The sequence below is a fragment of the Galbibacter sp. genome (assembly GCF_048266365.1).
In the GTDB taxonomy this organism is placed as follows: domain Bacteria; phylum Bacteroidota; class Bacteroidia; order Flavobacteriales; family Flavobacteriaceae; genus Galbibacter.
In genome coordinates this window covers 634,385-692,055 of record NZ_JBLWZP010000001.1, presented here as the reverse complement: position 1 = coordinate 692,055, position 57,671 = coordinate 634,385, and the positions used below count along the sequence as shown (strand labels likewise).

At 38.9% G+C, this 57,671-nt stretch carries 45 protein-coding genes and 2 pseudogenes (2 of these 47 running past the window's edge); 28 read left to right on the top strand and 19 right to left on the bottom strand.

The window, feature by feature from the left end:
* Both ACN0TV_RS02890 and ACN0TV_RS02885 read left to right on the top strand, forming a co-directional pair.
* Positions 1 to 1,662, top strand: the 3' portion of a protein-coding gene (locus ACN0TV_RS02890) for a RecQ family ATP-dependent DNA helicase (RefSeq protein ID WP_417359911.1). 246 nt of this gene lie to the left of the window's left edge; the window shows 1,662 of its 1,908 coding nt (coding positions 247–1,908); the start codon falls outside the window, past its left edge; it ends in the stop codon at positions 1,660 to 1,662.
* A gap of 155 nt (positions 1,663 to 1,817) precedes the next feature.
* Positions 1,818 to 2,285 carry a DUF4168 domain-containing protein gene (locus ACN0TV_RS02885; RefSeq protein ID WP_417359909.1) on the top strand — a complete coding sequence of 156 codons (468 nt, stop codon included), beginning with the start codon at positions 1,818 to 1,820 and terminating at the stop codon, positions 2,283 to 2,285.
* A gap of 69 nt (positions 2,286 to 2,354) precedes the next feature.
* Here ACN0TV_RS02885 and ACN0TV_RS02880 read toward each other — a convergent pair whose 3' ends face one another.
* Positions 2,355 to 3,431: an anhydro-N-acetylmuramic acid kinase gene (locus ACN0TV_RS02880; protein WP_417359907.1), complete on the bottom strand. Its 1,077-nt coding sequence runs from the start codon at positions 3,429 to 3,431 to the stop codon at positions 2,355 to 2,357.
* Positions 3,432 to 3,499: 68 nt separating this feature from the next.
* Between ACN0TV_RS02880 and ACN0TV_RS02875 the strand changes: the two genes are divergently transcribed.
* Positions 3,500 to 4,642, top strand: coding sequence for an acyl-CoA dehydrogenase (locus tag ACN0TV_RS02875; protein WP_417359906.1), 1,143 nt, complete (start codon positions 3,500 to 3,502; stop codon positions 4,640 to 4,642).
* Positions 4,643 to 4,774: 132 nt separating this feature from the next.
* Here the strand turns inward: ACN0TV_RS02875 and ACN0TV_RS02870 are convergent, their stop codons facing one another.
* Complete coding sequence (locus ACN0TV_RS02870) at positions 4,775 to 5,146, bottom strand: GNAT family N-acetyltransferase (protein ID WP_417359950.1); 372 nt, start codon at positions 5,144 to 5,146, stop codon at positions 4,775 to 4,777.
* Positions 5,147 to 5,634: 488 nt separating this feature from the next.
* Here ACN0TV_RS02870 and gltB point away from each other — a divergent pair, with 488 nt between their 5' ends.
* The 4 genes from gltB (at position 5,635) to ACN0TV_RS02850 (ending at position 13,790) form a co-directional block, all read left to right on the top strand.
* Complete coding sequence (gltB, locus tag ACN0TV_RS02865) at positions 5,635 to 10,155, top strand: glutamate synthase large subunit (RefSeq protein WP_417359905.1); 4,521 nt, start codon at positions 5,635 to 5,637, stop codon at positions 10,153 to 10,155.
* Position 10,156: 1 nt separating this feature from the next.
* Positions 10,157 to 11,617 carry a glutamate synthase subunit beta gene (locus ACN0TV_RS02860; RefSeq protein ID WP_417359904.1) on the top strand — a complete coding sequence of 487 codons (1,461 nt, stop codon included), beginning with the start codon at positions 10,157 to 10,159 and terminating at the stop codon, positions 11,615 to 11,617.
* A gap of 130 nt (positions 11,618 to 11,747) precedes the next feature.
* Positions 11,748 to 13,007 carry a DUF819 domain-containing protein gene (locus tag ACN0TV_RS02855; protein WP_417359902.1) on the top strand — a complete coding sequence of 420 codons (1,260 nt, stop codon included), beginning with the start codon at positions 11,748 to 11,750 and terminating at the stop codon, positions 13,005 to 13,007.
* Between the two features lie 54 nt (positions 13,008 to 13,061).
* Positions 13,062 to 13,790 carry a DUF4369 domain-containing protein gene (locus tag ACN0TV_RS02850; protein WP_417359900.1) on the top strand — a complete coding sequence of 243 codons (729 nt, stop codon included), beginning with the start codon at positions 13,062 to 13,064 and terminating at the stop codon, positions 13,788 to 13,790.
* Positions 13,791 to 13,938: 148 nt separating this feature from the next.
* Here ACN0TV_RS02850 and ACN0TV_RS02845 read toward each other — a convergent pair whose 3' ends face one another.
* Entirely contained in the window at positions 13,939 to 14,568 is a 630-nt protein-coding gene (locus ACN0TV_RS02845) for a nitroreductase family protein (RefSeq protein WP_417359898.1), read from the bottom strand.
* Between the two features lie 106 nt (positions 14,569 to 14,674).
* Between ACN0TV_RS02845 and ACN0TV_RS02840 the strand changes: the two genes are divergently transcribed.
* The gene (locus ACN0TV_RS02840; RefSeq protein ID WP_417359896.1) at positions 14,675 to 15,043 is read left to right on the top strand and encodes a winged helix-turn-helix transcriptional regulator; all 369 of its coding nucleotides are present in this window, start codon (positions 14,675 to 14,677) and stop codon (positions 15,041 to 15,043) included.
* Between the two features lie 107 nt (positions 15,044 to 15,150).
* On the opposite strand, the gene ACN0TV_RS02835 is transcribed toward ACN0TV_RS02840, so the two are convergent.
* Positions 15,151 to 16,614, bottom strand: coding sequence for an aminoacyl-histidine dipeptidase (locus ACN0TV_RS02835; RefSeq protein WP_417359894.1), 1,464 nt, complete (start codon positions 16,612 to 16,614; stop codon positions 15,151 to 15,153).
* Positions 16,615 to 16,814: 200 nt separating this feature from the next.
* On the opposite strand from ACN0TV_RS02835, the gene ACN0TV_RS02830 reads away from it, so the two are divergent.
* Entirely contained in the window at positions 16,815 to 17,891 is a 1,077-nt protein-coding gene (locus ACN0TV_RS02830) for a DUF3810 domain-containing protein (RefSeq protein WP_417359892.1), read from the top strand.
* Between the two features lie 99 nt (positions 17,892 to 17,990).
* On the opposite strand, the gene ACN0TV_RS02825 is transcribed toward ACN0TV_RS02830, so the two are convergent.
* Complete coding sequence (locus tag ACN0TV_RS02825; protein ID WP_417359890.1) at positions 17,991 to 18,764, bottom strand: hypothetical protein; 774 nt, start codon at positions 18,762 to 18,764, stop codon at positions 17,991 to 17,993.
* A gap of 256 nt (positions 18,765 to 19,020) precedes the next feature.
* Between ACN0TV_RS02825 and ACN0TV_RS02820 the strand changes: the two genes are divergently transcribed.
* The 5 genes from ACN0TV_RS02820 (at position 19,021) to ACN0TV_RS02800 (ending at position 25,395) form a co-directional block, all read left to right on the top strand.
* Positions 19,021 to 19,815 (top strand): TrmH family RNA methyltransferase, encoded by a 795-nt coding sequence (locus ACN0TV_RS02820; protein ID WP_417359888.1) that lies wholly within the window; start codon positions 19,021 to 19,023, stop codon positions 19,813 to 19,815.
* A 206-nt stretch (positions 19,816 to 20,021) separates the two neighbouring features.
* Positions 20,022 to 21,266: a M48 family metallopeptidase gene (locus ACN0TV_RS02815; RefSeq protein WP_417359886.1), complete on the top strand. Its 1,245-nt coding sequence runs from the start codon at positions 20,022 to 20,024 to the stop codon at positions 21,264 to 21,266.
* A gap of 149 nt (positions 21,267 to 21,415) precedes the next feature.
* Positions 21,416 to 23,620 carry a RelA/SpoT family protein gene (locus ACN0TV_RS02810; RefSeq protein WP_417359884.1) on the top strand — a complete coding sequence of 735 codons (2,205 nt, stop codon included), beginning with the start codon at positions 21,416 to 21,418 and terminating at the stop codon, positions 23,618 to 23,620.
* Between the two features lie 41 nt (positions 23,621 to 23,661).
* Positions 23,662 to 24,105, top strand: coding sequence for a Fur family transcriptional regulator (locus ACN0TV_RS02805; protein WP_417359882.1), 444 nt, complete (start codon positions 23,662 to 23,664; stop codon positions 24,103 to 24,105).
* Positions 24,106 to 24,123: 18 nt separating this feature from the next.
* Positions 24,124 to 25,395, top strand: a complete 1,272-nt coding sequence (locus ACN0TV_RS02800) for an adenylosuccinate synthase (RefSeq protein ID WP_417359880.1) — start codon at positions 24,124 to 24,126, stop codon at positions 25,393 to 25,395.
* A 244-nt stretch (positions 25,396 to 25,639) separates the two neighbouring features.
* Here the strand turns inward: ACN0TV_RS02800 and ACN0TV_RS02795 are convergent, their stop codons facing one another.
* The gene (locus ACN0TV_RS02795; RefSeq protein WP_417359878.1) at positions 25,640 to 26,356 is read right to left on the bottom strand and encodes a TSUP family transporter; all 717 of its coding nucleotides are present in this window, start codon (positions 26,354 to 26,356) and stop codon (positions 25,640 to 25,642) included.
* Between the two features lie 139 nt (positions 26,357 to 26,495).
* Here ACN0TV_RS02795 and ACN0TV_RS02790 point away from each other — a divergent pair, with 139 nt between their 5' ends.
* Positions 26,496 to 26,918 carry an Lrp/AsnC family transcriptional regulator gene (locus ACN0TV_RS02790; RefSeq protein WP_417359876.1) on the top strand — a complete coding sequence of 141 codons (423 nt, stop codon included), beginning with the start codon at positions 26,496 to 26,498 and terminating at the stop codon, positions 26,916 to 26,918.
* Positions 26,919 to 26,930: 12 nt separating this feature from the next.
* Here ACN0TV_RS02790 and ACN0TV_RS02785 read toward each other — a convergent pair whose 3' ends face one another.
* On the bottom strand, positions 26,931 to 28,037 hold the full coding sequence (locus ACN0TV_RS02785; RefSeq protein ID WP_417359874.1) for a LytTR family transcriptional regulator DNA-binding domain-containing protein: 1,107 nt from the start codon (positions 28,035 to 28,037) through the stop codon (positions 26,931 to 26,933).
* Between the two features lie 193 nt (positions 28,038 to 28,230).
* Between ACN0TV_RS02785 and ACN0TV_RS02780 the strand changes: the two genes are divergently transcribed.
* From ACN0TV_RS02780 to ACN0TV_RS02745, 8 genes are all read left to right on the top strand, one after another.
* Entirely contained in the window at positions 28,231 to 29,217 is a 987-nt protein-coding gene (locus ACN0TV_RS02780; protein ID WP_417359872.1) for a cytochrome P460 family protein, read from the top strand.
* Positions 29,217 to 29,690, top strand: coding sequence for a hypothetical protein (locus ACN0TV_RS02775; RefSeq protein WP_417359870.1), 474 nt, complete (start codon positions 29,217 to 29,219; stop codon positions 29,688 to 29,690). Before ACN0TV_RS02780 ends, ACN0TV_RS02775 begins: the two co-directional genes overlap by 1 nt.
* Before the next feature lie 208 nt (positions 29,691 to 29,898).
* Positions 29,899 to 31,626: an OstA-like protein gene (locus ACN0TV_RS02770; RefSeq protein ID WP_417359868.1), complete on the top strand. Its 1,728-nt coding sequence runs from the start codon at positions 29,899 to 29,901 to the stop codon at positions 31,624 to 31,626.
* An 11-nt stretch (positions 31,627 to 31,637) separates the two neighbouring features.
* Entirely contained in the window at positions 31,638 to 32,831 is a 1,194-nt protein-coding gene (locus ACN0TV_RS02765; RefSeq protein ID WP_417359866.1) for an aspartate aminotransferase family protein, read from the top strand.
* Positions 32,832 to 32,918: 87 nt separating this feature from the next.
* Positions 32,919 to 34,319 (top strand): tetratricopeptide repeat protein, encoded by a 1,401-nt coding sequence (locus ACN0TV_RS02760; RefSeq protein ID WP_417359864.1) that lies wholly within the window; start codon positions 32,919 to 32,921, stop codon positions 34,317 to 34,319.
* A 33-nt stretch (positions 34,320 to 34,352) separates the two neighbouring features.
* Positions 34,353 to 35,270, top strand: coding sequence for a DUF368 domain-containing protein (locus ACN0TV_RS02755; protein WP_417359862.1), 918 nt, complete (start codon positions 34,353 to 34,355; stop codon positions 35,268 to 35,270).
* 75 nt (positions 35,271 to 35,345) lie between these two features.
* Positions 35,346 to 36,368, top strand: coding sequence for a DUF368 domain-containing protein (locus ACN0TV_RS02750; RefSeq protein WP_417359861.1), 1,023 nt, complete (start codon positions 35,346 to 35,348; stop codon positions 36,366 to 36,368).
* Complete coding sequence (locus ACN0TV_RS02745) at positions 36,361 to 37,104, top strand: shikimate dehydrogenase family protein (RefSeq protein WP_417359859.1); 744 nt, start codon at positions 36,361 to 36,363, stop codon at positions 37,102 to 37,104. The genes ACN0TV_RS02750 and ACN0TV_RS02745 overlap by 8 nt, the downstream gene beginning before the upstream one ends.
* Before the next feature lie 115 nt (positions 37,105 to 37,219).
* Here ACN0TV_RS02745 and katG read toward each other — a convergent pair whose 3' ends face one another.
* On the bottom strand, positions 37,220 to 39,421 hold the full coding sequence (gene katG, locus ACN0TV_RS02740; RefSeq protein WP_417359948.1) for a catalase/peroxidase HPI: 2,202 nt from the start codon (positions 39,419 to 39,421) through the stop codon (positions 37,220 to 37,222).
* A gap of 528 nt (positions 39,422 to 39,949) precedes the next feature.
* Here katG and ACN0TV_RS02735 point away from each other — a divergent pair.
* Both ACN0TV_RS02735 and ACN0TV_RS02730 read left to right on the top strand, forming a co-directional pair.
* On the top strand, positions 39,950 to 41,905 hold the full coding sequence (locus ACN0TV_RS02735) for a DUF349 domain-containing protein (RefSeq protein ID WP_417359857.1): 1,956 nt from the start codon (positions 39,950 to 39,952) through the stop codon (positions 41,903 to 41,905).
* Between the two features lie 134 nt (positions 41,906 to 42,039).
* Positions 42,040 to 44,094: a tetratricopeptide repeat protein gene (locus ACN0TV_RS02730; RefSeq protein WP_417359855.1), complete on the top strand. Its 2,055-nt coding sequence runs from the start codon at positions 42,040 to 42,042 to the stop codon at positions 44,092 to 44,094.
* Positions 44,095 to 44,263: 169 nt separating this feature from the next.
* On the opposite strand, the gene ACN0TV_RS02725 is transcribed toward ACN0TV_RS02730, so the two are convergent.
* The 7 genes and pseudogenes from ACN0TV_RS02725 to ACN0TV_RS02695 form a co-directional block, all read right to left on the bottom strand.
* Complete coding sequence (locus ACN0TV_RS02725) at positions 44,264 to 45,226, bottom strand: DUF4625 domain-containing protein (protein WP_417359853.1); 963 nt, start codon at positions 45,224 to 45,226, stop codon at positions 44,264 to 44,266.
* Positions 45,227 to 45,261: 35 nt separating this feature from the next.
* Positions 45,262 to 45,744: a DUF4625 domain-containing protein gene (locus ACN0TV_RS02720; RefSeq protein ID WP_417359851.1), complete on the bottom strand. Its 483-nt coding sequence runs from the start codon at positions 45,742 to 45,744 to the stop codon at positions 45,262 to 45,264.
* A 22-nt stretch (positions 45,745 to 45,766) separates the two neighbouring features.
* On the bottom strand, positions 45,767 to 46,540 hold the full coding sequence (locus ACN0TV_RS02715; RefSeq protein ID WP_417359849.1) for a DUF4625 domain-containing protein: 774 nt from the start codon (positions 46,538 to 46,540) through the stop codon (positions 45,767 to 45,769).
* Between the two features lie 130 nt (positions 46,541 to 46,670).
* Complete coding sequence (locus ACN0TV_RS02710) at positions 46,671 to 49,046, bottom strand: TonB-dependent receptor (RefSeq protein WP_417359848.1); 2,376 nt, start codon at positions 49,044 to 49,046, stop codon at positions 46,671 to 46,673.
* Between the two features lie 375 nt (positions 49,047 to 49,421).
* On the bottom strand, positions 49,422 to 49,730 hold the full coding sequence (locus ACN0TV_RS02705; RefSeq protein WP_417359846.1) for a hypothetical protein: 309 nt from the start codon (positions 49,728 to 49,730) through the stop codon (positions 49,422 to 49,424).
* A gap of 188 nt (positions 49,731 to 49,918) precedes the next feature.
* A pseudogene (locus ACN0TV_RS02700) lies at positions 49,919 to 50,207 on the bottom strand (type II toxin-antitoxin system PemK/MazF family toxin).
* Between the two features lie 83 nt (positions 50,208 to 50,290).
* Positions 50,291 to 50,509 (bottom strand): annotated as a pseudogene (locus ACN0TV_RS02695) (IS66 family transposase); the annotation flags it as partial.
* A gap of 91 nt (positions 50,510 to 50,600) precedes the next feature.
* Here ACN0TV_RS02695 and ACN0TV_RS02690 point away from each other — a divergent pair.
* The 3 genes from ACN0TV_RS02690 to ACN0TV_RS02680 all read left to right on the top strand — a co-directional run bounded on the left by ACN0TV_RS02690 (position 50,601) and on the right by ACN0TV_RS02680 (position 52,086).
* The gene (locus ACN0TV_RS02690) at positions 50,601 to 50,882 is read left to right on the top strand and encodes a hypothetical protein (RefSeq protein WP_417359844.1); all 282 of its coding nucleotides are present in this window, start codon (positions 50,601 to 50,603) and stop codon (positions 50,880 to 50,882) included.
* The gene (locus ACN0TV_RS02685) at positions 50,867 to 51,169 is read left to right on the top strand and encodes a type II toxin-antitoxin system RelE/ParE family toxin (RefSeq protein WP_008991712.1); all 303 of its coding nucleotides are present in this window, start codon (positions 50,867 to 50,869) and stop codon (positions 51,167 to 51,169) included. Before ACN0TV_RS02690 ends, ACN0TV_RS02685 begins: the two co-directional genes overlap by 16 nt.
* 266 nt (positions 51,170 to 51,435) lie before the next feature.
* Positions 51,436 to 52,086, top strand: a complete 651-nt coding sequence (locus ACN0TV_RS02680; RefSeq protein ID WP_417359842.1) for a hypothetical protein — start codon at positions 51,436 to 51,438, stop codon at positions 52,084 to 52,086.
* 165 nt (positions 52,087 to 52,251) lie between these two features.
* On the opposite strand, the gene ccsA is transcribed toward ACN0TV_RS02680, so the two are convergent.
* From ccsA to ACN0TV_RS02660, 4 genes are all read right to left on the bottom strand, one after another.
* Positions 52,252 to 55,527, bottom strand: coding sequence for a cytochrome c biogenesis protein CcsA (gene ccsA, locus ACN0TV_RS02675; RefSeq protein WP_417359840.1), 3,276 nt, complete (start codon positions 55,525 to 55,527; stop codon positions 52,252 to 52,254).
* Positions 55,528 to 55,710: 183 nt separating this feature from the next.
* On the bottom strand, positions 55,711 to 56,985 hold the full coding sequence (locus ACN0TV_RS02670; RefSeq protein WP_417359838.1) for a hypothetical protein: 1,275 nt from the start codon (positions 56,983 to 56,985) through the stop codon (positions 55,711 to 55,713).
* A 22-nt stretch (positions 56,986 to 57,007) separates the two neighbouring features.
* Positions 57,008 to 57,376 carry a plastocyanin/azurin family copper-binding protein gene (locus ACN0TV_RS02665; RefSeq protein ID WP_417359837.1) on the bottom strand — a complete coding sequence of 123 codons (369 nt, stop codon included), beginning with the start codon at positions 57,374 to 57,376 and terminating at the stop codon, positions 57,008 to 57,010.
* A gap of 4 nt (positions 57,377 to 57,380) precedes the next feature.
* Positions 57,381 to 57,671: the 3' portion of a DUF4142 domain-containing protein gene (locus ACN0TV_RS02660; protein WP_417359835.1), read on the bottom strand. The gene runs 243 nt beyond the window's last position; only the last 291 of its 534 coding nucleotides appear in the window; its start codon lies off the right edge, out of view — the gene reads right to left on this strand; its stop codon occupies positions 57,381 to 57,383.

The following is a 57,671-nucleotide window of genomic DNA, read 5'->3' as shown; positions in this document are numbered from 1 at the left end:
GGCATCAAGACCGCTGCCCTTATAGGTGGACTGAAATACCAAGAAGTCGATGCAATCTTGGACAATTGTATTTATGGGAATTTTAAATTTCTATACCTTTCTCCTGAGCGCCTACAACAGGACTTGGTACAACAGCGAATCAAGGCCATGAATGTCAACCTCATCGCTATTGACGAGGCACATTGTATCTCACAATGGGGTAACGACTTTCGACCGAGCTACAGAGACTGTGTACTCCTTAGAGATCTATTGCCGGGAGTTCCAATGATGGCATTGACAGCATCTGCAACGCAAAAAGTATGTGACGACATCATAGCGAACCTACAACTCTCAAAACCACAGCTCATAAGAAAGAGCATCCATAGACCCAATATTGCCTACCATGTCCTACCGACAACGGATAAAATACAAAGTCTTCAGAAAATATTTCAAAAGTATAAAGGCAGCGCCATTGTCTATGTAAACAATCGAAAGGCAACTCGGCAAATCGCAGACGCTCTTCTAAAAAACAACATCACTGCAGATTATTTTCATGGCGGACTTGAAGCCTGGGAGAAAAGCGAAAAACTAAAGCAGTGGCTTGGCGACGTAAATCGTGTAATGGTAGCCACAAATGCCTTCGGCATGGGTATTGACAAAGCCGATGTACAAAGCGTTATTCACTACAATTACCCAAGCACCTTGGAGGGATACTTTCAAGAATCCGGAAGAGCGGGAAGAAACGGAAGCCGTGCTTATGCCGTTATTCTTAAAGGATCGGACGATATTAAACTCCTCAAGGATCAATACCTAGGATCACTTCCCGATGTAAATTTTGTAAAGCTACTTTACAACAAACTCAACAATTATTTTCAAATTCCCTACGGAGAAGGCGAACACCAAAACTTCAGCTTAAATTTCAAAGAATTCTGTAACACCTATAAGCTTCCAACAGCTAAAACTTATAACGGCCTTAAGCTCCTAGATCGTCACGGGGTAATTTCACTATTAGAAAAACCGACAAAAAACACGGTATTACAATTTACCACAAGTCATCACCAACTCTTTAGATATCTGGACCAGCATCCGGTGATCGAACAAATTGTGCAAACCCTACTTCGCAGCTATCCCGGTATATTTGACTACCCCACTTCAATTCGTTTAGGCCTGCTCTCAAAAAAGACAGGAAGTTCAGAACAACAAATTCAGTTATTTCTAGAACAATTAACCAAAGACAATATGTGTGAATACCAGGTCAACAATGCGGACACCAACATTAATTTTCTAATTCCACGGGAGGATGATAAAACGATAAATGTCATTTCAAGAGCCATTGAAAACTACAATCAAATAAGAGCGGATCAACTCCAAGATGTCATCGATTACTGCACTAATGATCAGGTATGTAAAAGTGTTCAATTGCTTGGTTATTTCGATCAAAAGCACTCAAAGGATTGTGGCATATGTTCGGTGTGCACCAAAAAGAAACAACAGCTTGCACCAGACATTCTCAGCATTGTAAAACAAGAGGTATTAAAAGCTATCGAAAAGCAACCTCAAACTCAAGACGAATTGACCGCTAACATCACCTTTAAAGCCGTTTATATCAAAGCGGCTATAGATAGTCTGCTAGAGGAACAACGGATGGACCAAGACAACAACGGTACCTATTTTCTAAAATAACAAATCATCACATCCAAAGGGTTTCCCCAAGACATACAACGCCTAAAGCATACAGATTCATTGAATTAAGCTTTTGTTAAAAACATCATGATTTTTGTGTTCCTAATAGATTATTGTAGTTTCGAACAATTAAAAACTATTAAAATTAATATTACATGAAATTTACAAGTAGACTCAAAGCAGCAATTTTTTGTTTTACAATGATCAGCGCAGCCACGTTTGCCCAAGCTCCGGCACAGGAAAAAATAGAAGTATCCGACACTGAACTCGGGCAAGTTGCCAAGGCTTTTATGGGTATTCAGCAAGTAAATGCTCAGGCACAACAAGAAATGGTAAAAACCGTAGAAGAAAGCGGTTTTGAACTGGAACGATTCAATGAACTGTATGAGGCCTCTGTAGCAACAGACAAAAATGTCGAAGCGAGCAGCGAAGAAAAAGAAAAATTCGGAGTGGTGATGAACCAGATTCAAAATAAGCAAGCTAGCTTTCAGAAGCAAATGGAAGATGCCATCGTTAAAGAAGGTATTACAATAGAGCGCTATCAACAAGTTGCCGTAGTTTTACAGTCCGATAAGGACTTACAACAACGACTACAAGCCATACTCACCGCAGGACAGCAATAAATTGCTCAGGAAAATCGCAACATCAAGCTGCTGGTGGGTTGAAAAACCGCCGGCAGTAATATTGAATAGTTAAAACTGGTATACCCGACCGGCGCTATGATCTTTGGAAGCGCCAGTTATACTACTTAGGCAATTGACCTGGTTCTCAAGTTTTAAAACTCCCAAAAGCCCAAAGATCAAAGCTTCTTTAAAATCCACAATCTCAGGATCAGGAATATGAATATTTGCGGAACTCAATTCCCTTGTTCTTTCCATTAAAAACGAGTTATAAGCGCCACCACCACTGGCCAAGACTGTAGTGTTTGGTTTAAAAATTGCACTTAGCTGCAAAGCAATATGTTCCACGTAGGTTCGCAACACATCCTCAACCTTTAAATCATAGTATTCTATAATAGGAAAGACTTCACTTTTCACCCATTCCATCCCCAGAGATTTAGGATAGGGCTTCTGATAAAAGGGTAACGCCTGCAATTCATTTAACAAGCCTTGATGCACACTTCCGCCGGAGGCGATTTGACCTCCCTTATCGTAGGCTATACCTAAAGGGATAACCAAATGATTCATTACCGTATTTACTGCACAAATATCAAAGGCAATTCTAGTAGACCGTTCTACAAAGGACACATTTGCAAAGCCTCCCAAGTTTAAACAGTAATCGTACTGAGCGAACAACAAGGCATCCCCTATTGGGACTAAAGGTGCACCTTGGCCACCAAGGGCAACATCATCCACTCTAAAATCACAAACCACTTTAAGATTCAGGTACCTTGCAATCTGAGGAAGGTTACCGATTTGGAGTGTGTAACCGGCCTCAGGTTGATGAAAAACAGTATGCCCGTGTGAGGCTACAAAATCAACATCAGAAATTTCATTGTCGGCAATAAAGGCCAAGATAACCTCAGCTAAATAGGCCGTATATTCCTTATTGAGTTCTTCTAAGGCAGATTGACTTAAATTCATGGACTGAGATAGTCGTTTTTGCCAAGAATCGGGATACTCAATAGTCTGCGCATTTTGAACTTCAAATTGCCATGTATTATCCTTGGAAAAATGAACATAAATCAGGTCAATTCCATCTAGGGAAGTTCCTGACATTACTCCGATAACTTTATAAGACTGTTTTTCCATATCCGCAAAAATAAGCATGGTTTATTGAAAATGTTACAATTTAAAACTATATTTGGTGGATTCATTAAATATATCACAAATTAACCATGGATTTCAAATTTACTGAAGAACAATTACTCATACAAGAAGCTGCAAGAGATTTTGCAAAAACAGAACTTCTACCAGGCGTAATCGAACGTGATGAAAAACAAGAATTTCCGAAAGCGCAAGTCAAGCGCATGGGCGAACTTGGTTTTCTAGGCATGATGACCAGTGAACAATACGGCGGAAGCGGCATGGACACCGTTTCTTATGTTTTGGTAATGGAAGAACTATCCAAAGTAGATGCCTCCTGTTCCGTCATCGTGAGTGTCAACAACTCGTTAGTGTGCTGGGGATTGGAAAAATTTGGGAATGAAGAGCAAAAACAAAAATACCTTATCCCACTGGCTAAAGGTGAGATATTAGGTGCATTTTGCCTTTCTGAACCAGAAGCTGGTAGTGATGCAACTTCCCAAAAAACCACTGCTATTGAAGATGGAGACCATTATATTATTAATGGTACAAAAAACTGGATCACTAATGGAGCAAGCGCGGATGTCTATTTGGTCATCACACAAACCCATCCAGAACTAAAACACAAAGGAATCAATGCCTTTATAGTAGAGAAAGGAATGCCCGGTTTTGAGATCGGCCCTAAGGAACACAAACTCGGGATCAGAGGAAGCGACACGCATTCCCTTATTTTTAACGATGTAAGGGTTCCTAAGGAAAATAGAATTGGCGAAGACGGTTTCGGTTTTAAATTCGCTATGAAAACCCTTGCTGGCGGCCGTATTGGAATTGCAGCTCAGGCTTTAGGTATTGCTTCCGGAGCCTATGAGCTCGCCAAGGCCTATTCCAAAGTCCGAAAATCCTTTGGTACCGAAATATGCAATCATCAAGCCATTGCCTTCAAACTAGCAGATATGCATACCCAAATAGAAGCAGCAAGACATCTAGTGCTAAAAGCAGCTTGGGAAAAAGATCAAGGGCAAAATTACGATCTTTCCGGAGCCATGGCGAAACTATACGCATCACAAGTTGCTATGGACACCACTATAGAAGCTGTACAAATCCACGGAGGAAATGGTTATGTCAAAGAATATCATGTGGAACGCCTTATGAGAGATGCAAAAATCACTCAAATCTATGAAGGCACCTCTGAGATCCAAAAAATTGTGATCTCTAGAGCCATTCTGGAACAATAACAACTAGCTACATTCCTAAATACTAATACACGTATTATGGAGACTGGAGATCCAGTCTTCATAATCGTGATTGATAGGTTTGTCTCATACCACATTAGTGCGAGTTAATGCAAACCCAACTTGTAGTCAATATTAGTTTAACCTATAATTTCTAAGCAAAAAATCCTCTCTAAACCCTATACTCTTATAGATTGCTTTACCCATAGTAGAGGCTTGCAAAGTTGCCATGGTTCTCTTTTGTTCAACTGCCCTATTCAAAAACTCAAGCAATACCTCTTTAGCAAACCCTTGTTTACGGTATGATGGAAGTATACCCATTCCATGGATTCCAACGACATAGTTTGTATTCAAAGTAATCACAGTTCCAATAGGAATATGATCGTGGTAAATCAAAAAATAATCGATTTGATCCATGGTGGTTTTCAATGTCTTAGCAGAAATCACATATCCAAAACATTGTGGATAAAGCTCTTCCCAAAGGTCGGCTTGCTCATCAGAAGCTATAGGAATGCTTCATCTGAAATGGGGTAATAACCACAAATGTAATTATTAAAGCGTGTGAGAATATCATCTTTTACCATGGCTCTAGGAATTTTGGCTCTCAACCGAAGCTCGAGCTATCCGGATTACCTTCTCAACTTTAACCCTCAGTCCAGTACTCAAAAACAATAAATTAATTTAAAATGAACCACACCCCTATTAAAAACTACAAAAACCCCACATAAAATATATAATTAACACATACACCCCTTAAATAAACCAACTATTACTTAAAAAATCACCAAAAAATAACACATACCCCCCTATTTTTTTAAAAACTACTATAACACTGGCGCCACATTAACAATATGACAATATACTCCTAATATCATTTACTATATTATGTTTTTAACAAGTAATTATTCATAACGCTACATTAATTCTAATCTTATCGATGAAACATTAATAATTTCGTAATTTTCTTGGTATTTTTGTGGAAATCACTCGACTATATGAAGCCACTAAAACAAGGACTGTACTCTCCGGAGTACGAACATGACAACTGCGGTGCAGGTTTTATCTGTAACCTAAATGGAGTAAGGACCAATGATATCATTCATAAAGCCCTAGATATTTTAATACGTCTGGAGCACAGAGGAGCAGTGAGTTCGGATGGCAAAACTGGCGATGGAGCCGGTATTTTGATCGATATTCCTCACGATTATTTCAAGCAAATATGTGATTTTGAAATCCCTGAAAGGAAACAATATGCAGTAGGGATGCTCTTTCTCCCAAAATCAGAGAATCAATCCAAACTTTGTATTGACATTTTTGAACAAAACATCCAGCGCCAGGGACTTAGTATTATAGGTTGGAGAGATGTTCCTGTGGATCATAACTGCATCGGGGTTATTGCTGCTGAAACTGAGCCTGCAATCAAACAGGTGTTTATCGGAAAAAACAACCAAGATCTGAGCGAACAATCGTTTAACGCAAAACTATTTGCAGCTCGTAAAATTGCAGAACACGCGATACTAAATTCAAATTTAGCAGAAGCTGATTATTTCTACTTTGCGAGCCTATCAACGACTACCATTATATATAAAGGACTATTGATGCCACAAGACATCAGTCGTTATTATATCGATTTGGAACAACCAGAGGTTGTTACCAAACTCGCTCTTGTGCACCAACGTTTTTCCACCAACACCTTTCCAACTTGGGATCTCGCACAACCCTTTCGCTATATGTGCCACAATGGAGAAATCAATACCCTAAAGGGAAACTTAAGCCGAATGAAAGCTCGTGAAGAACTGTTCAAAACAGAACTCTTCGGTGAAATCATCAATGAAATTCCACCAGTGGTACTGGAAGGTAAATCAGATTCTGCTTCCATGGATATGGTTTTGGAATTATTACTACAAACAGGCCGTTCGCTTCCTGAAGCAATGATGATGATGGTTCCTGAGGCCTGGGAGAAACACCTCTCCATGAGCGATGATAAGAAAGCTTTCTACGAGTACAATGCATGTATCATGGAACCATGGGACGGACCAGCATCCATTCCCTTTACAGATGGAAATTATATAGGAGCCCTACTTGATAGAAACGGTCTAAGACCTTCTAGATATACGGTTACCAAAGACGGTTTTGTGATTATGTCTTCTGAGACAGGAGTGATCGACATCGAACCTGAGAACATCGAACTACACGGTAGACTGGAACCCGGCCGTATGTTCCTAGTTGATATGAACCAAGGGCGCATCATTGGCGACCAAGAAGTCAAAAATAGCATCGTTACCAAAAGACCTTATAGAACTTGGTTGGATGAGAATCTATTACACTTATCCGAGATCGATTATACCGGGAACAAAACCCCTGTTGAGAAGGAAGATTTTGTCACCCGTCAAAAAGCTTTTGGTTATACAGAAGAAGATATCAAGACCCTTATTACCCCTATGGCTACCCAAGGAAAAGAAGCCATTGGATCCATGGGAACAGATACTCCTTTGGCAGTATTGTCAGACAAATCACAGTTGTTATTTAATTACTTCAAACAATTGTTTGCTCAGGTTACTAACCCTCCATTAGATGGGATCCGAGAAGAAATCGTAACTGACATCAGCCTTTGTATCGGAGGGGATAAAAACATTTTTGACATCATCCCTGAACAGTGCAAAAAACTAAAAATCCACAATCCTGTAATCTCTAACGAAGATTTAGATAAAATTAAATATATTGATCATCCGGACTTTAAAGCAACTTCTATTGCTATGCTCTATGAAATTGAAAAAGGGCTCAATGGTTTAGAGGCACGTTTGGATACTATGGTTGAAGAAATTGCAACTGCCATCGATAGTGGCAACAACATCATCATACTCTCGGACAGAAATATATCAAAAGACTTGGCTCCAATACCATCAGCATTGGTCTGTTCTTTTGTTCACCATGAATTAAGTCGTCGAGAAAAAAGATCTTCTGTCGGAATTATCATAGAATCAGCTGAGCCAAGAGAACCACATCATTTTGCTTTGCTCTTCGGATATGGTGCCAGTGCAATTAACCCTTATATGGTTAATGAGCTCATCGCTGAACTTGTTAAGGATGGTGAGATCACCAATACCTTCGAAGATGCTGTCTTAAACTACAACAAGGCCATCGGGAAAGGAATTGTTAAGATTATGAATAAAATCGGAATCTCTACCCTGCACTCCTATCGGGGAGCGCAGATTTTTGAGGCACTTGGACTAAACAAAAAATTCGTCGATAAATATTTCACCAATACCCCTACACGTATTGAAGGTATTGGGATCTATGAAATCGAAAAAGAAATACAAAACAAACATCGCAAAGCATACGCCGAGGATAGCAATTATGCCAAGCTTGATTTAGAAATCGGAGGGGACTATCGCTGGAGAAGAAATGGCGAACGCCATATGTTCAATCCGACTACTGTTGCCAAATTACAACAAGCCGTACGAAGCAATAAGTATTCAAGCTATAAACAATATGCAGAAATGATCAATGAGCAGAGCGAGAGGCTCATGACCCTTAGAGGGATGTTTAAGTTCAAAAGCCTTAATCCGATCCCCATTGATGAAGTAGAACCTTGGACTGAGATTGTTAAGCGTTTTAAAACAGGGGCAATGTCTTTTGGTTCCATTAGCAAAGAGGCTCACGAAAATTTAGCCATTGCCATGAATAGGATCGGTGGACGAAGTAATTCCGGTGAAGGCGGAGAAAACCCTGATCGATTCAATAAGGATCTCAATGGCAACTGGAGAAATAGTGCCATTAAACAAGTTGCTTCCGGGCGTTTCGGGGTATCGATAAATTACCTATCCAGCGCCAAGGAAATACAAATTAAAATGGCACAGGGAGCAAAACCAGGAGAAGGAGGACAATTACCCGGACCTAAAGTAAACCCTGATATTGCCAGAACCAGAAATTCAACACCATATGTGGGACTAATATCGCCTCCTCCACATCACGACATCTATTCCATTGAAGATTTAGCACAATTAATCTTTGACCTTAAAAACGCCAATAGAGAAGCTAGAGTCAATGTCAAGTTAGTATCAGAAGTCGGAGTGGGAACTATTGCTGCCGGGGTGGCTAAAGCCAAGGCTGATGTTGTACTAATTTCTGGGTTTGACGGAGGAACAGGAGCATCACCATTAACCTCATTACGTCATGCAGGTCTTCCATGGGAGCTAGGTATTGCAGAGGCACAACAAACTCTTATTCTCAACGATCTTAGAAATAGAATCGTGGTAGAATGTGACGGACAGCTTAAAACAGGAAGAGATGTCGCAGTAGCTTGTCTACTTGGGGCTGAGGAATTTGGATTTGCTACGGCTCCACTTGTAGCCTCAGGTTGTATCATGATGCGTGCTTGTCACCTAAATACCTGCCCGGTAGGTATTGCAACCCAGGATCCTGAATTGCGTAAAAACTTTAAAGGAAGTCCGGAACACGTGATCAACTTCATGTATTTTGTAGCAGAGGAACTTCGACAAATCATGGCTGATCTTGGATTTAGAAACATACAAGAAATGGTAGGTCAAAGTCAAAAACTTGACATGAATACCGCCATTGATCATTATAAAGCTCAAGGCATTGATTTATCAAAAATACTGTATAAGCCTAGAGTTGCAGAAGATGTAAAACTGTACAACACCAAAAAACAAGATCATCAATTGGAAGGTGTTTTGGACTTTGAAATTTTAAGCAAAGCCCATCCGGCGGTTTACCGTAAGGAGAAAATGAGCTTAGACTTCTCCATTACCAATGTCAACCGCACCACAGGCGCTATTCTCAGCAATGAGATTTCAAAAATACACGGAGAAAAAGGGTTGCCTGAAGATACCCTTCACTTAAACTTTAAAGGCTCTGCCGGACAAAGCTTTGGGGCATTTGCAACCAAGGGGATAACGATGACCGTCAACGGAAACACTAATGACTATTTTGGCAAAGGACTCTCAGGAGCTAAATTAATTGTCAAGGTTCCAAAGCAAGCCACCTTTAAACCGGAAGAAAATGTCATCATTGGAAACGTTGCCATGTATGGCGCTATTAACGGAGAGGCCTATATCAATGGAATCGCAGGAGAGCGTTTCTTGGTAAGGAACTCTGGTGCTAAAGCCGTTGTGGAAGGTATTGGAGATCACGGATGTGAATATATGACAGGAGGTATTGCAGTAATACTAGGTAAGATCGGTCGAAACTTTGCTGCTGGAATGAGTGGAGGAATCGCTTATATCTACAACCCGGAACATCAACTGGACACCAATGATATCAATATGGAAATGGTGGACTTCGAACCTCTGAGTCAAGAAGATGTACAAGAGTTAAAACAACTGATAACAAATCATTTGGAACACACACAAAGCCCACTAGCCGCTAGAATACTGAGTAACTGGCAGCAAAACAGTAAGGATTTTATAAAAGTGATGCCAACGGAATACAAAAAAGCATTGGAAATAATAGCCAATCAGAACACAGAAGTTGAACAAGAATTAACAACAGCATAAGATGGGAAAACTAAGAGGATTTTTAGAATACGAGAGAGAACAAGAAGCTACCCTAGCTGTTGATACGCGTCTTAAGGATTATAAAGAGTTCACCAAAGAGCTCGAACCAAAGGCACTAAGCGATCAGGGGGCACGTTGTATGGATTGTGGAATACCATTCTGCCATAGTGGTTGTCCGTTGGGGAATTTAATTCCTGATTTCAACGACGCTGTATACAAGAATAACTGGCAGAGAGCTCTTCACATCCTCCACGCTACCAACAATTTCCCAGAGTTTACAGGACGTTTATGTCCGGCACCTTGTGAATCTGCCTGTGTGCTTGGCATCATCAAATCTCCTGTTTCCATAGAACTCATAGAGAAATATATTGTAGAACGCGGTTTTAAAGAAGGATGGATCAAAGCAAATCCACCTCAAAAACGCAGTGGAAAAACAGTAGCCGTCATCGGCTCCGGTCCTTCCGGATTAGCAACAGCCCAACAGTTAAATAGAGCTGGACATACGGTAACTGTATTTGAAAGAGATAAAAAAGTAGGTGGCCTATTGCGTTATGGTATCCCTGATTTTAAATTAGAGAAAAAAGTGATTGATCGCCGTGTGGCTATTTTAGAAGAAGAAGGTATCGAATTCAAAACTGGAGTTCATGTTGGGGTAAACTACAACACAGAAGACCTTCATAATTTTGATGCAGTAGTACTCTGTGGAGGTGCAACTAAAAGAAGAGCTTTACCCATTCCAGGAGGTGACGCAAAAGGTGTCGTCCAAGCTATGGAGTTCTTAAAAAGAAACAACCAGGTGGTCGATGGTCTAGCAGAAACCACTGCTGATTTACACGCCAAAGGAAAAGATGTCATCGTCATTGGAGGTGGAGACACAGGTTCTGACTGTGTAGGAACATCCAACCGACATGGTGCTAAATCGGTTACAAATTTTGAAATCATGCCTATGCCTTCTGAGCATAGAAATGAAGAAAACCCTTGGCCGTTTTGGCCCTTCACCATCAAAACCAGTTCGTCTCACGAAGAAGGGGTAGAACGCAATTGGAGTATCCTAACTAAGGAGATGGTAAAAGACGCTAATGGCAATCTCAAAGGCATTAAAACCGTAGAAGTAAAATGGGTTAAAATTCCTGGGGAGCGCCCACAACTACAAGAAATTGAAGGTACTGAAAAGGAGTGGCCATGCGATTTAGCATTACTCGCTCTAGGCTTTACAGGTCCAGAGGACACCCTAAGTGAACAGCTAGGATTAAACACTGACCAAAGAAGCAATATCAAAGCCGGCAATAACTATCAAACAAACATTCCACATATCTTCGCCGCTGGAGATATGCGAAGAGGACAATCACTTATCGTTTGGGCTATATCAGAAGGGAGAGAGGCCGCCTACCACGTAGACAAGTACTTAATGGGATCATCCTCACTACCAACGAAAGAAAAAGGTGACCTACCGGCCGCCTAGAAGAAGCAGTTATATTTGTTTTAGTGACCTTAAGCTGGCTCAACACTTTGTTGGGTCAGCTTTTTTTTAAAACATTCACAACCCTTGATAATTCCAAGGGTTTTTGTATTTTCCCGAAAAATTTTTTTTCATGCAAAATTCTCCTGTTTTTTCAGACGATACGGTAACCTTGGGCATCTTAATGTTATGTCTAGGTTTTGTCTTTTACACTACTGCGAGTTCTAATTCCTTTTGGACCAAGTTTTACAAAATTGTCCCTGGAGTATTAATGTGCTACCTACTACCCTCTCTATTTAATTCATTTGGAATTATTTCAGATGAAGTTTCGAACTTATATTTTGTTGCCAGTAGATACCTATTGCCCGCAGCACTGGTTTTAATGACACTCAGTATTGACCTAAAAGCTGTATTTAACCTAGGGCCAAAGGCGCTAATTATGTTTTTCACAGGAACCATTGGGATCATCATTGGTGGCCCATTGGCAATACTACTAGTTTCCATTATTTCTCCTGAGACTATTGGTGGTGTAGGTCCGGACGCTGTATGGAGAGGTCTAGCCACTTTGGCTGGTAGTTGGATTGGTGGTGGAGCAAATCAGGCCGCAATGCTGGAGATTTTTAAGTACAACCCGGAAAAATACGGTGGAATGGTTCTGGTAGATATCGTAGTAGCTAATTTATGGATGGCCATTATATTATTAGGAGCAGGTAAAAGTGATAAAATTGATCGTTGGTTAAAAGCAGACAATAGTGCTATAGAGGTCTTAAAGAAAAAGGTCACTGCGTTTTCTGATAGTATATCGCGTCAACCAAGCCTCTCGGACTATATGGTAATCCTTGCATTAGCGTTTGTCCCTGTGTCTATCTCGCATTGGGGAGCAAATAATATATCAGAGTTTCTCACCACTAATTTTGATGCCGTTAGCGATAAATCCAGTGCACTTTCCTCTTTCGGGTCGCAGTTCTTTTGGATGATCACCATAGCTACGGCCATTGGAATAGGCCTTTCATTTACCAAATTCAGAAATTATGAAGGTGCCGGCGCAAGTAAGTTTGGTTCTATCTGTATTTATATATTGGTAGCCACCATTGGTATGAAAATGGATATATTTAGAATATTCGAAAATCCAGGATTACTTGTTATTGGATTGGTATGGATGGCAATTCATGCATTGCTTTTAATTGTGATAGCAAAACTCATCAGGGCTCCCTATTTCTTTTTAGCTGTAGGTAGCCAAGCCAACGTTGGAGGAGCAGCCTCTGCCCCAGTAGTCGCAGCAGAGTTTCATCCATCACTTGCAACCGTTGGAGTACTACTATCTGTCTTCGGATATGCCGTAGGAACATACGGAGCCATTTTATGTGCCTATTTAATGCAAATGGCATCCTAAAACTAGTATCTTAAATAAGAATTATGCATATTTGCGTTTTGTAAAATAAAACAAATGAACAAACTATTCACCTTACTACTGACCGCACTTATAGCACTTTCCTGCGGGAAAGAAACCGGAAATCTGACTGTAAAAGGAACTGTTGAAGGACTGCGTAAAGGAAAGATATATTTACAAAAAGCTCAAGATAGCATTATGGTAAGTGTTGATTCCGTAACAATAGAAGGAAATCCTAACTTTGAGTTAACCACCAACATTGAAGGCCCAGAGGTCGTAACACTATCTTTAGATAAAAACGACAGAAACAAGTTAAACGACCAGCTCGAAATTTTTGCAGAGCCCGGTATCATCACCGTTGAAACTACAAGGGATTATTTCGCACCGGAGGCTAAAGTAGAAGGTTCAGAAAGCCATACCAAATGGAATGAATACAAGAAAGTTCGATCAAAATTTGGAGGTGAAAACTTAGACCTTATCAAAGAAATTTTTGACGCCAGTAGAGCCGGAAATACCGACTTAGCGGATTCTTTACAGCAGCGTTCAAACCAAAATGCTACAAGAAGCTACTTGTACACTATAAACTTTGCGCTAAACAACACAGACTCCTACGTAGCGCCTTACATTACGCTTGTAGACGCTTATAACGTTAACATAAAATACTTGGATTCAATTTCAAACACTCTTACTCCTGAAGTTGCTGACTCGAAATACGGTAAATTACTAGCAGATTATATCGCGGATATTAAAGAACAAGCCGCTGCAGTAAAGGATAGTATGAACTAGAAAACGAGGTTCAAAACCAATATTACCTTTTGAGAAAATCAAACAAATATAGCCTAAAATGTATAGAGCATTAAATGGGTTTTAGGCTATATTTGTTTGTGGAATATTAAGTTCAATACCAAACCACAGTTCATAGGCAAATAAATAATCAGCCAATCATTGTCACCATTTCCTCGGTGGCTATTCTTACCTTAGGGGCATTGGCTAGGTAATCCTTATCCTGATCACGGTAGCCCAGAGAAAGTATAACAACACTATGCAGGTTTTTGTCTTTCAACCCTAGTAGTTCATCGAATAACTCAGGATCAAAACCCTCCATTGGAGTAGCATCTACTTTTTGATTCGCTGCAGCAATTAATGCTGTGCCCAAAGCAATATAAGTCTGTTTTTCCGCCCAGTGCTTATTTTGCTCATCAGTTCTATTGCTAAAATATGAGTCCATGGAACTGAATAATCCATCGAGTGCATCTACGGTTACACCTTGTTTTTCGGCAGTTAATTCCACTAAGTTTTTGATATGATGGGTTGTCACTGTATTGTATGCAGCGAAGACCAATAAATGTGAAGATTGAGCGATCTGTTGATTAAAAGAGGTCTCCCCAAGTTTCGCTTTTAGCTCTGCATTATCTATAACAAACACGCGGTAAGGCTGCAATCCACACGAGGATGCTGAAAGATTGATGGCCGTGTTAATAAAGTTTAGTTTTTCTTCAGATATTTTTTTATCGGAGTAGCTTTTGGTGGCATATCTCCAAGTTAAATCTTGTATTAAATCCATAATTTTAATTTTTTATACCACAAAGTTATAATCACTTGGTGACAATTAGTAACTTTATGACAAAAAGTAATGGTGACAAAAAAGTAACCACCAATTAAATTTGGGTATGGACAAAAAAGAGGCTACACTGATTGGGACAAACAAATTGTGCAGAAGTAACATCAGGGCAATTCATGATGCTTTCGATGTTATTGGAGGCAAATGGAAGATATCTATTATATCCTGCCTGACATTTCAGTCCATGCGTTATTCTGAACTTTTGAGAGAAGTAGAGGGTATTTCAGGAAAGATGCTGAGCAGGGAACTCAAAGAGCTTGAAATAAACCAACTTATCACCAGAGAGGTGTTATGCACCCACCCTATCACCGTTCGCTACCAGCTTACCGAGTATGGTCAAACACTTAAGCCTCTTACCCTAACTATTGCGGAGTGGGGATTAAATCACAGGAAAAAGATAATAGGGCAATTTCAATAAAATTTTTATTAAAAAATATCCGTCATCGAATTTCAGTGTTTTCTGAACCAGCTGAAAACAACAAAATCTAACAACGGATATTAAACTATACTTTAGAAAAACCTAAACTACTCACGAACTGGAGTATAAGCAAGTATTTCTTTTAAAAACTTCCAAAATTTCTGTACGGATTCAATCTCCACCCTTTCGTCCGGAGAGTGTGCTCCTTTAATGGTAGGACCAAAACTAATCATATCCATATCTGGATAATTTTGACCTAAAATTCCACATTCTAATCCAGCGTGACAAGCAACAACCTTTGGTTTAGCACTGAATAATTCTTCATATTTCGCAGTCAAGACCTTTAGAATAGGACTCTTCATATTCGGATTCCATCCAGGATAGAACCCTTTCAGCTCAACGGCACATCCACAGAGCTCAAAACTAGATCGCAAAGCATTAGCCAGATCGATCTTAGAAGACTCCACTGAAGAACGTGTTAAACACATAACTTTAAGCTTCCCTTCTTTAATTTTAACTCTAGCGATGTTATTGGATGTTTGCACCAAATCTTCCATGCTTGGACTCATAGCATATACACCATTATGAGCTGCATAAATAGCTCTTGTGATACCTTCCTGAACACCCAGTTCCATTACATGTGTAGGAACTTCTGTTACCTCAGCACTAATCACAAGATTTGGCTCCATCACTTTGAGTTCCTTCTTTATAGAAGATGCCAATTGATTAAACTCTAAAGCAAAAGCATCATGGTGAATTTCATCCACTACAATAACAGCCTCACTTTCTCTAGGGATAGCGTTTCTGAGTCCTCCCCCATCAATACTTGCGATGCGCAGTCCAAAACTCTCAAAACCTTCGAACAACAGTCTATTCATTATTTTGTTAGCGTTACCAAAGCCGCGATGAATATCCATACCACTATGACCTCCGTGAAGACCTTTCACTTTAATCTGATATGCAGTAATACCTGAAGGAGATTCTTCTTCTCTGTAGTTTCGGCTTGCAGTTAAATCTACACCACCGGCACATCCTATATCAATTTCATCATCTTCTTCCGTATCCAAATTCAAAAGGATCTCTCCCTTTAGAATTCCACCTTTAAGACCTTGAGCCCCTGTCATTCCAGTTTCTTCATCAATGGTAAACAGAGCCTCAATAGCCGGGTGCGCTAATTCATGGCTTTGTAGAATCGCCATAATGGCGGCTACCCCCATTCCATTATCTGCACCCAAGGTAGTTCCGTTTGCTTTTACCCAACCATCGACAATCAACATTTCAATACCTTGGGTACTAAAATCGAACTTTGTCTCACGGTTTTTCTGGTGTACCATATCCAAATGCGACTGTAGTACCACAGTCTTACGATTTTCCATTCCCGGCGTTGCAGGCTTACTGATGATCACATTTCCAACCTCATCCTTTAGTGTTGGAAGTCCTAATCCTTCTCCAAAAGCCATCATAAATCCAATTACCGCTTCCTCTTTTTTCGATGCTCTAGGCACAGCGTTTAAATCTGCAAAATTATTCCAAACCGATGTCGGCTCTAATGTTCTAATCTCTGAATTCATTTTTATAAATTTAGATTTCCGCAAAAATACCAATGTTAATTTAGAAATCCGCATTCTAGAGCAGGGATTGCTTTTAAAAAATAAAAGATTCTTAAATACGCATATTTGCAATCCAATAAAGATTAGAAAAGAATACTGAGAATTGGAAATCTTTGATTTTAATTGTTTTGAAACCGCTAAGATTATCTATTTTTGAGTTTATGTCAAAACATTTCAAAACACTGATTGCGCTTTCCATCATACCTCAAATAATTTTGGTAAAGATCATAGGGCTATTTCCAAACTTGGTCGAAAGCTATTATAGCTCTGGAATTTATCCTGTTATTTCTAAAATAGCACGCTATATTTTTGGATGGATACCCTTTTCTGTAGGCGATATCATATACACTCTGGCTATTCTATTGTTAATCCGGTTTATAATTAGAAGACTGCCGGGTTTACTTAAAAAGCCATTACAACTCCTACGAGAATTACTTGTAGTTATCTCTGTGTTATATGCCCTTTTTCATTTGCTATGGGGCTTCAACTACTACCGTTTACCACTTCATGAAAAACTCAATCTCTCGGAACAATATACCCAAGAAGAATTATACAATTACACCAAATACCTTATTGAAAAAAGCAATTCGATTCACAGGGAGTTAAACCCAGACTCTACGGCACTTATTAAAATCCCTTATTCCAGAAATGAAATCTATCAAATGAGCCTAGAAGGATATCAAAACCTGGCGAGTCAATATCCAAATCTACAGATCGAAACTCAAAGTATAAAGACTTCTCTATACAGTACTGGACTATCCTTTATGGGTTATGGCGGCTATTTAAACCCATTCACCAACGAGGCGCAGGTCAACGGTTTACAAATCAATTACAGATATCCAGTAGTGAGTTGCCATGAACAAGCACATCAAATAGGGTATTCCGCAGAAAATGAGGCAAACTTTATCGGTTTTTTGGCGGCCACCAATAGTTCCGATTTGTACTTTCAGTATTCAGGATATTTATATGTCATGCGCTATGCATTGGCCGCAGTGAAAAGAAATAGTCCGGAACAATTTGAAATCCTAAAGAAACAAGTATACCCAGGCATCATTAAGAACTATATCGAAGTCGACACCTTCTGGAAAAAGTATCAAACAAAGGCAGAGCCACTATTCAAAAAAACATTCAATTCATTTTTAAAGGCCAACAACCAGACAAAAGGAATTAAGTCCTATAGCTACGTTGTTGCACTTTTAGTGAATTACCACAAAGCCAACGATGGTAAAAAACAATGAGCATCAAGTTTCCAAGAGCTCATTGTTTTTTAGTGTATAAGTTGGCATACTTAACACCTATGGTAATCAACACAAATTAAAATAGTAGTAGGATTATTGTTAATTATCTTTCAAGTAACTGTAAATAACAGTTGTGACATCTGCCACAGGACTTTGACCAGTTGTAAAATCAAAATACGTAATTACCGCTTTATTAACTCTTCGTTTATCTTCATCAAAGTCATACTGAATAGTATACATATGTTCTAACTCATCATTGCCATTCTGGAAGTTGATGGTTAAAGGATTGTTCTTCGCCAAAAGTTTGCTAGTAAAATACGCCTCCCTCTCTTTAGGGCTTAATACTTGATCAGCAGCTTCAACAATACCACCTGACATTAAATAAGGCTTATAGATGTTGGGTTGCAGATCGTAGTTGATATCAACATAAACATGTTTCGTAATATTTTCCTTATCTGTTAAATCCATTTTAATCCAATCTGGATTATTACCTGTTCCATTGTACCCAATTCTATCAATCACAAATTTCTTATATTCACCCTGATACGGATTAATAATTAAATCACTGTAAAAAATTTTGTCAGCCACCTCTTTGAAATTAGTTAATTTATCATCATCATAGAGCAATGTTATAGGCCCGGCATCAGAATCAGAATCAGTAAATTTTATAAGAGTGTTGTCCTCGTCGTATGTAAAACTATACTTTTGAGAATCACTGTCCTCCCCATCTTTTATAATTTCAACAGATTCAAATAGTCGATCTCTACTTGCTTTTTCAAAATCCTGTAACACCTCATCCAGGTCATCATTACAACTTACGGACATCATAAAAACAGACAGTATCACTGTCAATACTCTAAATTTAAAAATCATATTTCCCCAAATAAAAGATTAGGTGGCAAAGGTATTTAAGGCAAGATAAAATTCCTTACGGCTTACCGTAAGAACCTTTTGTATTTTTAAAAACCATTGAACCTAAATATTCCTCCCAAATTCTATGGCTCCATTTTTTTTTGATTTAATTTTAATGCTATCACTCTTGCTATCCATGGGTATATCAGTAATCAATCTAAAGTCTATTACCAAGGATTGTGTTATTTGCCTTATTTTTGCCTAAAATTTAGGCAACTTGAAAACAATAAGCAGTACTCAAAACAGTCTTGTTAAACAACTTATACAACTGAAAGACAAATCCAGAGAGCGCAAGAAATCCGGCTTATTTGTCTTGGAGGGTATTCGAGAACTTCAACTTGCCATCAAAGCAGGATATACTATTGAAAGTATGTGGTTTGATCCGGAGATTATTGCACTGGATGAGCTAATAGGGCTCACTGGAATACAGAACTCAGAATACTACGTACAGATTACTAAAGAAGTTTATCAGAAACTTGCCTACAGGCAAACCACAGAAGGAGTTATAGCCGTTGTAAGGAGCATCACCCATAATCTTGATCAACTTACCCTTGGTAACAAACCCCTGATTCTAGTAGCTGAAGCTCCCGAAAAACCTGGAAACATTGGAGCACTACTTAGAACGGCAGATGCGGCAAAGCTAGATGCTGTTATCATCGCAAATCCAAAAACAGATTTATACAATCCAAACATCATCCGATCTAGCGTTGGCTGTCTTTTCACCAACACTATTGCCACAGCAAGCACAGCGGAAATTATCGAATTTCTAAAAGCTAAAGGGATTCAAATACATGCCGCAGCATTGACAGCTTCAGTAAACTACAGTACCGTGGATTATAATAAACCAACAGCCATTGTTGTGGGAACCGAAGCCACAGGACTAAGTGAGACTTGGTTAGAGAATTCTGATCAAAACATCATCATTCCAATGCAAGGCGAAATCGACTCCATGAACGTCTCAGTTTCTGCTGCGATTATCATCTTTGAGGCCAAACGTCAGAGGGGTTTTTAATCTCGCCTCACCAACACCTAAAAGACTGCTAATAAACAGCATAGAATATATTTATCTGTTTCACTTTACACTATTAGAGTAATTCACTTTACATTTTTGGAGTTTTTCACTTTACATTTCTAAAACTGTTCAACTACGAGTAATTAGACTTTCACATAAAAGCCTACTTTTACATTATCATTTGATATTATATTGAATCCAAATCTATGAGTGCACAAAGTATATTTTATATCATCATCGCTATTTTGATCGTTGATTTTCTAATCGATAGCATTATTGGCCATCTCAATGCTCGAAAATTTGATGATCCTATTCCAGAGGAACTAGAAGATGTATATCAGAAAGAGGAATACGAAAAATCACAAGCATATAAATTGGAAAACTATAGATTCTCCAATATAACCGGGGTGTTTTCCCTGGTTTTGACACTTGGTTTTCTAATGTTCGATGGTTTTGATTATGTTGATCTTTTTGCTAGAGAAACAACATCCAACCCCATTCTTATCACCCTTATCTTTTTTGGAGTTATTACCCTGGGCAGTGATATCATTACAACCCCTTTCTCCTATTACCACACTTTTGTTATTGAAGAAAAATATGGTTTCAACAAATCCAGTATAAAGACTTTTATACTAGACAAGCTCAAAGGCTGGCTAATGATGGTAATCTTCGGAGGAGGAATACTTGCGCTCATTGTTTGGTTCTATCACATCGCAGGATCAAACTTCTGGCTATACGCCTGGGGTCTTGTTGCAGTATTTACCTTATTGATCAATATGTTATACAGCCGAATTATCGTTCCATTATTTAACAAACAAAGTCCTTTAGAAGAAGGAAGCTTAAAATCAAAAATACAGCAGTATGCTGCTAAGGTAGGATTTCAGTTGGATAACATCTTTGTGATCGATGGTTCCAAACGTTCTACCAAAGCCAATGCCTATTTTTCAGGCTTTGGAAAACAAAAAAGAATTACACTTTACGATACATTGATTGAAGATTTGGAAGAAGAAGAAATCGTAGCGGTACTAGCCCATGAGGTAGGCCACTACAAACGGAAACACATCATCTTCAATGTCATTGCTTCTATTGTCTTGACTGGGCTTACACTTTATATCCTTTCACTGTTTGTTAGTGTCCCTGAGCTTTCATTAGCCATCGGAGTCTCTCAAGCCAGCTTTCACGCCGGACTAATCGCTTTTGCGATCCTATACAGCCCAATATCAGAATTAACTTCACTTATTATGAATTATTTTTCAAGAAAGTTTGAATATCAAGCAGATAATTACGCTAAGCAAACCTATGCTGCTCAACCACTTATAACTTCATTGAAAAAACTATCAAAAAATAGCTTGAGCAATTTAACACCACATCCGGCATATGTTTTTGTACATTACTCCCATCCAACCTTGTTACAACGATTTAAAAACTTAAAATCAAGCAGCCATAAGTAACCCTTGGTTACCTTTGATCTTTATTACACAAAAAACAAGCGAAGTAGCGTAATACTTCAGCTTTGGTAAGGTTTTCCCTTAAAAGGAGACCAATAGAAACAGGCATAAAATTTGTTGTTTAATAACAAAGATTATTATACTTTTAGTCTATGAGGGTATTAGATGAAGAAAAAGAAAACAAACAGATCGCACGACAATATAAGGAGTTATTGCGTATCAGTTATCAAACGTTAAGTGATGAGGACAAAAAACTCATACGACACGCTTTTGATACAGCTGTTGATGCGCATAAAGATGTAAGACGTAAGAGTGGTGAGGCTTATATATTCCACCCCATTGCGGTGGCTAAGATTGTTGCCCAACAAATTGGGTTGGATGCTACTGCTATTGCTGCGGCACTTTTACACGATGTGGTAGAAGACACAACATACACCCTTGAAGACATGAATGAGATGTTCGGAGAGACCGTTGCACGCATTGTAGATGGTTTAACCAAAATCTCTAAGATTTCCTCTGAACAGGATATCTCCTTACAAGCGGAAAACTTCCGCAAGATGTTACTTACCCTAAATGATGATGTTCGTGTTATACTCATTAAAATAGCCGACAGACTTCACAATATGCAGACCATGGATTCCATGGCTCCGCACAAACAGGTTAAAATAGCCTCAGAGACCCTATACATCTACGCTCCACTAGCCCACCGTATTGGCTTGTATAACATCAAAACGGAGCTTGAAGATTTAGGACTGAAGTACACTGAACCGGGCATTTATAACGAACTGGTCAGTAAAATGGAAGAGAGCAAGGACTCCCAACAGAAATACATCGAGTCCTTTAGCGAAATCATCAAGGAGAGTTTAGATGCAGAAGGCTTGAATTATGTGATACGAGGTCGCTCAAAATCCATATTTTCAATACACCGCAAAATGCTAGCGCAAAACGTTAGTTTTGACGAAGTTTATGACAAGTTTGCACTTCGCATAATATATAAAAGTGATCGGGAGAACGAAAAGTTCTTGGCTTGGAAGATCTATTCTATTGTTACGGACCACTTCCGCCCAAACCCTACAAGACTACGTGATTGGATTTCATCTCCAAAGGGAACAGGTTACGAAGCACTTCACATCACCGTAATCGGCCCTAAAGGCAGATGGGTAGAGGTTCAGATTCGAAGTGAACGTATGCACGAGATTGCTGAAAAGGGTTATGCTGCGCACTTTAAATACAAACACGGAGATCAACAAGAACAGGGAATAGAAGGCTGGTTGAATAAACTGCAAGAAGCGCTGGAGAATTCAGAAGGTAACGCCGTAGATTTTGTTGAAGAATTTAAATTAAACCTCTATTCCAAAGAAATATTTGTCTTTACTCCCAAGGGTGAGCTCAAATCCTTACCAAAGGGAGCTACACCATTGGACTTTGCCTTCAACATCCATACAGAGATTGGTGTAAAGACCAGAGGTGCTAAAGTCAATGGTAAATTAGTGCCATTGAGTAGGGAATTAAGAAGTGGAGATCAGGTAGAAATCATTACCTCTGAAAGCTCCAAACCTACTGCGAACTGGCTAGATTATACCACAACGGCTCGAGCACGATCTAAAATTAAATCTTCTTTAAAAGAAGAGAAGAAAAAAATTGGAGAAGAAGGAAAAGAGCTCCTCAGGCGTAAATTAAAACAACTCAAAATCACCCTTAACGAAAAAACGGTGAATGATTTGGTGGTTTACTTTAAGCTCAAAACCAGTTTGGACTTATTTTTCCGTGTAGGGATCAATACCATTGACAACCAAAAGTTAAAGGAATTTGCTGCCTCCAGAAACAATACCTTTATTAACTTCTTTAAAAACAGGATTCGTAAACCTGCCACAGCAGAGGAGATTCATAAAGAAGAGGTTACCAACAACTACGATTCTTTAGTTTTCGGTAAAGAGGAAGAAAAACTGGATTATACGTTCTCCAAATGCTGCTCCCCTATTCCAGGTGATGATGTTTTTGGATTTATTACCGTTAATGAAGGGATTAAGGTGCATACCAAGAATTGTCCTAATGCCATTAGTTTACAATCCAATTACGCTTATAGAATTATCGCCGCCAAGTGGATTGACTCCACACAGCAGGAGTTTACTGTAATCATCAAATTGGAAGGACTTGACAACCTCGGCCTTGTAAACAACGTCACCAAGGTAATATCCAGTAACATGCATGTAAACATGAAAAGTATTAACTTTGAAACTGAAGGAGGTGTCTTTTCCGGAAAGATAACCATTGAGGTTAAAAATAAAACCATCTTGAAAAAATTGTTAGAAAATCTCAAAAAGATTAATGGAATCGATAAAGTGAGACGAATTTAATTTTAAACACTACCTTTGTAGTTTAATTTGCAGACCTGATCATGACGACAGATAAGAATCAAGAAATCGTTAAAAATGTGTTCACCAGCTTCTTAGAAGATAATAAGCACAGGAAAACTCCTGAGCGTTATGCCATCTTACAAGAAATATACCAGAGTGAGGAACATTTTGATATAGAATCACTCTACATCAAAATGAAGAACAAAAATTATAGGGTTTCTCGAGCAACTTTATACAACACTATTGAGTTATTATTGGAATGTCGCTTGGTCAGAAAGCATCAGTTTGGTCAAAATCAAGCGCACTATGAGAAATCTTATTTTGACAAACAACACGATCACGTAATCCTTACTGACACTGGAGAGGTTATGGAGTTTTGTGATCCACGCATACAAAACATCAAAAAAACAATAGAAGAGGTTTTTGATATTAAAATTGACAATCATTCTCTCTATTTCTACGGAACAAAAAATCAAAAAAATTAATAATTTTATTTACGGACAATGGCAGTAGATTTACTACTTGGACTACAATGGGGAGACGAAGGAAAAGGTAAAATCGTAGACGTTCTCACCAAAAACTACAATATTATTGCCCGTTTTCAAGGAGGGCCTAACGCTGGTCACACTTTAGAATTCGACGGCATCAAACACGTTTTAAGAACCATTCCTTCCGGAATTTTCCACGAAGATTCCATAAATGTCATCGGCAATGGAGTGGTAATTGATCCCGTTGTATTTGTTAAGGAACTTGAAGGTCTTCAACAATTCAATATTGATTACAAGAAAAAGCTTATTATTTCTAGAAAGGCACACTTAATCCTTCCTACCCACCGTCTTTTGGATGCTGCTTCTGAAGCCTCGAAAGGTAAAGCTAAGATCGGTTCTACCCTAAAAGGGATTGGGCCAACTTACATGGATAAAACAGGTAGAAATGGACTTAGAATCGGCGATCTGGAATTAGCTGATTTTGAAGATCGTTACAGAGCATTGGCTGATAAGCACCAGGCTATGATTGATTTCTACGATGTAGATATTCAATACAACCTAGAGGAGCTGGAAGCTGAATTCTTCCAAGCTGTAGAAGAGTTGAAAACACTTCAATTTATCGACAGTGAAGAATATCTAAACCAAGCATTAAAGAATAACAAGACTATACTGGCAGAAGGAGCACAAGGATCTTTACTGGATATTGACTTTGGAACCTATCCTTTTGTAACATCTTCAAACACTACTGCTGCAGGAGCTTGTACCGGACTTGGCGTAGCTCCTAACAGAATTGGAGAAGTATTTGGAATTTTTAAAGCCTACACTACCAGAGTTGGTAGCGGGCCCTTCCCTACTGAACTATTCGATGAGGATGGAGAAAAGATGGCTAAAATCGGAAACGAATTTGGTGCCGTTACAGGTAGACCAAGACGTTGCGGATGGTTAGACCTGGTAGCTTTAAAATACGCTGTACAAGTCAACGGAGTTACACAACTTATGATGATGAAAGCTGACGTACTTAGCGGATTCAAAAACCTTAAAGTTTGTACTGCTTATAAATACAATGGAAAGACTATCGAGCATTTGCCGTATAACATAGAACCGGAAAACCTAAGCCCTGTGTATACCGAGATGAAAGGTTGGGCAAAGGATCTTACTAAGCTTAGCTCTGAGAAAGACTTTCCACAAGAATTGAACGATTATATCGAATTCTTAGAAAAAGAATTAGAAGTGCCTATTAAAATTGTTTCTGTTGGTCCAGACAGAACTCAAACAATTCATAGGTAAACTAGAAACGAATCATCTAGGTTATATATTTTACACAAATTTAAGCACAAACCGGTCCCTTGGATCGGTTTTGCTTTTTATATCAATGGAATCTAAAAAAGGGAATGATGTGATTTGTATAACGAACTCCCTTATCACTGACCAGGAAGTAATTAACCCTTGAATTATCAACAAAAATAGCTACTGATATTAAGCTCATTGCGTAATTTGAGATGGAGATTATCCTTTGAATTAAAAGTCTAATCTAAAAAAACATCCCTAAGGCAGAGATACACAATAGACATAACAATGACTTTTTAAACAATCCCTCATTGATATTCTTAAAGGTTAACTTACCCATATACTGTGCGAGAAGAAAAACGGGAAGTATCAATAGACTGGTTTTCAAATGGCTGAAATTTAATATACCACTAACAGCTAATGCTGGAACCCGAACAAGAGTTACCAGACCAAATATACCGATCATAGTTGCTCTAAAAACCCTGATTGAGGAGGTTGAGTTTTCCACACAAATCACATAAAGGGGACCTCCGGTAGAAAACACTCCAGAGAAAAAGCCAGCCATGGCACCAAAACCGGCAGTCCCTACATTATTCAACTTTAATTTCCACCTACCTGTCGCAACATATAGAACATATAGAATAATAAAAACACCCAAGGCTCTTTTTAAAACTAAAGGTTTCGAAAAACGAAGCACCAATACCCCTACTATAATCCCGATAATGGTTGCTGTCGTTATTTTTAGAATGACCTGCTTATCTATGTTTTTCCATTCTTTAAAAACTAAGCTAACGCTGGAGAAGAAGTAAAATATTGAAACATATGCGATGGCATCAGGCAAAGGCATCGCAAGCAGTAATAGAGGTAACGACACCAATGTACCCGCAAAACCTACAACCGTCTGCACATAAAATCCAGCAAAAATTCCGGTGGCCAAACAAAAAAGCAATGTATAATCCATAACTATTAGGGTAAAACTAAGCGATCTATTAGAACAACAAAATTATTTGAATTACCACTGAATCAAAAATTGAATAAATGGAAAATCGAAGTATTTACGGTTGAAAAATTGTATTTTTATACAAACAACACTCGAAAAAATGGTTGATACAATAGATTTACAAATAATCGAAATTTTAAAACAAAATTCGAGATACTCCTATGCAGAGATAGGCCGAAAAATTTCCCTTTCCTCCTCCTCAATTCGAGAACGCGTTCAGAAACTTGAAGACACCGGAATCATTGAATCCTACACCCTAAAAATAAATACCAAGCGCTTAGGATACACCATGGAGGTATTCATCCTTCTGAAGATATTTGACGGTAAATTAAACTTGGTACTAAACGAAATCCACGGATTCAAAGAAGTCGAGTATGCACACCGCATAACAGGACCTTACAACATCCATATTAAAGCCCTTCTAAAAGACCAAGAACACTTACAAAATTTTGTAGACACCTTAATTACCTACGGCAACCCCACCACCCTTTTGATCCTATCAGAAATTAAGCAAAAAGATTAAAAGAAATTGCACTTACCTATCCAACCATTTCTTAAAAGCAGCAACCTTGTTTTTACTAATCAGTACATCCTGATCAAAAATAGGATCTACCAGTAATTTCAGTTGGTTTTTACCATAAATATAGATCGACTTAATCGAGGAGATATTGATAATCAATTGCCGATTCACACGGTAAAAGCGATCAGTATCCAATTGCTTATACACCTCATCCAGACTACCATTTACAGCATAATCCTCATTGGAAAAAGTTCTTAAGAAACTTAGTCCATTATGTAAAAACACATAGGCAATTGAATCGGTATTTATGGCTATCATCTCATCCTTGTGATAGGTAATGATCCTTTGTTTAGCATTGGACTCACCCTGCCCCAAGTTGGTTTTGACCTCCTGACATTGTTGGGAACTTAACAATTGTTGATTTAAAGTATTTAGTAGATCTACTTCTTGATTAAGGCCAGCCATTTGTTTATTCACCAAGTGTTCATACTTGCGATACGATAAGCGTATTAACACATAACTAAGTGCAATAATTAATAATACTCCAAAAATAAAAACAACCAAAAATTTGTTATACAATGAGGCGAGCTGCATATGCATGGCATCAATATTCAGATGGGAAGCCACCAGCCAATCTGTACCCTCTACAGGATATATGGTAACTATTTCTGAATTTCGTTTGGGATCATTTTGAAAACTACGGATCCCTGATCTCGATATACCATCTTGCAACACCTCCAGAAAAGCTTTTGAGCTCCGGCTGTTCAACTTATGAAGATAAGAATCCTCCATGGTAATTTGATGGCCAATTAAGGCAGGATTAGGATGGCACAATTCTACCCCATCAGTGTTGTACATACAGATAAACTCCGTGGCTACATCCGTATTTAAAATACTTTGTTGAAGATTGGTTATCACCTGCTCCTTTGAAAGACCGGATCTTAACTGATATTCCAACAATCTTCCAATCTCTCGTACTTCCCTTTCTCCTGATTTAAGCCTATTGTCCAATAACTGATCTCTCGCAGATTGATAAACAGCATAAAACAACACTATTGAAACAATGACTACCGTTGCACTTAAACAAAATAGAATAATTTTATGTGGACCTTTGTTACGCATTCTAACTTTAGCTTTAGAGAGAATCATTTAAAAACCACTGTAAATTACAGTAATCTCAAAAGTTATAATAAAGATTCAGCTAAAAATATTCGGCTTCAAGTCTAAATTACTCCGCTTGAACCACTTTTCAACTTTAAAGCACCCCAACTAGAGATACTTTTGGTTTCAAAAGTAATCAGATATAAAACGAATTATGAAAAGAGGAACTATCATATTGGTGGGTGTCATTCTCGGGTTTATCTCCCTCCAATTAATCAGACCCGATTATAAAGAAATTGAATTCGACAGAGAACCCTTAGTACTTGAAGGTGTTCCAGTAGCTATAAACAAAATTCTGGAAAACTCATGTTTTAATTGCCATTCCTCCAGCCCAAAATTATCTTGGTATGACAAAATTACCCCTTTTAATTTTGTAGTGAACTCCCACATCAAAAAGGGATCGACACTTGTTAATTTCTCCAAATGGGATAGTCTTAGTGATGCCAAACGAAAGGGAACCTTATACTATAGTCTCAACAAAATAATGGCTGGAGAAATGCCGTTGCCAAGCTACACCGTGGTTCATCCATCATCTAGGATAAGTGAAGCACAAATGGAGATTATCAAAAACTATCTAAGTGGGATCACCTCCAGGCCACTTCTCGACAACAGCGCAAAACAACAACAGAAAACTATGGACACCAAGATTTCAGACCAAGACAAAAATGCAAAAACCGCTCGTAAGGATTACAGCTGGGTCGAAAAGTCGCCCAATGGTATTGCCTATATCCCCGATTACAGAAACTGGAAAGTTATCAGTACAACAGATCGATTTGACAACGGTACTATTCGAATCATTTTTGGTAATGATCAAGCCGTCAATGCCATCAGGAACAAAGAGACCAACCCATGGCCAGATGGCAGTATACTCGCCAAGGTACTGTGGAAACAAAAACAGACCAAGGAAGGGCTAATCACAACCGGTAACTTTATCCACGTTGAGTATATGATTAAGAATGCAGTAAAATACGCCGATACTCAAGGTTGGGGATGGGCACGATGGAAAGGCCAACAACTAAAGCCCTATGGAGATACAGCTGACTTTGTTCAACAATGTATTCGTTGCCACAGTCCTGTAAAAGACAATGACAATGTGTTTACCATCCCATTAAATTTAATTCAACTACATAAACCACTATAATGAAAAGATCAAATACAATTCAATACCTGACATTCATCCTGCTATGCTTCCAATTTGGTTGTCAGCCAAAGCCAATTGTCTTAAATCAAAAAGCATCCATTACAAAACTTAGTGACTTAGGGGAGAATCCCTTGTTACTCCAGGCGTTAACCACAGCTGTTGACCTGAACGAAAACCAGATGTCAACACTATACGCCAACAAAACAGGTGCGAACTACGCAATGAACTACCAGGGAAGCGATTTCCCTATAGGATCTCGAATCTATCAGATCACTTGGAAACGACAGCCGGACTCACTTTGGTATGGTGCTTTTATACCAGGAAGGTTAGTCTCCGTAGAACGCATCACCTTTAGTCGGGATAATTCCCCTAAGTACAGCTTTTTCAACGCACAGCTCTTGGAGCAGAAATCCGGTAATGATAGCTTGAAAACACAACAAATACTATCACAGCCCAGGGCGGTTTCTCCTTAAAATCGACAAGATATCAACGGGTATTTAAGCGTAAAACCGTGAGGCGTTTAAGGAACTTGGAATCACAAAAATTGTGGAACTCAGTGGTACAAAAGTGAACTGCTTAGGAGTTGAATTTTAAAAAATCCAATGCTTTTCCTTAAATTCGTCAAAACATAAGTTTAGCTACCTCAAAAAGCTTTATTTTTGTGGCAAAATTAGATTCAGTTTGATTAAGACCATTTTACATCTTTTCCTGTTGCTATTTTGTATTCCGCTTCTAGCGCAAACACCAAACACACAAGGGAAAAAGAAAATTGAGATTGTTTACGGAGGAGATATCAACCTAGATGAGGAGCGATATCCTGGGGCTACTATCTTCAACAAGGACGAAAAACAACAGGTACAATTTCGTCACGAAGGTGCAGATATGTGGTGTGATCTCGCCGTTCTTTACAAGGCCGATAACAGAATCGAAGCCTACGGTAACGTCTATTTCCAACAAGGGGATTCTATTCGTATGAATAGTGCTTATGTGGAATACAATGGAGAAACTAAAATTGCCCTGGCCAAAGACAGCGTAGTACTCAGAAACAACAGCATGACCCTAAGCACCGATGAACTCGAATTTAATAGGGAAACTCAACAAGCTTATTACGAGAACTTTGGAACAGTAAAAGACAGTGCCAACACCCTTACCAGTATTAAAGGGCGGTACTATATGGATATTGATAAGTACGAGTTCAAAACCGATGTCAAGATTACCCACCCGGACTACACTGTAAATTCTGCTCGGATGGATTATTACACCATCACCAAAAATGCTTATATGTACGGCCCTACCACTATTATAGGCGAGGATTATAAAATGTACTTTGAACGTGGGTTTTACAACACCATCGCAGAACAAGGCTATGGGCTTAAAAATACCAGAATTGACTATAGCCAGCGTATCATTTTTGGAGACAGCTTGTATTTTGACAAGGCCACTGAATTTGCTTCAGCGACTAATAACATCAAGGTTATAGACACGGTAAACGATGGTGTTTTAAGAGGTCATTACGCCGAGGTATACAAGGCAAAAGATTCGGTACTTGTTACCAAAAGAGCCTTAGCCATTACGCTATACGAGAAGGACTCGATGTACATTCATGCCGACACCTTAATGGTTACCGGTAAGGAAAACCAACGTGTGATACGTGCCTTTAGAGATGCGCGTTTCTTCAAGACCGATCTCAGCGGTAAATGTGATTCCATTCACACCAATGAACAAACAGGCTTAATTCAGCTGATTTCTTCAATACCAGCGGGTGCCCCGGAAAACAAGTTGGCGGCTTATAGACCAGTACTGTGGAGCGGGAAAACCCAAATGACAGGAGACAGTATTCACATTGTATCCAATACAGTCACTGAAAAATTGGATTCGTTAAAGGTTTGGGATAATGCCTTTATCATACAAAAGGATTCCTTAAGTGGTGTCACTTTCAAGGACAGCTTAAAACAAGGTTACAATCAAATCAAAGGAAAAACCCTCTATGGTTTGTTTGAAGAGAATGAACTTAGAGTGGTCAATATTGTCAAAAATGCTGAACTCATTTATTACCTGTGGAATGACGATGATGAATTCGTCGGTATTGACAAGAGGGTTTGTGGGCTCATTCAGATGATTATGGAGAACAATGAGATTGACAATACCACTTCCTTTATCAATGTAGAAGGAAAGATATATCCAGACGCAGAAATGCCCGTGAACGCACGGAAATTCAGGGGCTTTTATTGGAGGGGAGATGAAATGATACAAAGCGTTGATGATCTCTTTTCAAAGGAGGATAATGAAATAGTACTCCCTGTAATTCAAGGAGTCGATCATTCCATAGATCTCGACAACCCGAACCTAGCCCCTGAGGAACAGCAACTCAGCGTAGAAGAAAAGAAAAAAGAAGAAAAAGGAACATAAGGTAAGAGATCATGAAGGAGGATTTTTTTAAGTACCAAGCTCAGACAGGACCAAGTCCGCTGGCCTTGGAGGTTTCCCACGCCAAGGGATCCTATATTTACGACCGTAATCAAAAAGCACATTTAGATTTTGTAGCAGGCGTTTCAGCGAATACTCTAGGGCATAGTCACCCAAAGATCGTTGAGGCTGTTCAAAAACAAGCTGCTTCTTATATGCACGTGATGGTGTATGGAGAATACATCCAAACACCCGCTGTTGAATTTACCAAGTTGCTAGCGAAACAACTTCCAGACTCCTTACAGACAACCTATATGGTAAACTCCGGAACAGAGGCTATGGAAGGTGCTATGAAACTGGCCAAACGCAGCACAGGAAGAAGTGAAATCATAGCCGCAGTAGGTGCATACCACGGAAACACTCAAGGCTCTTTAAGCCTTATGGACTTCCCAGAACGCACTCAGGCCTATAGACCATTACTGCCAGGTATTAAACACATTGAGTTCAACAATCCGCAAGACTTACAACAGATCACCGAAGATACAGCTGCAGTGGTTTTAGAGACCATTCAAGGTGGCGCAGGTTTTATAGTACCCACAAACGATTACCTCAAAAAGGTAAAACAACGCTGTGAGCAGGTGGGTGCTCTACTGATCCTCGATGAAATACAACCGGGGTTTGGACGTACCGGAAAGCTATTTGCTTTTATGCATTACGGCATGGTACCTGATATACTGGTATTAGGAAAGGGAATGGCCGGAGGAATGCCTGTAGGCGCATTTACAGCCTCTGCTGACAGGATGGCATTACTCATGCAAAACCCTAAAATGGGACATATCACAACCTTTGGCGGGAATGCAGTGATAGCAGCTGCAGCACTCGCAACTCTTAAGGAGCTGACAACTTCCAATTTGCAAGATGAAACCCTTAGGAAAGAAAAACTTTTTAGGGAGCTTTTGGTACACACTTTGATTACTGAGATTAGAGGAAGAGGTTTAATGTTGGCACCTATTGTGGAGAATGAAGATATTGCCAACTATGTAATCCTAGAAGCCGCCAAGAAAGGATTGATCCTATTTTGGCTTTTATTTGAAGGAAAAGCGATACGCATAACGCCACCGCTGACCATATCCGATGAAGAAATAAAGCAAGGATGTGCTATAATTATCGAGCTCCTAGAGGATTGGAGAAATAAGAATGTTAACTAAATTGTTAATAACAAAGGAGGGTAAGGGCCGTATTGTACCTTTACAAATCCTAACTTTATTAACGTAGAAATCTAAAAATGCATGCCTATGCCATTTAGTGCTCACGAAGATCATAACCTTCCATTACAGAAATTCGAATCCATGTTGAAGACCAATGATGTGTATTTTTTTGACTCGGAAGATTTTCAGGAGATTATCCATCATTATTTGGATATCGGAAAAGTATCTCTGGCAAAAAAAGCACTTCAAATAAGTTTACAACAGCATCCAGCCTCATCGGAGCTAAAGCTCCTCAAGGTAGAGATACTCGTATTTGAAAATCATTTTGACCAAGCTGAAGGCCTACTGGAAGACATACAACTTCTAGAACCTAATAATGAAGAGATATACATTCAAAAAGCCAATATTCACTCTAAACAAGACGATCACAAAACGGCTATTGAACTCTTAAGACAAGCCCTTTCTATGACTGATGACAATGCAGATATCTATTCCCTACTCGGAATGGAGTACCTTTTTGTGGACGATTACCTATCGGCCAAAAATGCATTTGTTGAGTGTTTATCAGAAGATTTTGAAGATTATTCAGCCCTGTATAATGTCATTTATTGTTTTGATTATTTAGAGGACTTCGACGGTGCTATAGAGTTCCTAAACGATTATTTAAACAGAAACCCTTACTGCGAAGTAGCCTGGCATCAGCTAGGAAAACAGTTTGTAATCAAAGACATGTACAAGGAAGCATTGTCTTGCTTTGACTTTGCCATTTATTCAGATGACACCTTTGTTGGTGCTTATTTGGAAAAAGGACGCACCTTGGAGCGTTTAAAACGGTATAATGAAGCCATAGAGAACTACGAGATCACTTTAGAGTTAGATGATCCTACCTCCTTTGCATACCTTAGAATTGGTAAGTGCCATGAAAAATTGGGCAACAAAAAACTTGCTAAAAAATTCTACTATAAAACGGTACATGAGGATCCACTTTTAGACAAAGGATGGATTGCTATCACAGATTTTTATTACAAACAAAAAGACTATGAGAAAGCCTTACACTACATCAACAAGGCGATCAACATAGATAGCGAGAACGTACTTTATTGGAAGCGATGTGCCACAATAAACCAACATATGAATCTGTATATGGAGGCGAGCTTAGCCTATGAGAAAACCCTAAAACTTGGGAATTACGAATTGCAGACCTTTATATCTTGGACTGATTTAATGTTGGAGAATAACGACTGTGATGTGGCGGTGGATTACCTTTTGCAAGCTTTAGAGTTCTATCCGGAACACGCTGATGTTGAGTACCGTCTGGCGGGAATGTACTATATGTTACAAGAGCAAGAGAATGGGGATTTTTACCTCAAAAAAGCACTTGAACACAATTTCGAAGAAAAAGAAACCTTGGAAATACTTTTTCCATCGATTTACACTCAAAATGCGGTAAAAAATATTATTAGCAGTTTTAAAAACCCCTCGATTTAAATTTACTATTTTTGTTCGCCTAAGAACATAATAATGCAGAGAACATTCATTAACTACCTCGTTATATGCCTTAAAGGTATTGCGATGGGAGCAGCAGATGTGGTACCAGGTGTTTCTGGTGGAACCATTGCTTTTATTTCAGGAATTTACGAAGAACTTATTACTTCAATAAACAATATCAATCTTCAAGCACTTAAAATCTTAAGAACAGAAGGGATTAAAAAAGCTTGGCAACACGTGAATGGCAATTTTATGACTGCCCTACTTTTGGGTATAGCCATCAGTATTTTATCCCTCGCTAAATTAATGCACTGGCTGTTGGATGAATACCCTATAATGGTATGGTCCTTTTTCTTTGGACTCGTTGTTGCGAGCATCTTCTTTGTCGGAAAACAAATTAAAAAATGGGATGTGAGAGCCGTAGTTGGCTTTATTTTAGCCGCCATAATTGCTTATTTCATCACTACCCTTGGCGCCATGGATCAACACGGTAGTTACCCCTATATATTTCTATCCGGAGCCCTAGCGATTTGTGCCATGATACTACCAGGTATATCCGGAGCCTTTATATTACTACTTCTAGGATCTTATGGAACTATTCTTGGTGCATTAAGCGCGTTTGACCTTAAGACCGTCGGTGTATTTGTGTTAGGTGTTATCGTAGGGATTTTGAGCTTTGCGCGATTACTTAAGTATCTATTCACACACTTTGAGAATCTTACTCTAGCGATATTGACAGGTTTTATTTTAGGTTCCTTAAACAAGATATGGCCTTGGAAAATCGTTACAGAGATAAAGAAAATTGGAGATAAAACCATCATACTTGACAAAAGCACAAGCCCATTTAATTACCAGGGTGACCCACAAATACTTTGGGCAATAGGACTTGCAATTATAGGGTTTTTAACCATCTTCTTATTAGAAAAAGTAGCCACTGTAAAGAACGACTAGAAACTAAGACCAATTCATTAACTTATGCACTAAAAGCAACATAACTACGATTCAGAAAAATCAAAACCCAATAAAATGATACAACCCACCAGGACACTATCGGATAAGTTTTTTCTTTTTATAAAAGGATTGGCTATGGGTGCCGCGAATAAGGTACCGGGAGTATCAGGTGGTGTGGTTGCTTTTGTGGCAGGTTTTTATGAAGAGTTCATCTATTCGTTTCAAAAAGTCAATCTAAAGGCTTTTAAACTGCTGATTAACGGCCGTTTTAAAAGCTTTTTCACCTATATAAACGGACGCTTTCTAAGCCTGCTTTTGGCAGGTATGATTGTGAGTTACTTTAGTGTTTCTAAGATATTGGATTATTTCATCCAACAAAAGGAGCTGTATGTATGGGCTGCTTTTTTTGGAATGATTCTCGGTTCCATTTACTATATCGCCAAGGATTTTGATTATTGGAATAAAAGAACGATTCTCTTTTGCATTATAGGGATCGCTGCGGGCGCCTCGGTGAGTTATCTCAATCCTGCCAAGGAAAATGACAACTTACTTTTTGTCTTCTTTTGCGGAGTAATCAGCGTATCGGGAATGACATTACCGGGCTTATCAGGATCCTTTATACTGATCCTAATCGGAAACTACGTCCTACTATTGGTTGATTCCGTCAACGCCCTCTACGACACTTTTGCTGATCTTATTAAGTGGAACTTGGAAGCCATTCAAAGCCCTGAGCGCATGCGTTTATTATCGATTCTTGCGGTGTTCTCCTTGGGTTCAATAGTAGGTTTGGTGAGTTTATCTCATATTCTGAGCTACGTTTTAAAAAATTTTAAAAACAGAACGACTGCCATTATTCTAGGATTTATCATAGGCTCCTTAGGTGTGGTTTGGCCTTGGAAACAAAACATATACAAATACGGCCTTGATGGTCAAGTATTATTAGATTCCACAGGAGAAGAAGTAATTGCCAATTACCAACGTTATTTTCCAAACTTTGCCAGCAGTGAAACCTGGGCTGCTATGGGATTTATTATCTTTGGTATTGCCATAGTACTAGGGTTAGAATGGTATGGACAAAAAACAAGAAAAAATGCGTAGAAAATTTGGACTCCTTGGAAGAAACATCTCATATTCCTTTTCAAAGGGTTATTTCACTGAAAAATTTGAAACCTTAGGACTTAAGGACCATAGCTATGTAAACTTTGATGTCCAACAAATCGAGGACATCGCAACCATTGTCAAAGATACAGAAGGTCTGGTAGGCTTTAATATTACCATCCCATATAAGGAAGCCATATTCCCCTATCTGAGCGAAGTGGATCCTAAAGCAGAGGCTATTGGAGCTATTAATGTTGTAAAAGTTATGGAAAACGGACTTAAAGGCTACAACACCGATGTGATTGGATTTGAACGTTCCATTGCTCCCCACTTAAAAAAACAGCACCAAAAGGCACTTATACTTGGAACCGGAGGAGCTTCTAAAGCCGTTGAATTTGCTTTGAAATCCTTAGGCCTACACTGTCAATTTGTTTCAAGAACGGCTTCAGAAAATAAATGGAGTTACGATCAATTGAATAAAGACATCATGGAGCAGCACACCCTTATCATTAACTGTACACCATTAGGAACCTTCCCTAATATAGAGAACAAACCAGACATTCCTTATCAATACATCACCAAAGAACATTTGGTGTTTGACCTGATCTACAATCCAAAAACGACCAGCTTTATGAAACAAGCACAAGCCAATGGTGCTACTGCCGTCAACGGTCATCAAATGCTCAAGTTACAAGCTGAAGCAGCATGGGAAATATGGAATGACGGGGCTAAATAAACGAGACTACCAACACTGATTCCAACGCTAATGGTCAATACGAATACTAAACAAAAAAAATCCGAGGTCTTTTAACTCCCCGGATCTATTTATTATAATGTTATCGAATCATTGCTTATAGCAAATCAAACCGATCTAGATTCATTACTTTGGTCCATGCCTTTACAAAATCATTGACAAACTTCTCTTCAGCATCAGCACTACCGTATACCTCTGCAAGTGCACGAAGTTCTGAATTTGATCCAAAGATTAAATCTGCTCTGGTAGCTGTATATTTAACATCACCTGTAGTTCGATCACGCCCCTCGAAAAGTTCTTCATCTTCAGATATCGGTTCCCAAACCGTTCTCATATCCAATAGATTCAAGAAGAAATCATTGGTTAAGGTTTCAGGACGATTGGTAAACTGTCCGTGTTTAGAACCATCATAGTTGGTATTCAATGCGCGCATTCCACCTACAAGTACTGTTAACTCCGGAGCCGTCAAGTTCAACAACTGCGCTTTGTCAACCAGTAATTCTTCGGTAGAAACTTTAAACTTGGTTTTTCTATAGTTCCTAAAGCCGTCTGCTGCTGGTCGCAGGTATTCGAATCCAAGGATATCAGTTTGCTCTTGAGAAGCATCCATACGTCCCGGAGTGAACTCCACAGTGACATCATGACCGGCCCTTTTGGCTGCAATCTCTACCCCTACACTACCTGCTATAACGATCAAATCCGCCAATGAAACTTTTTTGTTTCCGGCTTGTGAAGCATTAAAGTCATTCTGAATATTTTCCAATTCATTCAATACCTTACGCAACTGAGTAGGGTTATTCACTTCCCAATCTTTCATAGGAGCCAAACGAATATGAGCACCATTGGCACCACCACGTTTGTCTGAACCGCGGAATGAAGAAGCGGAAGCCCAAGCGGTTGAAACCAATTCAGGAATCGACAAGCCGGATTCAGCGATCTTTTGTTTTAATGCCCAAACATCGGCAGCCTCCACAAGAATATGATCCACTGCCGGAATTGGATCTTGCCACACCAATTCTTCTTTAGGGATTTCAGGCCCTAAATAGCGGGTAATTGGCCCCATATCACGGTGTGTCAGCTTAAACCATGCACGAGCATAAGCATCAGCAAATTCATCGGGATTCTCATAAAAGTGTCTTGATATTTTACCATAAGCCGGATCCATTCGTAAAGAAAGGTCCGTGGTCAACATTGTCGGCCTGTGTTTTTTAGTAGGATCATGCGCATCAGGTGTATTTTCCTCGGCATCCCTCGCTATCCATTGTCTAGCTCCGGCAGGGCTAATATGTGGATCCCACTCATATTCAAATAAGTTTCTGAAAAAGGCGTTATCCCACTCAGTAGGGGTCTGTGTCCAAGTTACCTCAGGACCACCACCAATGGCATGTGAACCAACTCCTGTACCATAACTATTCTTCCATCCTAATCCTTGTTGCTCTATAGGAGCAGCCTCCGGCTCTGGACCTACATAATCTTTCGGTGATGCTGCACCATGCGTTTTACCAAAGGTATGCCCCCCGGCAATTAGTGCTACAGTCTCATAATCATCCATTGCCATTCGACCAAAAGTCTCTCGGATATCAACTGCTGCCGCCAAAGGATCCCAGTTTCCATCCGGACCTTCCGGATCAACATATATTAATCCCATAACCACTGCGGCTAATGGATCTTCCAAATCTCTCTTACCTGTATAACGTTCATCAGACAACCAGGTTGTTTCAGAACCCCAATATACATCTTCTGCAGGCTCCCATACATCTTCTCGCCCGGCTGCATAACCAAAAGTTTTGAAGCCCATAGTTTCCATAGCTACGTTTCCGCACAACACCATCAAATCTCCCCAAGAAATCTTTCTGCCGTATTTTTGTTTCACTGGCCAAAGAAGACGTCTAGCCCTGTCCAAAAGCACATTATCCGGCCAGCTATTCAAAGGAGCAAAACGCTGTTGAGCTGTTCCTGCTCCTCCTCTACCGTCACCAACTCTATAGGTTCCCGCAGCATGCCATGCCATACGAACAAACAACCCACCATAGTGACCAAAATCAGCAGGCCACCAATCTTGAGAATCGGTCATCAAGTTTCTTAAATCTTGCTTTAAGGCCTCAAAGTCCAAGCTTTCAAACTCCTTTCTATAGTCAAAATCCTGACCCATGGGATTGGATAACGATGAATTTTGACGAAGTATGTTGAGACGAAGCTTATTGGGCCACCAGTGATCGTTTTGGGTTCCACCACCGGATTGATTCGAATTACCACTTAAAAAAGGACATGCGCCATTAGACTTATCCTTGCCATTCATGCTCTCCATTATATGCTGTTTTTTAGTTAAACATTAAATTTTACCATTCGAAAGATAGGATTCATATCGATCGATTCGCTCTAATTGTTATCTATATAATTTATCCTACGATAAATTACCACAATGACACAAATCTTAACAAATCTTGATTCTTTAAAGATTTGTTGTAAAAATACTCCTGAAAAATACACAATTATGTATACAATTCATAATAACGAATTGTTAAGACTTCGGGTTCTAAACGAGACTTGACATCAATTGGTAAAACCTATAAAAAACAGAAGAATCTTCAGAATTTCATCCAAAAAATAGCGGTCTCACCCCCTTTAACAATCGCATCAATTAAGCGTAATCTTGACCTTTAAAAACCAATTCGATTTCAGACGCAAATCACTGTGAGAGAACCATCCAACAACTTTATACTTTGTTATTAAATATTTCACACTTCCTGCTAAAACACTTGGCTAATTTCAGACTTGTTAGTATCTTTCAACATCAAAGCATTGATGAACCATAAACATTTAGATAATGTTAGACGAAAAAAATGATAACCTGCAAGATGCAGATGGAGAGAAAAAGCAAGAAACCACAGTAGAAACAACATCAGAGCCACAAGAAACCCGGCAGGATCAAACTCCTAAGGAACAAGAAGATGTCGTAGAAGAACCAAAGCAAAATGCTGAGGACGAGGATGCTCATAATGAAATTGACCAATCCAACGCAGAAGATGCCGAGGATGAGGGAAATAAGGATCGCCATAATATCCCACTTTTGGACTATCATGCGATGAATATGGAGAAACTTGTTGAAGAGCTAGGTAATTTGGTGAGCAAGCAACGGGTTCAAGCTATAAAAACACATGTTGAACAGATCAAATCGGAGTTCGATTTAAAGTATCAGGATTTATATGAACAAAAGCGAGATGATTTTGTAGCAGATGGCGGCAATGAAATTGATTTCAGCTACACCTCCTCTACCAAAAAGAATTTCAACGAAATCTATGGTATCTACAGAGAAAAGCGTAACCACTATTATAAAAGCCTGGAAGAGCGCTTACAGAGCAATTTAGAGATTCGTCTGGAGATCATAGAAAAACTAAAAGGTCTCATCAATGTAGAGGAGAACATCAATGACACATACAAGCACTTTAAAAATCTTCAAGAACGTTGGAGAAATGCCGGTCCTATCCCAAGGGTACAGTACAACGACGTATGGCGTACCTACCATCACCACGTAGAGCGCTTTTATGACTTTTTGGACCTTAACAGGGAACTTAGAGACCTTGACTTTAAAAAGAATCTCGAAGAGAAGCTTAAAATAATCGAACAAGCCGAAGCCTTGGCTGAGATCCCGGATTCTAACAAGGCCTTTAGAGAACTTCAAATACTTCACAAAGTTTGGAAGGAAGACCTAGGCCCCGTAGACAGGGAACATAGAGAGGAAATATGGGAACGGTTCAGTGCTGCGACCAAAACCATTCATCAAAAAAGACAGGATTACTTCAAAAATCAAGATGAGATTCACGAAGTTAATTTGGTCGCTAAACTCGAGATTATTCAAAAGATCTTGGTGATCACAGAAAAACCTGCAAACAACCACAGTGGATGGCAAAAGCTCATCAAAGAAATTGAAGCCCTTCGTGAAGAGTTCTTCAACGCCGGACGTGTCCCCTATAAAGACAACGAAAAAACCTGGTCTGCCTTTAAGGATGCCGTACGACGATTCAATCGCAACAAAAATAGCTTCTATAAAAATCTCAAAAAAGCACAGCACACCAATTTAGATAAGAAAATGGAGCTGGTTAAAATCGCAGAAGCGAATAAGGATAGTGATGATTTCGATCAGACCACACCACTGATGAAAAAAATACAGGCGGATTGGAAAAAAATCGGTCACGTGCCCAGAAAGTATTCTGACAAGATTTGGAATGAATTTAAATCTGCTTGTAACCATTATTTCAATCGTCTTCACGAGCGTAAGAATGAATACCTCAAAGACGAGCTTGAGGCTTATGATAAGAAGAAGGATTTCATGGAAAGCCTAAAGACCTACCAACTTTCTGGAGACAAAGAAAAAGACTTAGAACAAATCAAAAGCTTTATCTCTCAGTGGAAATCCATGGGAAGCGTTCCCCAAAACAAAAAAAGTATTGAAGGTAAGTTCAACAAGGTTCTAGATGCGCTATTCAAAAAACTTGACCTTGGAAAACAAAAATCAGAGCTCATCAAATACGGGAATAAAGTCGATCAATTAGCCAGTTCAGACAACGAAAATCTCATTCAAAATGAGAGGATCTTTATTCGAAGAAAAATCGATGAGGTAAAATCAGAAATCCGTCAATTAGAGAACAACCTTCAATTCATTAATGCTGATGACGACAACCCTATTGTAATGGACGTTCGCAAAAACATCGACAAGCATCATGAAGATCTTGAACTTTGGAAAGCCAAACTCAAAAAATTAAAAAACATAGAACTAGAGTAGTTCACAGTGCCAAATAAGGTTTAACAAATAGCTAACAATACTAATATTAAAAAAACACAGCGAAAGAGTCATTATACCCTTTTAACAAACAGGAATAATAATGCCGTATAACTGAGCTCCTTTCACCTCCCTAAATGACACAGAAACTCCTATCTATTTGGCTGATCTGTTTGATTTGTACGGGCTTTGCCTATGCCCAACACAAACAACTGGATAGCCTTCAAAAGGTTATAGAATCTTATTCCAATTTGCCTTTGGAAAAAAGTAAGGATACTGCGTACATTAATTTAATCAACCAATACAGCCTTTCTAATTATTACTTCAACAAGGATAGCATATACTTCTATGCCAATGAAAGCCTAGCCCTGTCCAAATCTATTAATTACAGCAGAGGAGAAATAGAAGCTTTGATAAATCTCGCCTTTTACGAAAGTGAACTCGGGCGACATTCTAATGCTATTTTTATTGCCAAGAAGGCACTTGAAAAAGCAGAGGAAATCCAAAGCCTCTATTACTTGCTGATCTGTTATAGCAATATTGCTACCTTTTACGAGTATAGTGGTGACATTCAAAACTCAGTGGAATACAGTCTTAGAGGAATTTACCTAGCCAAGAATAAGGAAGACAAAACTCCTCAAGAGATTTCTTATTTGAGTTTGATATACGAAAACCTGGGGATTACCTATGGGCTTCAAAGAGAGTACAAAAAAGCTTTAGAATTTTTAGATAAAGCTCAGGAGATTAACATTCAGACCAACAACAAGCTTGCTCAGGCAGAAACCATGAGTAACATGGCTAGTTTTCAATTAAAGACCAAAGAATTTGAAAAAGGCTTAAAAAACATAAATGCAAGCATTCCGATATTCGAACAAAAAGGTTATCATGATTGGCTTGCCTATGCCCTAAAAGTCAAAGGACAAATCTACGTAGAGACCAAAGATTATGAAGAGGCCCTAAGGTTCTTTATGCGTTCCCTAAACCTCTATGAAACCATTGAAGACAAAAGAGAAAAAACATCACTTCTAAACGGAATAGCACGAACCTATCTGGGGATTAATGAATACGATCTAGCCAGACATTACGCACATCAAGCGCTGAATAATGCAAAGCAGCTCAACTCATTCGAAGATCTTAAAGAATGTTCACAAACCCTCTATCTACTCCATAAAAAATTGGGAGAACATGAACTGGCGCTCAGATATCACGAGGAATTCAAACGCTACAACGATAGCATCTTTAACCTGGAAAACTCCAAAAGTATTGCTGCTAACGAAGCCCAATTAGGCTTTATAGCCAAAGAAAACCACCTGATTCTAAAAAACGAAAAGAAACTCAACAGACAACGCCTGTGGATCTATATATTCTCCTTTGGAGGTATTGTACTCTTGACCATACTGTTTTTCACCCAAAGAAGTCGAAAACTAGAGCGCAAGCTCAACAATTTACTGGCCAACAAAAACTTTGATTTAAAAAAGAGGGAGCGTGAGTTACAAGAACTCAACGAAACCAAAAACAAGTTCTTTTCAATTATCGCCCATGATCTAAGAGCGCCTATTGCTTCTTTAAACGGTTTGATTGACCTACTAAAAGACAATCAAATTAACGCCAAGGATTTTATGCAATTCGCTCCACAACTAAGCGAACAAGTCAAGAGTATTTCTTTTACTCTTAATAATCTATTAATTTGGGGGCAGGCGCAAATGAAAGGCGCTAAGTCCATACCGGAACGTTGTGATCTTGGAATGCTTGCCCAACAAAACATTCAGCTTCTCAGTGACCAAGCGCAAAAGAAACAGATTATTATACAACAAAGAATAGCACCAAAATCCATGGTCTTTGTAGATAAGGAACAAATCAACCTTGTCTTTAGAAACATCATTAATAACGCCATTAAATTCACAGAAAACAACGGCAAGATTTACATTCACGCCATAGAAAAATCCAATCTTTTTCAAATAGAAATCAGCGATAATGGTGTGGGTATGGATCCAGACTTTATCAATGGACTAACTTCAGACAAAACCAGCTTCAATACCACCTATGGTACCCAGAATGAAAAAGGTACAGGACTGGGTCTAAATCTATGTAAGGAAATGATTATTAAGAACAAAGGGAAACTTTGGATTAAATCTGAACTTGGAAAAGGAAGTACCTTCTACTTTACGCTTCCCAAAGATCCAGAGGATTAACGAAGTCATTAAAAAGCATAACTATTTTACAATTCTCACCAAATCCACAAATTCACAACACAAAGATCAGACTCAAAAACCTACATTTTCGGTATTATACAATAAATTCTGATTAAGAATTAAAGGTAGCCCGGAACCTAAGCTCAGGAACTACCTTTAATAGCAACCATTAATAAACTAATTCAAATTCCATAAAGTGATGCATACTTAAGTTGTGAGTTTTATTAGTATAAACCACTCCTAAATAATAAGTGCCGGATTCCCAGCTTTTTTCACCACTGATTGGATTTCCAGAAGGCGTATTATTATCCACAGCAGCTCCTATGGTCAATTCAGGAGCGGATCTCGACTGACCACCTTCTCCATCGAAAATGACATTGGAAAATTCATAAACCTCCTCCTTGTTTTCATGTTCAAAAACATCATAAACAATGGCTTTAGAAAAATCAATATCACCTATAGTTTCAGGAAAATGATTCGCCTGTTTTTTTATCAACAGTAAATAGAGCTTTCCATCATCCTTGACATTTTTAATAAAGATTTGAGAAGTCAGAATCTCATCTTTTGAAAGTTCAACACCTTCAGGGTTTTCCAGTAATTCATTGACGTAATGAGAATCACCCTCATTGGTTTGGATTGTCCAAAGATATAAAAGCGGCTCCACAGGCAAATCTGCAGCATCCACTAACTCCACTTCCCTTATATCTTCCAAAACAGTTCCATTACGATCATTTACAATAACTATAAAATCGTAATGTCCAACCGGTGCATCCGCCGGAATATTAAAATGTTTGTGAACATTGGTGCTTTTTATTCCTTGATATTCATCCCAGGTGATTTCAAAAGACCACTTATGATCATAAGTCTGATCACTTTTTCCTTCAATCTTCACCTGAATATCCCCCAGGAGTTCTCCTGCGACGACATCCATATCAAAATGAAAGTCCCGTCCAATAATGCCAATGCCATTATTCCCGGAACCGATTTCAATATTTTCAATGATCGGTGCAGGCAGTACAACCTCCACATCAGTATCATCATTGGTACAAGAAGATATTACAAGCCCCATCAGCAGTATAGCAACGAGCCACAAGCTGCTATGAGCAGTTTTTATAATAGTACGTATTTCCATGAGTCGTTATTTTATATTTTAATTTATGATGCTAGTTATTCTATAATTTTAATATCCACTGCAGTTCTGGATTGCCAACCGGTTTGATCCGTTACCGAATATGAACAGTGGTAATCTCCAGTATCAACATCCTGGGGAACAGTCAACTCAATGGTGATCTCATAATTAGTCCCTCCATCTTCTATAGCGTAATTCTCCATAAATATCCATGGATTTTCAGGCTGTTTTAACTCCTCCAACGCGCAATCACCATCCTGATCATCATGGGTATGGTGATCAAAATTATGATGGATGTCCAGGCTATAAGCAGCCAGGGCATCATTGTCCGTGACCATCGCTCTAAAAGTATAGGTCTGACCTTTGACAAGTTCGATACAGGGTTTTGGAAACCCTTGCTCATAAGCAATATTAATCTCCGGTTTTTCCTGATCTTTTCCCGAGCTATCATCATCACTGGAACAAGCTGTCATAAAAATACCGCCAGATAAAATGATAGCTAGAAATTTAAATAATTTCATATACATTAAATTTAAATATTGATTATTCGGTTACCTCCAGATGCGTATCATAAGCTTGGATGTTCCCTTGCTCATCCTCTACGCTAAAAACCATATGATATTCACCGACGGCTACATTAGCAGGAACATCGATATGCTCATGAAATTCCGCTTCTGTTAATTCATGATAACCCTGTTCAAACACCTTTGCAAACTCCCAATTAATCTCTCCTTCACCAGGTGTAATTCCATGAGCATGGATATCCACGCTAATCGCGTGAATTCCGTGAATTGCATTCACTAAAAATTCTGCATGAAAATCACTACCTCTTACCACAGAAGTATCAACTGAAATAGCACTTAAGGCAATAGGATCCAAAATTTGAAGATGACCTTCTACAGTTGCAGTCTCACCATTGCTATCGGTTACAGTTAATTCAATATGGTATTCCCCTGCAGGTATATTAACAGGAACATCTATATGCTCATGAAAGGTAGGATTCATCACCTGATAATCCACACCGGAGAATTCTTGGTTAAATTCCCAATGAACCTGTCCTTCTTCCAACTCCAAGTCGTGAGCGTGAATCGCCAATGAAATACCTTGAACTGCCACCGAGGCACTAATATCCGCCTCTAGATGGATATCCGAACCCTTATAAGCAACTTGATCCGTGGTATGTGAGGCACCTTCACCAAACTTAAAATTTGAGATCACGGGAATTAATAATTCACCGGCATCATCATCATTACTACAGGATTGCAGCAATAGTCCCAAAGCCCCGACAAGAGCTAAAAATTTAAAATTTACTTTCATAAGATTTGATTTAAAAATGATTGTTTTCATGTTTGACGTTGTTTAAATATGTACTTGTGGTTATAAAATTCTATTGTAGGATCATGTGAAAAGGAAATTCCCCAATTACGACACTTGGAACTCCAGTTAATCAGTTTCCCCCAAAGGGTAAGGTCAACGAAAGAGATACGTTTCTGCCTGGCTCCGGCACCTCGATCAAGCGATAGAAACTCGTATGGTTATAATACTTGGTATCCCATATATTGTTGAGCTTGAATCGAACTTTAAGTGGCGGAGTCCGATTAAAGAGCTTTAGTTCCGTTAACAGGGAAAGATTCATTACCTGCCAACCATCAGTTTTCTCTTCCGGAGGAACAATTTCATCCTGAGCAGCGGTTATTCTATACTCCGCTCCAAGAGTCGGAGTCTTAAAAATCAATAGGTCATCAAAAGCATAAGAGGCGGTAAAAAACCCAGTCAAAGGAGGGGCAAACGGCAGTCCAAAATCTTTCTTTGCCCCGCTAGTCTGTCTGGAATACACATATTCAGCAGAAGCTTCCAATTGGAGCTTTTGAAAAACAGCTGTACTCGCACTGATTTCTCCTCCAACTCTGAAGACCTCGCTTTGAGAATACTCATAAATTTGCAAAGTCTGATAGTACTTGGATGTTGGATTCAGGTAAATATAATTGGAGAATAGATTTACGAAAGGACTTATTGCCAACTTAAATCGATCCGTATGATGTGCTAATTCCACATCCAATTGATACGACTCCTCAGCATCCAGATTTAAATTTCCTTTTTCATACCGATACATATGATAGTTCACCCCATCGGATGCTAATTCACTGGCTAGTGGCATCCTAAAGCTCTTACCAATGTTTATCTTATAGCTTGTGTTTCTATTGGTATAACTCAGCCCAAGTGAAGCGCTGATATTACTAAAATCAAGGGTCTTATCCTGGGCACGTTGTACAAACACCTCACTCTGTGATCCCTGATCATTTGTAACCAGAGAAGGATACCAGTCGTAATAAGCATCGGTATGAATACTACCATAATCATAGCGCACCCCTGCCAAGAGATGAAAATTTGGATTGATTTCAAAATCATCAAAGACAAAACCGCCTACATTAAAATTTTGAAAACCCGGAATTAAAAATCCCCATCCACCAATGTTGTTATGCTGATATTCCATATCGATCCCGGCACTTAGTTTATGCTGATCTCCGATGACAATACGATCCTTGAAATTAAAAGCGTAGGTGTTTTTATCAAAAATTCTTTCCTTATTGTTTGAAGGCATTGGCATGAATCCGTGCGGGGCAGGTTCTGAATTTTCTTCACGATGATTATTTTGGAAACCCACATCAAGGCTCAGTTTGTGATTTCCACTATATAAAGTGGTGGTATTGGTCATTTTAAAGTGATTCACTTTATGAGAAGGAAGATCGATATCCCGATTCGAAGCATCGTAATCTATCTTGGAGGTTCGTACTTCCAAACCATGCGCATTGGCAAAAAAGCCATTTTCCGCATTCACATTGGAGATAAAAGTCTCAGTCTTTATCTTATCCGAAACATACCCCACACTAAAACTAGCGTTAGCCTCGTTCCCGGCGGTATTTCTCAAATGGTTCTCATGTAAATCAAAGATGTAATTCTCATAGTTGATTTGATCAGTGGGAACTTTGTAGTCACCATAATCTCTATAGGTCAGACGTCCTCGGTAAAACCATTTATCGGCTCTAGCCTGAACACCCGCAGAAACTCCCAACAAATCATTGTTGGATTCTCCCAGAATATTCACCTCTCCGGACAGTGCATTTAGTGCCGGTACCCTTGGAGCTTGAATATCCACAACCCCTGCTATAGCATCAGAGCCATAGAGTAATGATGCCGGGCCTTTGATAATTTGTATGTTCTCCAGACCATATTGATCAATCTCCAAACCATGGTCGCTTCCCCATTGTTGTGCCTGATGCTTAATTCCGTTTTGAACCACAACTACCCGGTTGAAGCCTAATCCCCTAATCACAGGTTTAGACTGTCCGGACCCAATGCTGATTGTACTCACGCCAGGGATTTTTTCCAAGGTTTGCATCAAGCTGTTCTCCCTATTGTTCTCCAGATAAGATTTAGAAACAATATGAGTCACTAGCGGAGAAGCCTCTTCTCGGGCACCTGAGCCCTCACCGTATACTTCCACACCCTCTAAAGAGGTAGTAGAGGGCACTAAAAACACTTCTACAGGCACATCTAAGCTAGCGGTAAGAGTAACAGTACCAGTAATATAACCGAGATGAGAAATTACAAAAGTATGAGACCCCGAACTCAAGCTGTTAACCTGAAACTCACCCTCAACTGAACTTATCGAATATACCTGATCCCCAACAATGGAGGCCCCTATTATCGGCTCCAGGGTATTTGCGTCCAGAACAGTACCCTTTATTTGAAAAGAATCCTGCGCAAAGACATTAGCGCACAAGCAAATAGCTATGCCTGCACTCCATAATTTATAAAACATAATGCTTAACTATAAGATTTGACAATTGGCTCTAATAAATTAGAGACTCGACAAACCCTATACTTCTAAAGAGGAAATTCAATAGTAAACCTCTAATCACAACCTCAACACCCAAGGCTAAATCAATATACTTAAATACGAATGGCAGTACTGGATGCTACTAAGAATGCATTCAGACCCTGAGCACTTAAAATAAGTCTATAGCTACCGACTACAATCGATTATTAAAAGGAGCTGAACTGTAAAATAAAAGTCTAAAATCAGATCAATTACTGATCAAATTGATTTCTTAAAAACCGGAGAAATCCGAAATCATAGATAATTCAATTGAAAATAAATTTGATACGACAATCTTTAGAAAATGTATAGGGATACTTATAGTAAAGCAGGCGGAGGCCTGGAGAAGAGTTGATCTGAAGCAATTTCACTTGAGATCTCAAAACTGTAGTGATTCGCTACTTGTCTCGGCGAAGTAAATTCGATTATTTGAAAATCGAATTCAATATCATCTACTGTAACTACCGGAGTAGAATTATTAGTGATGATATGATCACAAATAGTACAATGTAAAGCATGCTCTTTATCATCCGCATGAGTAATCACATGGAAGCTTGCCATTTTCATCGAAAGGAAAAGAGCAAGGAACAGATACGTTATACTATTTTTAAAGTAACCGTTTTTCATCGAGCACAAACCTACTAAAAAAAACTAAAAACTCCATGTTAAATAAAACCAAAGAAAAATGGAAATGAAAAGGGTCTAATCTTCACCCCAAGATTATAATTCATAAAATGAAACGTATTATAGTGTAAAAACAATGTTTGCCCACATGCCATTAATATATCATTGTGATTATTCGCTTTAAGACTTTCTTAGTCCACAAATGTTTCCTGTACTACAGATTTGCATTTGTTGATTTCCGATTTTGTCAACTGTCCGAATTTGGTCAATTGCAATCATTCCCTTTTTTCCGTCATGTTCAACAGAAACTCTTGAAGGATATTTTTTTAGGTTCGTCGTCATTGGGGCAAGGATAATCGTATTCAGGAATTTGTTCATTTCATTTGGCGAAATAATGACACAAGGTCTGGTTTTCTTTATTTCGCTTCCGAGCCTTTTGTCAAGATTAACAAGGACGATTGCGTATTGTTTTAAGTCCATTCCTCGAGATTTTCGTTCTCAAAAAAGTCGTTCATAAGGTATCCACCCCGCCAACCACGTATTGTGGGATAAAAAAATAATTCTTATTGGTTAGTCTCCATCATCTTTTTGTAATTCTGTGGATAGAGATTTCGGATATTTTTATGGTTGATGGTCATGATATTTTCTAAAGTGTATTTTAACCACTCAGCTGGATTGACATCATGTTTTTTACATCTAGCGAAGAACGAATACATTATCGCTGATCTTTGGGCTGCATCATGGGGTCCAGCAAACAAGTAGTTTTTCCGGCCGAGAGCTATTGCTCCAGGTTCTTGCAAGACATAAAAGGGCATCAGCGACGGAGAAGTTTTATGGACTACAGTCAATCAATACTGCCCAATAAGTTAAACTATGGCACATAAATTGTATATTTACAGTAAGAAAAAAGAAAATATTATGGATATACATGCGGATTTAAAATGGATACACAGTGAGCTTGATAAAGTAAAAGATCCTACGTTTATCGAAGCCATAAAGAATATGCTTAAATACAATAAAAAAGTATCATCGGAGCGTATTAGTATCGAACAGTACAATCAGGAAATAGAAGCATCCATTGCACAGATAGAAAGTGGGCAGACCTATTCGCACCAACAAATGGGAGAGCGCATTAAGCAATGGGGAAAGCAATAATCTGGACGCATCAGGCAGATGCAGAACTCAACGAAGCATTTTTGGATTTACTGGAAAAATCCGAATCACTTGAAACCACTACAAGAATTATCTCCGAAATTTACGAATCGGCCTCGATATTGGCGACCGATCCAGAGATTTATAAACTGGACACGCTCAAGGAAAACAACATAGGCAATATCAGGGCATATGAAAAGCACACATACCGAATATCTTATTTGGTTGAAGAAGAAGCTGTTTACATTATCCGTGTACGCTATGCAAGAAAAGAACCTTTGGAATATTAAAAGTCCCAGCCTCCTCCCGAGGAACCAGACAGAAGATTAAATGACACTCTCATCACCTGAATTGGAAGAATTATATTAAATATATAGAACGCAGGTAAACGCATTTGCGATTACCTAGTTGTAGTACACAAGCTAAATAAACCTGTAACCTAATCAAATAGTAGATAAGTTGTAACCTATTGGGTGAAAATGCATCCAAAATACTAGAACAACTAATCATTGAAATTATGGGCCTTATATTTCCGCACAAGTCGAAAGTCATAAAAGTGGACATTATTAATCATGATGTGATATGTTTACAAATTACCAAACCCTGGGGATTTGAATTTGAGATAGGACAAGCTGTAGATTTAAGTATAGACAAAGAAGGATACGAATTGGCTATGGCTCCCTTTACAATCGCTAGTGTCCCTAACAACGACTACCTAGAATTTATTATCAAGGTCTACCCAAACAAAAATAGTTTGACCAAAGGTATTGCCGATTTACTGCCTAATGATACCGTTCAACTGACCAAAGCTTGGGATTCGTACAAATACAATGGAAGTGGAACTTTCATAGCCGCAGGAACAGGTATTACACCATTCTTACCAATATTTATAGCTATACAAGAAAAAGGGGTTGATATCACCAATGAGCACAAATTAATTTATGCCAATAAAACCAAGGAAGACGTCTTGTTTTACACAGAATTGAAACAAATATTTCATTCTAAATTAGCCCTTATCCTAAGTAGAAAAAAATCAAAAAATTTTCATTTTGGTAAAATCAACAAAGACTTTCTCGAAGAATTTGTCAAGAACAAAGAACAGAAGTTTTATGTCTGTGGACCAATAGCCTTCGAAGAAGATGTAAAAATGCATCTCATAGAAATTGGTGTAAACCATAATCACATACAAACGGGCTACAATTCATAAAACAAGGTATCCCGCTCAATAATTGACTCAGATAAACCGCGCATACTGCACAATACTCTTTTTATTCTACTATAACCCAATCCACAATTAAATAGGCTTAAGCATCCCTGTAAACTCTTGAATTAACCTATTCATTATCCTATTATTCCAGTCGAATCCGATATTCTAATAATAATCCATCATCCTAGTTCTAAAATAGGCCACCAGTGATAAGATTAGCATCGAAGCTACGGTAACATAAATCCAAACCGGAACCGGGATTGGATCCCCTGCCGCATAAGAGTGTAATCCGACCAGGTAGTAATTAACCCCAAAATAGGTGAATATTATGGACCATATGGCCCATAAGCTTGCCATATTGAAAATTAGCTTTCCTCTTAGTTTAGGCACCAGCCGTAAATGCAGTACTACGGCATAAATGATTACCGAAATAAACGCCCATGTTTCTTTTGGATCCCAACTCCAATACCTTCCCCAACTTTCATTGGCCCACATTCCACCGAGGAAAGTCCCAATACCAAGGGCAAAAATACCAACGGTTAAAGCCATTTCATTCACAGTGGTTAATTCTTTGATAGAACGCTGTATTTTTTGAGAGCGTTTAGAACTGAACAGTAATAGGGTAATTACACTCAGCACGGCCGACAATCCAAAGAACCCATAACTGGATGTAATGATACCCACATGTATCATCAGCCAATAGGATTTCAGTACAGGTTCCAAAGGAGTAATCTGAGGATCGAGCATTGATCCTCCGTGTGCAAACCCCATCATGATCATGGCTACCAATGCACCTGCTGCCGGAATAAAAGCATTTCTATTTCTGTATAGCAATAGCCCTGAGAAAACCCCTATCCCTGAAATAAATATAATGGCCTCGTATCCATTACTCCAAGGCGCATGACCGGAAAGATACCAACGTACACCCAAGGCAATCGCCTGAACCACCACAGCCAGAATCATTACCCTTAATAATAGTTTGGTCAGTATCCGAATCATATGGTTTAACCTGGAGCCTGAAGAAAACACCTCCGCAAAACCAAGGACAACCATAGCTATCCCTAAGAAACTGTACGCGATCATTAACCAAAGAAAAACATTCCATTGATTGTATAGAATTTCTAGGGTTACCTTAGTCTTATCGGGAATTACTTCTTTACCCCATTGGTATTGAAAATCACTTATAACAGTAATCTCTTTATCTGCCTTATCCCAATTTCCGGTTTTTAGAGCTTGCTTTGTGGCATCAAAATATGTGGTCAAAAGCTTATAGGCAACCGTGTCGATCTCTACAGCCTTATTTTGGGAACTGTAAATCCAACTTCTCCAGGTATGTGAAGGATCGTTTTGTATAGGAATTACCTTGGTGTAATATCCGAACGCAATTGTATTAAAGATATTAAAGCGTTCAGTCAACTCAATAACTGCCTTGTCGTAATTGGACAGATCGGCTTTGCGCTTACTAAAAGAACTTTTGTACTGTTCTCCTAATACATAATTACCCGTATTTAAATCCACCAGTTTACTATAAGAAGTATAACTACTGCTATTAGCACTGGTCTCTTTCAAAAACTTATCTCCTCCCTTACTACTCACCTTTATCATAGGTTCATTTGCCCAATACCCCGGATCTATCTGCATGGCGATAAACCACTGATCTGAAGAAATAGAAAAACTTTCATTTTGATACACATCTTTTTTGTAGAGCTTTCGAAGAAGCTCCAGTGTTTGAGTGTTCATCGGCTTTATCCTTCCTTGATAATCCTGTACCAATAAGCGGCCAAATTTTTTGGCGTGGGCTGCGTTAATGGTTCGATCTGATCCAAGTTCATCTGCTTTTATGAATTGAGATGTAGATTGAGGCTTTTGTAAAACTATGTTCGTTGTATCATGATCGACCTCTAGAATACCTTGAGAAAAACCATTATGTATTCCCATAAACGTCAAAATAGAAACGAAGAGAAATCCCTTAGTGTGTAATTTTTTTAACGTACTATTGAGTTTCCAAAAATGGGTTCCATTCCAAAACAATGTCATAAACATGCCAAGGAATACCATGAAATACCCAAGGTAGGTTACCATGGTTCCCCATTTGTCCGCATTCACAGATAGAATAGTTCCACTCTCATCTGGAAAATAACTCGCCTGAAAAAAACGGTAGCCTTTATAATCCATAACATTATTCATGTAAATATGATATTGATCCTCCTTAGCACCATCAATGACGGTTATTTTGCTTTGGTAAGATGATGGATTGGTTGAACCGGGATAACGCTGCAATAGGAAGTCATCACAGCGCAAATAAAAATCTGTATACAACACTTTGGAGCCAAAACCCAAGGAGATGTTCATCCCATTAATTTGGATCGTTTTATCAAGTCCCGTAACTCCTTTCCCTCCTTTGACCAGCATGGTATCCCTTTCATTACCCGATTTGATTTCCAACCAGATCGCATCCAGCAGATTTTTATCTTGGGCGCTTGTTTTGTCCCCGCTATAATATACCTTTCTCCCTTTACCAGGCTTTTCAGGGATCACAAAACTGCTATTTTTAATGCTATACAATGTACGATGACTTAGGGCTACTGTGTCATTTGCCTTTATGACGCCATAATTTTGGCTTGTAATCCCAGAATCTGAGAGCACACCTTTTTGTTGTCCTTGCATTGATAGAAAGTGACCATCATCTGGGAGTACCAACATCAGCTCTTCGCCTTGATCAATAAATTGTACCGAACCAACGACAGCTTTATTGTAACTGAATAAGGTTCCACCTATGTCTAATACTTCTGTTTCAGCGATGGTGTTATCTAATCGAATCCCATCGCTACTGGAAACGATGGTGAGTATATTTTTTCCCGAATCTGAAGGCTGAATAGAATCTTTGGCTAAGGGTATGTAGTCCAACGATTTTAGACTTACCACCTTATCGTAAAATATATAGTTTTGAGTAAAGGTTCTATTGAGTGGCCACTTGCTGTCTTTTGAATTGAAATGAGACATGGTATATGGATGCATATTATAATTGCGAGTATCCTCACCATTTGTAATAGACAGCTTAAAATACGTCAGATCACTTATGATTTCATTGGTGGTTTGCCCTTCTTTTATTGGCATTTGTCCTTCAAAGCTGGTATACCTAGTGATAGCACCCCCAATAAATATAAAGACAAATGCAAGGTGAAAGATCAGAATTGGCCATTTTTCCTTCCTTGTCAGTCTGTAGGTTTTGATGTTTACCAGAAAGATCACAATCAACCAAAACATTAATAGCTCAAACCATTTGGCATTGTAAATTAATGTCTTTGCAGTAGCGGTATCAAAACTACTTTCCACAAAAGTGGCAACAGCCATGGAAATGGCAAATACTATTAATAGAAGGGTCATCGTACGAGTTGAGACCAACATTTTTCTTAGATACTGTATTTTGCGCCAAATCATTGAAAAAGTTTTCTAATGTTAAATGGGTTATATAAGGAATGTACTTGGGGTTGAAAATTAAGCTGTGTTAGTAAAAAGGCACCTCCCTAGGGAGTGACTTCTTTAGAAATACCCTCCCAGGCAGGTGCCTACCATTAAACAAATATCAAACACCTTTACTGCTATGAGCTGCGTAACTAAACCCTAAATAGATTTTAGATATTCCGCTAGATCATTGATTTCGGAATCCTTTAAACCAAGATTAAACTCCTGATTGTACCGCTCTACGACACCACTCAAGGTCTCCGCAGAACCATCATGAAAATATGGAGGATGTTGCCAAAGGCCTTTCAATGGAGTTGTTCTCCATTGTTTGGTAGCAGATCGCTTCACATAATCCTTGTCTAGGGCCACAGAGGCTTCTTGAGGATGCAGCCTGCCATCAATCGTATTATCTGTAAATAAAGGTCCGGAGTGACAACTGGCACATTGTGCTTTACTAGAAAATAGGACCTTACCTCGCATTGCAGCAGCAATATTATAGGAATCTTCTGGTGCTGGTGGCGCAGAGATAGAATATTGATAAGCCTGTAATGCTGGTAGTTTGTCAGTTACCAAATCATCGTCTTCTCTATGATCCACTACTAAATTAAGTCGAGGATCTTCAAAATAGCCATGTCCTCGCATTTGAGTAACGGCCACATATCTGTTCCAATACGCCACTGGTCCAACGGGTTCATGTTCGACGTCACCGTCTCCGGTAAAAATTGCTTTAGGAATGCCATACAAACCAAATGCCGGAGGGATGACAACTGGGTTGTTTAGACCATCAATATTAAACCTTGGGTCATATATACCAGGTCCCCAAGAGGCGTAAATATCCTTACTACTTTGATCCAAAGCAGGAGATAATGAAATGATAAGGCCAGGGTTCAAGTCTCTGTTTGCCCAACCATCTAAACGGTTTCCGATTCCAGGTGCAAAAGAATCATCAACTGTTGAATGACAAAGGGCACAGGTAATTCCCATGCGATCCAACTTTAAAGTACCATCAGCTCTTTGGCTGACTTCACCTTGTACACCGACTACCGCATTTAACTGCAACAAGACCAATGTGGTTTGTGGGTCTTCTAGGTCAACTTCACCTTTTTGTATAGCGGAAACAACAGCTTCCGGTAGGGCACTTGCATCTACCTTAAGACCAACAGCCAAGGCTGTTGCTGGACTCACCGCACTTTCTATGACCGTATTCATTTGCAGTACATCGGTCCAGAAGGTCTCATTTCCAAAAGTGTCATATCGAAATACGTCTTGTCCTTCTTCGACCAATTGAGGATCAAGTGGAGGTAAATCCAATGAGCCCTCGCCCGGAGTGGGTAGGGGTTCAGGTTTAAAACCTGAATCGTCCTTACTACAGCTAATTAGTAAAATCATTAGGACAAACACGCCAAAGAGGGCATTTAATTTGCTTGTTTTCATATTGGTTAAATTTTAAATTTACTTAGTTAGTTACTGTGATTGTTCCCTTCATTACTTTATGGAGGTTACAGAAATACCTAATGTCTTTATCAATCACTTTTGACCAATGCTCTCCCTGGTTAAAAGGCTTTGAAGTCCATTCCATTGCCGTTTCTTCAGTAACATCATGGGGGAAGAAATCTTTGTTAACCCAGACTACGGTGTCTCCTTTTTTCACCAACAGATGAGCCGGATTATATTTCATTTGAAAAATAGTGACCACGTGTGTTGTAGGTGTGTTGCTATGAATTGTAACCTCAGCGCTTTTAAATCCAATTATGAGTACGAAGCCGCAAACGATCACCGCTAATGCCAACAGGTATTTCACACCAGCGTTTTTATAGGCTTGCATGATTTTAAATTTTATTTAAAGTCATTTTCGCATGTTCCAAATGCACCTCCAAGGCCGGAACCACGGCTTGTAATAAATCTTTTAATTCTGCATTATCCGTCTGAGGGATTAACAGGCCATTGATGGCATCAATGACGGCCTTATGAAAAGCTACCTCATTGTTAATATAGACTTTGTCAAAATCTCTTTTGCGAGCCTCTTTTAACGCAGTCAAGGTCGCTTCAGCCTGGCTTAATAAGGATTGACTAACAGCATTGTCTTTTGGATTCACTCCTAACTTTTCAACTAAAGCGAC

Excerpts from the sequence above, each read along its gene's own strand:
- ACN0TV_RS02835 (WP_417359894.1), bottom strand. The coding sequence starts at position 16,614 with ATGAATTCAGAGATTAGAACATTAGAGCCGACATCGGTTTGGAATAAT.
- ACN0TV_RS02860 (WP_417359904.1), top strand. The coding sequence starts at position 10,157 with ATGGGAAAACTAAGAGGATTTTTAGAATACGAGAGAGAACAAGAAGCT.
- ACN0TV_RS02735 (WP_417359857.1), top strand. The coding sequence starts at position 39,950 with ATGTTAGACGAAAAAAATGATAACCTGCAAGATGCAGATGGAGAGAAA.
- ACN0TV_RS02830 (WP_417359892.1), top strand. The coding sequence starts at position 16,815 with ATGTCAAAACATTTCAAAACACTGATTGCGCTTTCCATCATACCTCAA.
- ACN0TV_RS02705 (WP_417359846.1), bottom strand. The coding sequence starts at position 49,730 with ATGAAAAACGGTTACTTTAAAAATAGTATAACGTATCTGTTCCTTGCT.
- ACN0TV_RS02795 (WP_417359878.1), bottom strand. The coding sequence starts at position 26,356 with ATGGATTATACATTGCTTTTTTGTTTGGCCACCGGAATTTTTGCTGGA.
- ACN0TV_RS02720 (WP_417359851.1), bottom strand. The coding sequence starts at position 45,744 with ATGAAATTATTTAAATTTCTAGCTATCATTTTATCTGGCGGTATTTTT.
- ACN0TV_RS02710 (WP_417359848.1), bottom strand. The coding sequence starts at position 49,046 with ATGTTTTATAAATTATGGAGTGCAGGCATAGCTATTTGCTTGTGCGCT.
- ACN0TV_RS02755 (WP_417359862.1), top strand. The coding sequence starts at position 34,353 with ATGCAGAGAACATTCATTAACTACCTCGTTATATGCCTTAAAGGTATT.
- ACN0TV_RS02665 (WP_417359837.1), bottom strand. The coding sequence starts at position 57,376 with ATGCAAGCCTATAAAAACGCTGGTGTGAAATACCTGTTGGCATTAGCG.
- ACN0TV_RS02765 (WP_417359866.1), top strand. The coding sequence starts at position 31,638 with ATGAAGGAGGATTTTTTTAAGTACCAAGCTCAGACAGGACCAAGTCCG.
- ACN0TV_RS02840 (WP_417359896.1), top strand. The coding sequence starts at position 14,675 with ATGGACAAAAAAGAGGCTACACTGATTGGGACAAACAAATTGTGCAGA.
- ACN0TV_RS02670 (WP_417359838.1), bottom strand. The coding sequence starts at position 56,985 with ATGAAAACAAGCAAATTAAATGCCCTCTTTGGCGTGTTTGTCCTAATG.
- ACN0TV_RS02750 (WP_417359861.1), top strand. The coding sequence starts at position 35,346 with ATGATACAACCCACCAGGACACTATCGGATAAGTTTTTTCTTTTTATA.
- ACN0TV_RS02825 (WP_417359890.1), bottom strand. The coding sequence starts at position 18,764 with ATGATTTTTAAATTTAGAGTATTGACAGTGATACTGTCTGTTTTTATG.
- ccsA (WP_417359840.1), bottom strand. The coding sequence starts at position 55,527 with ATGATTTGGCGCAAAATACAGTATCTAAGAAAAATGTTGGTCTCAACT.
- ACN0TV_RS02690 (WP_417359844.1), top strand. The coding sequence starts at position 50,601 with ATGGCACATAAATTGTATATTTACAGTAAGAAAAAAGAAAATATTATG.
- ACN0TV_RS02845 (WP_417359898.1), bottom strand. The coding sequence starts at position 14,568 with ATGGATTTAATACAAGATTTAACTTGGAGATATGCCACCAAAAGCTAC.
- ACN0TV_RS02855 (WP_417359902.1), top strand. The coding sequence starts at position 11,748 with ATGCAAAATTCTCCTGTTTTTTCAGACGATACGGTAACCTTGGGCATC.
- ACN0TV_RS02880 (WP_417359907.1), bottom strand. The coding sequence starts at position 3,431 with ATGCTTATTTTTGCGGATATGGAAAAACAGTCTTATAAAGTTATCGGA.
- katG (WP_417359948.1), bottom strand. The coding sequence starts at position 39,421 with ATGAATGGCAAGGATAAGTCTAATGGCGCATGTCCTTTTTTAAGTGGT.
- ACN0TV_RS02805 (WP_417359882.1), top strand. The coding sequence starts at position 23,662 with ATGACGACAGATAAGAATCAAGAAATCGTTAAAAATGTGTTCACCAGC.
- ACN0TV_RS02810 (WP_417359884.1), top strand. The coding sequence starts at position 21,416 with ATGAGGGTATTAGATGAAGAAAAAGAAAACAAACAGATCGCACGACAA.
- ACN0TV_RS02850 (WP_417359900.1), top strand. The coding sequence starts at position 13,062 with ATGAACAAACTATTCACCTTACTACTGACCGCACTTATAGCACTTTCC.
- ACN0TV_RS02885 (WP_417359909.1), top strand. The coding sequence starts at position 1,818 with ATGAAATTTACAAGTAGACTCAAAGCAGCAATTTTTTGTTTTACAATG.
- gltB (WP_417359905.1), top strand. The coding sequence starts at position 5,635 with ATGAAGCCACTAAAACAAGGACTGTACTCTCCGGAGTACGAACATGAC.
- ACN0TV_RS02785 (WP_417359874.1), bottom strand. The coding sequence starts at position 28,037 with ATGCGTAACAAAGGTCCACATAAAATTATTCTATTTTGTTTAAGTGCA.
- ACN0TV_RS02760 (WP_417359864.1), top strand. The coding sequence starts at position 32,919 with ATGCCATTTAGTGCTCACGAAGATCATAACCTTCCATTACAGAAATTC.
- ACN0TV_RS02745 (WP_417359859.1), top strand. The coding sequence starts at position 36,361 with ATGCGTAGAAAATTTGGACTCCTTGGAAGAAACATCTCATATTCCTTT.
- ACN0TV_RS02790 (WP_417359876.1), top strand. The coding sequence starts at position 26,496 with ATGGTTGATACAATAGATTTACAAATAATCGAAATTTTAAAACAAAAT.
- ACN0TV_RS02725 (WP_417359853.1), bottom strand. The coding sequence starts at position 45,226 with ATGGAAATACGTACTATTATAAAAACTGCTCATAGCAGCTTGTGGCTC.
- ACN0TV_RS02780 (WP_417359872.1), top strand. The coding sequence starts at position 28,231 with ATGAAAAGAGGAACTATCATATTGGTGGGTGTCATTCTCGGGTTTATC.
- ACN0TV_RS02875 (WP_417359906.1), top strand. The coding sequence starts at position 3,500 with ATGGATTTCAAATTTACTGAAGAACAATTACTCATACAAGAAGCTGCA.
- ACN0TV_RS02685 (WP_008991712.1), top strand. The coding sequence starts at position 50,867 with ATGGGGAAAGCAATAATCTGGACGCATCAGGCAGATGCAGAACTCAAC.
- ACN0TV_RS02730 (WP_417359855.1), top strand. The coding sequence starts at position 42,040 with ATGACACAGAAACTCCTATCTATTTGGCTGATCTGTTTGATTTGTACG.
- ACN0TV_RS02775 (WP_417359870.1), top strand. The coding sequence starts at position 29,217 with ATGAAAAGATCAAATACAATTCAATACCTGACATTCATCCTGCTATGC.
- ACN0TV_RS02815 (WP_417359886.1), top strand. The coding sequence starts at position 20,022 with ATGAGTGCACAAAGTATATTTTATATCATCATCGCTATTTTGATCGTT.
- ACN0TV_RS02800 (WP_417359880.1), top strand. The coding sequence starts at position 24,124 with ATGGCAGTAGATTTACTACTTGGACTACAATGGGGAGACGAAGGAAAA.
- ACN0TV_RS02715 (WP_417359849.1), bottom strand. The coding sequence starts at position 46,540 with ATGAAAGTAAATTTTAAATTTTTAGCTCTTGTCGGGGCTTTGGGACTA.